Origin of the sequence: Archangium sp. (genome assembly GCF_036277355.1) — a bacterium.
Taxonomy (GTDB): domain Bacteria; phylum Myxococcota; class Myxococcia; order Myxococcales; family Myxococcaceae; genus Archangium.
In genome coordinates, this window is record NZ_DASUNC010000075.1 from 1 (window position 1) to 54,297 (window position 54,297).

The 54,297-nt window shown below is 68.7% G+C and carries 55 protein-coding genes (1 of these 55 only partly in view); 30 read left to right on the top strand and 25 right to left on the bottom strand.

What is annotated here, in order from left to right; genetic code table 11:
• Positions 1-198 (top strand): hypothetical protein (locus VFZ09_RS19800; RefSeq protein WP_329729174.1); only part of this gene is annotated, 198 nt, incomplete at its 5' end.
• 2 nt (positions 199-200) lie between these two features.
• Here the strand turns inward: VFZ09_RS19800 and VFZ09_RS19805 are convergent.
• Together VFZ09_RS19805 and VFZ09_RS19810 are read right to left on the bottom strand one after the other, a co-directional pair.
• Entirely contained in the window at positions 201-1,082 is an 882-nt protein-coding gene (locus VFZ09_RS19805; protein WP_329729175.1) for a hypothetical protein, read from the bottom strand.
• A gap of 264 nt (positions 1,083-1,346) precedes the next feature.
• Complete coding sequence (locus VFZ09_RS19810) at positions 1,347-1,940, bottom strand: carboxypeptidase-like regulatory domain-containing protein (protein ID WP_329729176.1); 594 nt, start codon at positions 1,938-1,940, stop codon at positions 1,347-1,349.
• A gap of 328 nt (positions 1,941-2,268) precedes the next feature.
• On the opposite strand from VFZ09_RS19810, the gene VFZ09_RS19815 reads away from it, so the two are divergent.
• From VFZ09_RS19815 to VFZ09_RS19830, 4 genes are read left to right on the top strand one after another with little or no spacing between them, the layout of a single operon-like run.
• Positions 2,269-2,598, top strand: a complete 330-nt coding sequence (locus tag VFZ09_RS19815) for a metalloregulator ArsR/SmtB family transcription factor (protein WP_329729177.1) — start codon at positions 2,269-2,271, stop codon at positions 2,596-2,598.
• Entirely contained in the window at positions 2,595-3,038 is a 444-nt protein-coding gene (locus tag VFZ09_RS19820) for an SRPBCC domain-containing protein (RefSeq protein WP_329729178.1), read from the top strand. The genes VFZ09_RS19815 and VFZ09_RS19820 overlap by 4 nt, the downstream gene beginning before the upstream one ends.
• Complete coding sequence (locus tag VFZ09_RS19825; protein WP_329729179.1) at positions 3,035-3,313, top strand: hypothetical protein; 279 nt, start codon at positions 3,035-3,037, stop codon at positions 3,311-3,313. The genes VFZ09_RS19820 and VFZ09_RS19825 overlap by 4 nt, the downstream gene beginning before the upstream one ends.
• 5 nt (positions 3,314-3,318) lie before the next feature.
• Positions 3,319-3,849 (top strand): DUF1801 domain-containing protein, encoded by a 531-nt coding sequence (locus tag VFZ09_RS19830; RefSeq protein ID WP_329729180.1) that lies wholly within the window; start codon positions 3,319-3,321, stop codon positions 3,847-3,849.
• Between the two features lie 30 nt (positions 3,850-3,879).
• On the opposite strand, the gene VFZ09_RS19835 is transcribed toward VFZ09_RS19830, so the two are convergent.
• A complete protein-coding gene (locus VFZ09_RS19835; RefSeq protein ID WP_329729181.1) occupies positions 3,880-6,381 on the bottom strand; it encodes a DUF2309 domain-containing protein in 2,502 nt (833 codons plus the stop codon).
• Positions 6,382-6,383: 2 nt separating this feature from the next.
• Positions 6,384-7,802 (bottom strand): NADH-quinone oxidoreductase subunit L, encoded by a 1,419-nt coding sequence (locus VFZ09_RS19840; RefSeq protein WP_329729182.1) that lies wholly within the window; start codon positions 7,800-7,802, stop codon positions 6,384-6,386.
• Positions 7,803-7,880: 78 nt separating this feature from the next.
• Between VFZ09_RS19840 and VFZ09_RS19845 the strand changes: the two genes are divergently transcribed.
• Together VFZ09_RS19845 and VFZ09_RS19850 are read left to right on the top strand one after the other, a co-directional pair.
• The gene (locus VFZ09_RS19845) at positions 7,881-8,804 is read left to right on the top strand and encodes a LysR family transcriptional regulator (RefSeq protein WP_329729183.1); all 924 of its coding nucleotides are present in this window, start codon (positions 7,881-7,883) and stop codon (positions 8,802-8,804) included.
• 103 nt (positions 8,805-8,907) lie between these two features.
• Positions 8,908-9,468: an NAD(P)H-dependent oxidoreductase gene (locus tag VFZ09_RS19850; protein WP_329729184.1), complete on the top strand. Its 561-nt coding sequence runs from the start codon at positions 8,908-8,910 to the stop codon at positions 9,466-9,468.
• Positions 9,469-9,480: 12 nt separating this feature from the next.
• On the opposite strand, the gene VFZ09_RS19855 is transcribed toward VFZ09_RS19850, so the two are convergent.
• Positions 9,481-10,899, bottom strand: coding sequence for a serine hydrolase domain-containing protein (locus VFZ09_RS19855; protein ID WP_329729185.1), 1,419 nt, complete (start codon positions 10,897-10,899; stop codon positions 9,481-9,483).
• A 363-nt stretch (positions 10,900-11,262) separates the two neighbouring features.
• Complete coding sequence (gene mak, locus VFZ09_RS19860) at positions 11,263-12,207, bottom strand: fructokinase (RefSeq protein ID WP_329729186.1); 945 nt, start codon at positions 12,205-12,207, stop codon at positions 11,263-11,265.
• Positions 12,208-12,395: 188 nt separating this feature from the next.
• Here mak and VFZ09_RS19865 point away from each other — a divergent pair, with 188 nt between their 5' ends.
• Complete coding sequence (locus tag VFZ09_RS19865; RefSeq protein WP_329729187.1) at positions 12,396-12,680, top strand: hypothetical protein; 285 nt, start codon at positions 12,396-12,398, stop codon at positions 12,678-12,680.
• Between the two features lie 87 nt (positions 12,681-12,767).
• Here the strand turns inward: VFZ09_RS19865 and VFZ09_RS19870 are convergent, their stop codons facing one another.
• On the bottom strand, positions 12,768-13,220 hold the full coding sequence (locus VFZ09_RS19870; RefSeq protein ID WP_329729188.1) for a hypothetical protein: 453 nt from the start codon (positions 13,218-13,220) through the stop codon (positions 12,768-12,770).
• A 177-nt stretch (positions 13,221-13,397) separates the two neighbouring features.
• On the opposite strand from VFZ09_RS19870, the gene VFZ09_RS19875 reads away from it, so the two are divergent.
• The 6 genes from VFZ09_RS19875 to VFZ09_RS19900 all read left to right on the top strand — a co-directional run bounded on the left by VFZ09_RS19875 (position 13,398) and on the right by VFZ09_RS19900 (position 18,513).
• Entirely contained in the window at positions 13,398-14,504 is a 1,107-nt protein-coding gene (locus tag VFZ09_RS19875; protein ID WP_329729189.1) for a hypothetical protein, read from the top strand.
• Between the two features lie 10 nt (positions 14,505-14,514).
• Positions 14,515-14,688: a hypothetical protein gene (locus tag VFZ09_RS19880; protein WP_329729190.1), complete on the top strand. Its 174-nt coding sequence runs from the start codon at positions 14,515-14,517 to the stop codon at positions 14,686-14,688.
• Positions 14,685-15,131, top strand: a complete 447-nt coding sequence (locus VFZ09_RS19885; protein ID WP_329729191.1) for a phage holin family protein — start codon at positions 14,685-14,687, stop codon at positions 15,129-15,131. The genes VFZ09_RS19880 and VFZ09_RS19885 overlap by 4 nt, the downstream gene beginning before the upstream one ends.
• Before the next feature lie 121 nt (positions 15,132-15,252).
• Complete coding sequence (locus tag VFZ09_RS19890; protein ID WP_329729192.1) at positions 15,253-16,518, top strand: hypothetical protein; 1,266 nt, start codon at positions 15,253-15,255, stop codon at positions 16,516-16,518.
• A gap of 34 nt (positions 16,519-16,552) precedes the next feature.
• A complete protein-coding gene (locus VFZ09_RS19895) occupies positions 16,553-17,527 on the top strand; it encodes a DMT family transporter (RefSeq protein ID WP_329729193.1) in 975 nt (324 codons plus the stop codon).
• Between the two features lie 359 nt (positions 17,528-17,886).
• The gene (locus VFZ09_RS19900; RefSeq protein WP_329729194.1) at positions 17,887-18,513 is read left to right on the top strand and encodes a TIGR02265 family protein; all 627 of its coding nucleotides are present in this window, start codon (positions 17,887-17,889) and stop codon (positions 18,511-18,513) included.
• Here VFZ09_RS19900 and VFZ09_RS19905 read toward each other — a convergent pair whose 3' ends face one another.
• Positions 18,514-19,551, bottom strand: coding sequence for an alpha-hydroxy acid oxidase (locus VFZ09_RS19905; RefSeq protein WP_329729195.1), 1,038 nt, complete (start codon positions 19,549-19,551; stop codon positions 18,514-18,516).
• A gap of 238 nt (positions 19,552-19,789) precedes the next feature.
• Here VFZ09_RS19905 and VFZ09_RS19910 point away from each other — a divergent pair, with 238 nt between their 5' ends.
• A complete protein-coding gene (locus VFZ09_RS19910; protein ID WP_329729196.1) occupies positions 19,790-20,563 on the top strand; it encodes an SDR family oxidoreductase in 774 nt (257 codons plus the stop codon).
• A 434-nt stretch (positions 20,564-20,997) separates the two neighbouring features.
• Here the strand turns inward: VFZ09_RS19910 and VFZ09_RS19915 are convergent, their stop codons facing one another.
• The 3 genes from VFZ09_RS19915 to VFZ09_RS19925 all read right to left on the bottom strand — a co-directional run bounded on the left by VFZ09_RS19915 (position 20,998) and on the right by VFZ09_RS19925 (position 24,328).
• A complete protein-coding gene (locus VFZ09_RS19915; RefSeq protein WP_329729197.1) occupies positions 20,998-21,318 on the bottom strand; it encodes a hypothetical protein in 321 nt (106 codons plus the stop codon).
• 292 nt (positions 21,319-21,610) lie between these two features.
• Entirely contained in the window at positions 21,611-23,422 is a 1,812-nt protein-coding gene (locus VFZ09_RS19920) for a serine/threonine-protein kinase (RefSeq protein ID WP_329729198.1), read from the bottom strand.
• Between the two features lie 12 nt (positions 23,423-23,434).
• Complete coding sequence (locus tag VFZ09_RS19925; RefSeq protein ID WP_329729240.1) at positions 23,435-24,328, bottom strand: DUF2381 family protein; 894 nt, start codon at positions 24,326-24,328, stop codon at positions 23,435-23,437.
• Between the two features lie 263 nt (positions 24,329-24,591).
• Between VFZ09_RS19925 and VFZ09_RS19930 the strand changes: the two genes are divergently transcribed.
• The 4 genes from VFZ09_RS19930 to VFZ09_RS19945 all read left to right on the top strand — a co-directional run bounded on the left by VFZ09_RS19930 (position 24,592) and on the right by VFZ09_RS19945 (position 28,934).
• Positions 24,592-25,806 (top strand): AIPR family protein, encoded by a 1,215-nt coding sequence (locus VFZ09_RS19930; protein ID WP_329729199.1) that lies wholly within the window; start codon positions 24,592-24,594, stop codon positions 25,804-25,806.
• A gap of 346 nt (positions 25,807-26,152) precedes the next feature.
• Complete coding sequence (locus VFZ09_RS19935) at positions 26,153-27,118, top strand: hypothetical protein (protein WP_329729200.1); 966 nt, start codon at positions 26,153-26,155, stop codon at positions 27,116-27,118.
• Positions 27,119-27,484: 366 nt separating this feature from the next.
• Positions 27,485-28,429, top strand: coding sequence for a hypothetical protein (locus tag VFZ09_RS19940; RefSeq protein ID WP_329729201.1), 945 nt, complete (start codon positions 27,485-27,487; stop codon positions 28,427-28,429).
• A gap of 229 nt (positions 28,430-28,658) precedes the next feature.
• A complete protein-coding gene (locus VFZ09_RS19945) occupies positions 28,659-28,934 on the top strand; it encodes a transposase (protein ID WP_329729202.1) in 276 nt (91 codons plus the stop codon).
• 78 nt (positions 28,935-29,012) lie between these two features.
• Here the strand turns inward: VFZ09_RS19945 and VFZ09_RS19950 are convergent, their stop codons facing one another.
• The gene (locus VFZ09_RS19950; RefSeq protein WP_329729203.1) at positions 29,013-30,158 is read right to left on the bottom strand and encodes a spore photoproduct lyase family protein; all 1,146 of its coding nucleotides are present in this window, start codon (positions 30,156-30,158) and stop codon (positions 29,013-29,015) included.
• A gap of 111 nt (positions 30,159-30,269) precedes the next feature.
• Here VFZ09_RS19950 and VFZ09_RS19955 point away from each other — a divergent pair, with 111 nt between their 5' ends.
• Both VFZ09_RS19955 and VFZ09_RS19960 read left to right on the top strand, forming a co-directional pair.
• Entirely contained in the window at positions 30,270-30,578 is a 309-nt protein-coding gene (locus tag VFZ09_RS19955) for a hypothetical protein (RefSeq protein ID WP_329729204.1), read from the top strand.
• 149 nt (positions 30,579-30,727) lie between these two features.
• Entirely contained in the window at positions 30,728-31,342 is a 615-nt protein-coding gene (locus VFZ09_RS19960) for a C1q-like domain-containing protein (protein WP_329729205.1), read from the top strand.
• Positions 31,343-31,389: 47 nt separating this feature from the next.
• Here the strand turns inward: VFZ09_RS19960 and VFZ09_RS19965 are convergent, their stop codons facing one another.
• The gene (locus VFZ09_RS19965) at positions 31,390-32,475 is read right to left on the bottom strand and encodes an aldo/keto reductase (protein WP_329729206.1); all 1,086 of its coding nucleotides are present in this window, start codon (positions 32,473-32,475) and stop codon (positions 31,390-31,392) included.
• Between the two features lie 148 nt (positions 32,476-32,623).
• Here VFZ09_RS19965 and VFZ09_RS19970 point away from each other — a divergent pair, with 148 nt between their 5' ends.
• A complete protein-coding gene (locus VFZ09_RS19970) occupies positions 32,624-33,349 on the top strand; it encodes a L,D-transpeptidase family protein (protein ID WP_329729207.1) in 726 nt (241 codons plus the stop codon).
• 195 nt (positions 33,350-33,544) lie between these two features.
• Here the strand turns inward: VFZ09_RS19970 and VFZ09_RS19975 are convergent, their stop codons facing one another.
• Positions 33,545-34,762 carry a putative sensor domain DACNV-containing protein gene (locus VFZ09_RS19975; protein WP_329729208.1) on the bottom strand — a complete coding sequence of 406 codons (1,218 nt, stop codon included), beginning with the start codon at positions 34,760-34,762 and terminating at the stop codon, positions 33,545-33,547.
• A gap of 250 nt (positions 34,763-35,012) precedes the next feature.
• On the opposite strand from VFZ09_RS19975, the gene VFZ09_RS19980 reads away from it, so the two are divergent.
• Entirely contained in the window at positions 35,013-36,095 is a 1,083-nt protein-coding gene (locus tag VFZ09_RS19980) for a DUF6310 domain-containing protein (protein ID WP_329729209.1), read from the top strand.
• Complete coding sequence (locus tag VFZ09_RS19985) at positions 36,095-36,850, top strand: DUF5953 family protein (RefSeq protein ID WP_414640721.1); 756 nt, start codon at positions 36,095-36,097, stop codon at positions 36,848-36,850. Before VFZ09_RS19980 ends, VFZ09_RS19985 begins: the two co-directional genes overlap by 1 nt.
• 121 nt (positions 36,851-36,971) lie before the next feature.
• Here the strand turns inward: VFZ09_RS19985 and VFZ09_RS19990 are convergent, their stop codons facing one another.
• Positions 36,972-38,420: a S28 family serine protease gene (locus VFZ09_RS19990; RefSeq protein WP_329729211.1), complete on the bottom strand. Its 1,449-nt coding sequence runs from the start codon at positions 38,418-38,420 to the stop codon at positions 36,972-36,974.
• A 328-nt stretch (positions 38,421-38,748) separates the two neighbouring features.
• Here VFZ09_RS19990 and VFZ09_RS19995 point away from each other — a divergent pair, with 328 nt between their 5' ends.
• Both VFZ09_RS19995 and VFZ09_RS20000 read left to right on the top strand, forming a co-directional pair.
• Entirely contained in the window at positions 38,749-39,594 is an 846-nt protein-coding gene (locus VFZ09_RS19995) for an aldo/keto reductase (RefSeq protein WP_329729212.1), read from the top strand.
• Between the two features lie 125 nt (positions 39,595-39,719).
• On the top strand, positions 39,720-41,189 hold the full coding sequence (locus VFZ09_RS20000) for a methyl-accepting chemotaxis protein (protein ID WP_329729213.1): 1,470 nt from the start codon (positions 39,720-39,722) through the stop codon (positions 41,187-41,189).
• A gap of 13 nt (positions 41,190-41,202) precedes the next feature.
• Here the strand turns inward: VFZ09_RS20000 and VFZ09_RS20005 are convergent, their stop codons facing one another.
• The 9 genes from VFZ09_RS20005 to VFZ09_RS20045 form a co-directional block, all read right to left on the bottom strand.
• The gene (locus tag VFZ09_RS20005; protein WP_329729214.1) at positions 41,203-42,000 is read right to left on the bottom strand and encodes a hypothetical protein; all 798 of its coding nucleotides are present in this window, start codon (positions 41,998-42,000) and stop codon (positions 41,203-41,205) included.
• Complete coding sequence (locus VFZ09_RS20010; RefSeq protein WP_329729215.1) at positions 41,997-42,458, bottom strand: SMI1/KNR4 family protein; 462 nt, start codon at positions 42,456-42,458, stop codon at positions 41,997-41,999. Before VFZ09_RS20010 ends, VFZ09_RS20005 begins: the two co-directional genes overlap by 4 nt.
• A 24-nt stretch (positions 42,459-42,482) precedes the next feature.
• Positions 42,483-43,343 (bottom strand): HNH endonuclease, encoded by an 861-nt coding sequence (locus tag VFZ09_RS20015; protein WP_329729216.1) that lies wholly within the window; start codon positions 43,341-43,343, stop codon positions 42,483-42,485.
• Positions 43,344-43,364: 21 nt separating this feature from the next.
• Positions 43,365-43,772: a hypothetical protein gene (locus VFZ09_RS20020; protein WP_329729217.1), complete on the bottom strand. Its 408-nt coding sequence runs from the start codon at positions 43,770-43,772 to the stop codon at positions 43,365-43,367.
• Between the two features lie 50 nt (positions 43,773-43,822).
• Positions 43,823-44,572 carry a hypothetical protein gene (locus tag VFZ09_RS20025; RefSeq protein WP_329729218.1) on the bottom strand — a complete coding sequence of 250 codons (750 nt, stop codon included), beginning with the start codon at positions 44,570-44,572 and terminating at the stop codon, positions 43,823-43,825.
• Between the two features lie 92 nt (positions 44,573-44,664).
• Positions 44,665-47,781, bottom strand: coding sequence for a type VI secretion system Vgr family protein (locus VFZ09_RS20030; protein WP_329729219.1), 3,117 nt, complete (start codon positions 47,779-47,781; stop codon positions 44,665-44,667).
• Between the two features lie 31 nt (positions 47,782-47,812).
• Positions 47,813-48,697, bottom strand: coding sequence for a DUF4123 domain-containing protein (locus tag VFZ09_RS20035; protein ID WP_329729220.1), 885 nt, complete (start codon positions 48,695-48,697; stop codon positions 47,813-47,815).
• A gap of 7 nt (positions 48,698-48,704) precedes the next feature.
• Positions 48,705-49,112 (bottom strand): PAAR domain-containing protein, encoded by a 408-nt coding sequence (locus tag VFZ09_RS20040; protein WP_329729221.1) that lies wholly within the window; start codon positions 49,110-49,112, stop codon positions 48,705-48,707.
• Between the two features lie 43 nt (positions 49,113-49,155).
• Entirely contained in the window at positions 49,156-51,309 is a 2,154-nt protein-coding gene (locus tag VFZ09_RS20045; RefSeq protein ID WP_329729222.1) for a type VI secretion system Vgr family protein, read from the bottom strand.
• Between the two features lie 243 nt (positions 51,310-51,552).
• Between VFZ09_RS20045 and VFZ09_RS20050 the strand changes: the two genes are divergently transcribed.
• Positions 51,553-52,041: a 3D domain-containing protein gene (locus VFZ09_RS20050; protein WP_329729223.1), complete on the top strand. Its 489-nt coding sequence runs from the start codon at positions 51,553-51,555 to the stop codon at positions 52,039-52,041.
• 30 nt (positions 52,042-52,071) lie between these two features.
• Positions 52,072-52,560 (top strand): hypothetical protein, encoded by a 489-nt coding sequence (locus VFZ09_RS20055; protein ID WP_329729224.1) that lies wholly within the window; start codon positions 52,072-52,074, stop codon positions 52,558-52,560.
• A 57-nt stretch (positions 52,561-52,617) separates the two neighbouring features.
• Here the strand turns inward: VFZ09_RS20055 and VFZ09_RS20060 are convergent, their stop codons facing one another.
• Complete coding sequence (locus VFZ09_RS20060; protein ID WP_329729225.1) at positions 52,618-53,115, bottom strand: hypothetical protein; 498 nt, start codon at positions 53,113-53,115, stop codon at positions 52,618-52,620.
• 318 nt (positions 53,116-53,433) lie between these two features.
• Here VFZ09_RS20060 and VFZ09_RS20065 point away from each other — a divergent pair, with 318 nt between their 5' ends.
• Both VFZ09_RS20065 and VFZ09_RS20070 read left to right on the top strand, forming a co-directional pair.
• On the top strand, positions 53,434-53,745 hold the full coding sequence (locus VFZ09_RS20065; RefSeq protein ID WP_329729226.1) for a helix-turn-helix transcriptional regulator: 312 nt from the start codon (positions 53,434-53,436) through the stop codon (positions 53,743-53,745).
• 107 nt (positions 53,746-53,852) lie between these two features.
• Positions 53,853-54,297: the 5' portion of a hypothetical protein gene (locus tag VFZ09_RS20070; protein WP_329729227.1), read on the top strand. The gene runs 17 nt beyond the window's last position; 445 of the gene's 462 nt are visible here — the first part of the coding sequence; its start codon is at positions 53,853-53,855; its stop codon lies off the right edge, out of view.

Sequence of the window (54,297 nt, forward strand, 5' to 3'; positions counted from 1 at the left end):
CCCCACCTCTTCCCAAACAGAGGCGCGCTCGAGCCCGATGCACTCTTGCGGTTCCGCACGTCTCTCATTGCCGGCGGTGTCGAAGATCAAGCAGTCGCGGAAGTTCCCCCGGTCCTGCATGAACTGAACGATGGGTTGAGAGAAGCCGGCGCCTTGTGGCTGTTCGGCATGTTCCGGTCCTGGAAGCGCGCCCACTGAGCTCACAGCAGGAACGTCTGGAACGGCAGATCGCTCCTTCCATCGCCGATGCTGAGGGGCACCCATTCGCCGGGAGCATTGGGCCGGGAGTCGAAGAACCCATCACCGCCCGGGTAGGGATTGCCCACGGGTCCTTGACGCAGGCCGCAGTCGCCCGAGGAGGACAAGACGATGGCGAAGCGGGTCCCCGCCGAGAGCGCGACGGGCTCGGGGAAGGCGATCCTCGTGAACTCATCGGACGAGGGGAGCCCGGTGGAGGGAACAGTTCGTGACGCCAGGAGGGTCCCGTCTGGCAGCTCACCCTGGACCCCACGGATCTCGACCCGCAGCTCGCCCGAGGCGCAAGACACGGGCAGGGCCACTTCGCCCAGGTATCCATCGCTTCCAGCCGTCACGACCTGGGCGAGCTTCTGCTCGCTCTCCCCGCCAATGGCAGACACAGCCTCCGATGAGGTGCTCGGCTGTTGTTGATCGAGCAGGAAGACCGCGAAGGGCGAAGAGACCGTCACGAGCGCCCTGGCATCCTTCGGCTCGGCCCTGGCCGCGAGCGTGTAGCCCATGCCACGCGAGTCGATGCTCAGGCCCTCGAACGAGGCGATCCCCATCGCGTTGGTCGAAGCGGTGGTACTTCCCGAAAGTGTCCCCTGGCCCGGGTTGGTCTCGAGCGAGAGCGAGACGGTGACTCCTGAAACGGGCATGCCTTCCGCGTCCAGTGCCTTGAGCTGGATGGCGGGAGCGAGCCGGGTCCCAACGGTCGCGCGGCCTGGCTGGGTGAGGAAGACGAGCTGCGTGGGGGGCAGGGGCCCGGAGCAGGCCAGGGAGAGGAGCGCCACCAGCAAGAGGCCGTGGCGGGTCGGGGGAAGACGGCAGTGCCGCGTATCCATTCTTGACTCCATTCAGGTGCCCGGGGCGGACACCGTGCCGTGGCTCGGGGCCAACCCCCGAGGAACTGGCGGGTGTCATTAGCATGAACCGCGCCAGGGCTCGGGCAGCGGAAAGGGGCGGAGCCAACCCTGGTCGACATGTCGACGATGCGTCGATAACCGTTTTCGAGGCGTCGAAGTGTCTCCCGCCGGTGGTTCAGGGCGAGGCGGCGGTGGTGAAGTCGCGCCACGCGGAAGAGCTGATGGCGCCATCGACCCGGTGCCTCAACAGCTACCGGAAGCGGTGGCGCCCTCACCGAGGCTCACGTTCTCGCGCCACCCGAAGCCCGTGTAGCGCGAGGGGATGGCGGTCGGCGTCGTCCGCACGGGTTGCAGCGAATAGAGCGTGCCGGTGGTGACGGCCGGACCTGCCCATTGCACTTGCGCCGAGTAGGTGCGCCCGGAAGCGTTGTTGTTGAGATGGAGCACCGAGGGTTCCGCGCGGACCTCCGGCGAGGCGAACAGCACGATGGGGTCGCCCGTGGCCGTGTCGCCACCGGAGAGGTTCCCCTCCAGGGTCCCCGTGCGAGGCGTCGGCGCAAGGGTTCCGAGGAGGGTGAGCGTGAGGGTTTGACGCGAGAGTCCCCTGTAGACCGTGGCGATCCGCGAGCCATTGGCCAGCACGGCGACGTCATAGGGGGCTTTCACTCCCGTGAGACTGAAGGCGCCTGAGCTGTCCGTGACGGTGGGGGCCGTGCGGCCCAGGACGAGAATCGAGGCATTCGGGACTGGGTTCCCCTGGGTGTCCACCAACGTCCCGCTCACGGACAGGCTGGTGGGCGGGGTGCCTCCATCTCCGGAGCCCGCATCGGGATTCATCGGGTCGGAGCCTCGACTCTCGGGACACGCCGCCAGCAGCACGGCGCAACAGCACAACAGCAATGACGTTCTCTTCATTGGACAGCGGGAGTCGTCTGCGCCCATGGCCCGGCGAACCTACAGCGCGGCCCCGTCGAGTGTGAGGTCGAAGAGGCCCCGCGCACTCCACGTCCAAGTCGAACGTACGCAACGCATGAGAGGGATGGCCTCTGGGCCGCTGCTTCCGGCGCGACGGACGGCTCCTCGAGACCGCGCCCCCACCCGGCGACGGCCCGGTGGGTTCCACCTGGTGCTTGACGACCCATAAGCGAAGGCTTATGTGTTGGGCATGCAGAGCGCGGCCGAGTCCGAGAACAAGATCTTCCAGGCGCTGGCGGACCCCAGCCGGAGGGCGATCTTCGAGTCCCTCACGCAGGGCGAGGCCGCGGTGAAGGATCTCACGGCGCGTTTCGACATCTCGCAGCCGGCGGTTTCACAGCACCTCGCCGCGCTGAAGGACGCCGGGCTGGTGGACAGCCGGCGCGAGGGGCGCTGCGTCTACTACCGGGTGGAGCCGCGCGGCATGAAGCCCCTCATCGACTGGATCTCCCGCTACCGCGCCTTCTGGACGGAGCGCGTGGGCCGCCTCGAACAGCTGCTCGACAAAATGGACCAATGAACCCCACCGACAAGACCGCTCCCTCCCAGACCGCATCCCTCTCCCTCGAGTTCGATTTGCGGCATCCGCCCGAGAAGGTGTGGCGGGCGCTGACCATCCCCGAGCTGCTCAACGAGTGGCTTCTCCCCATCGTCGAGCTCCACCTCGAACCGGGGGCCTCGTTCACCTTCAAGGCGCAGCCGCAGCCCGGCTGGGATGGGACCGTGAACTGCCGGTTCCTGGAGATCGAAAAGCACAAGAAGCTCAGCTACGCGTGGGTCGTCGGCGACTTCCTCGACACCGTCGTGACCTTCACCCTGACGCCCACGGCGTCGGGCACCCGGTTGTTCCTGGAGCAGTCCGGCTTCAGGCCTGAGCAGAAGCAGAACTTCGGTGGTGCGCGTTACGGCTGGAAGATGATGGGCGGGAAGCTCGTCGACCTGCTCGCGAGGGTCTCATGAACTGGAACAGGTGGATTCGGGAAACGCATCGCTGGCTGTCCATTGCCTTCACGGTGGCCGTCATCGCCAACATCGGCCTCAAGTTCACCGAGAAGCCCGGCGCGGAGGCGGCGGGACCGGATCAGACCGCCATGCGGGTGGGCATGCTGGCGCTGTTCCCTCTCATCGTGCTCCTGTTCACCGGTCTGTATCTGTTCGCGCTGCCGTATGCGGCCAGGTGGCGCAGGGCCGGCGCACCGGTAGTCGAGCAGCAACCCCGTACGCACCTGGAGTGACGGCGATGCCCGGCAAGACGACGAAGAAGGCCCCGGCGAAGAAGACAGTGGCGAAGAAGACGGCCGCGAAGAAGCCCGCCGCCGGGCGTGTCGCGGCGAAGGCGGCGAAGCCGGGCAAGGCCGCCGCCAGCTCTTCAGCGCCCATGAGCGCCTCCGCGCGGATCGACCAGCGGATCGCGAGCCTGGGCGATTGGCGAGGGGCGCGGTTGGCGGAGATCCGCAAGCTCATCCACGAGGTCGACCCCGAGGTGGTCGAGGACTGGAAGTGGATGGGGACGCCCGTGTGGTCGCACGAGGGGATGTACGTTCTCGCCAACCCTCACAAGGACAAGGTGAAGATCACCTTCTTCCACGGGGCCCAGCTCCCCGACCCCCAGAAGCTCTTCAACGCGGGGCTCGAGGGGGGCAAGTGGCGGGCGATCGACCTTCGCGAGGGAGACAAGCTCGACACGCCCGCTCTCAAGGCGTTGCTGCGCGCGGCGGTGGCCTACAACACCGCGCACCCGGTGCCCAAGAGCAAGGGCTCGAGAGCGTAGAGCGCGGGGCGCGGTGGAGGGCCGCCGGGCCTAGACCGCCGGCGCGCTGCCCTTCCCCTTCGTGGAGACCCAGGAGCCCTGGCGCCAGGCCATGGCCTCCTCCCGCCCGGCATCGAGCTGGAAGAGGTAGAGCCACTCGTTCTCCACCAGCTGGCGCACGTGCGGGTGCTTCTCCAGCACCCGCTCGATGGCGGGACGCGGGGCCTCGATGAACACGCTCAGGCGCAGCGGCGTGTGCATCCAGCGCGAGCCGTCATGCAGCGACTGCATCGGCAGCCCGATGCGCAGGTCCCCTCCATTGCCCTCGAAGACCCCGACGTTGCCGCCCACGACGTTGTGCAACACCTTGTTGCCACTGCCGTAGCGCGCGTTGTCCACCGTGGAGGCGTAGTACTGGAGGTTGATCCAGTGCGTCACCACCATCGGCGCCGTCATGATGAGCTCGAGGATGGCGAAGTCCGTGTCCTCCTCCCAGCGGTAGTCGTGCAGGAAGGACCTGCCGGCCAGGTCCACGTGCCGGCAGTGCTCGCGCGGCGCGACGATGAACGCCGCGTTGTTGGCGAGCCCCCACTCGGGCCGCACCTGCGACCAGTCCCGGGCTCGCGCGGAGACGGCCTCGCGCAACGCCTCCCCCTCGAGCCCCGGCAGCCCCAGGTGCACCGCCCGCTCGGCCCGCGTCCAGTGGCCCGCCTCGTCGAGCCAGCCCTTCAGCGTGGACACCTCCTCCTGGTGGCTCCCGGGCAGCTCGTCCAGGTCGAACAGCTCGACCGCGTCCGTCGTCGTGTTGTGCAGCCCCGCGACGAAGCGCGTGCTCCCGGGCACCTCGATGCCCCGCGCCGCGAGGCCCTCGCGCACCTCCGGCTCGTTGAGCAGCGCCGCCACGGCCCGGGCGTTGACCTCGCCCGTCTGTCCGCAGCACGCACCGCAGTCGAGCCCCGCCGCATGCGGGTTGTTGACCGTCTCGCTGCCATGGCCGATGAGCACCACGAGCCGGGCGAAGCCGCGGGTGAGGCTCATGGCCCGGAGGATGCCCGCCGCCAGCTCGCACCGCGCCGCCAGCCCCAGCTCTCCGCCTCCCGCCACCCCGGTCAGCCGCGGCTTGCGGTGCGCGTGCTCGGCGTCCGAGAGCCCGGCGCGCTCCGGGAGCGGCACCGGCCGGCCGAGGCCCAGGCTGTCACTCACCAGCCTGCCCGCGGAGAAGAGGCCCAGGGCCTCGACGAAGGAGAAGCCAGACACCGCGCCCGTCTTGAATTGCTTCCACAGGGCGCTGAAGTCGAGCCGCTGGGCGCGCCGGGTGGCCACCGCCTCCGGCACCTCCGTGTCGGTGACGCGCAGCCGGGGCGCGAGCAGTCCGGGCAGTTGCGGCCGGGTGGCCGGGGAGGCCAGCGGCTGGTACTCGATGGGCAACCCGAAGAACCCCGCGAACCCGAGCGTCTGCACCGAGGGGCTCTGCAGCTCGAGCGCCCGGCGGAACACCTCGGAGCGCACGTCGATGCAGAACACGGCCTGGACCGAGGGATTCGAGACGCGGTCCTTCCCGAGCCCCGCCGGAAGCTGACGGCAGAGCGTGTCCTGGTAGGCGAGCTCGAGCGCCCGGTGCAGCACCCAGTCATCCGCCTGGGACTCCTCGGCGGCGCGGTCGATGGCGGTCCAGCCGGCCATGGCCACCTGCCACCGCGCGGCCACGGCCTGCCCACCGGAGCGGTGCAGCAGCCACTCCCACGCGAGACGGATGGCGAGCAGCTCCACGAGGTGCCCGTCGCTCCGGCCCTCGAGCCGTGCCGTCCAGCGCCGGTACGCGCACCAGGCCGCCCAGCCATTGATGTCCAGCAGGAGCGACGTGAGGTAGTGCTCGCGCTCGGCGGGCGCGATGTCCAGCGCGGTGAGGGCCGAGGCGATGAGCGCGCCTGCGTCTCCCGGCAGCTCGCGCACCAGGTCGCGGTACTCCTTCAGGCCCATGAGGAGCGCGGGGCTCCGGTCGTCCTGGGCCTGCCGGTGCCAGCTCGCGTAGAGGCCTCCCCGCCGGTCCGGGCCGAGCTGCGCCTGGCCCTGGTCGAAGTACGCGGCGCAGAACTGGCTCAGGCTGTGCGTCACGAAGTCGTGCCAGGACATGCCATGGACGAGGTCTCTCCGGTTGTCGAGCACGTCCGTCACCCGCGCGCGGCGCGGGGGCGGCGGCGAGTCGAGCTCGAGCAGGGCCGTCATCCGCTCCACCGTCCGGGGCGAGTCGAGCTGGACGAGGGCCTCGCGCAGGTGCTCGGTGCGGAAGCGGCCCGTGCGCCACTGCTCGCGGTACCAGGCGCGTGGCATCAACAGCCGGCTGCCGGAGAGCGACGTCAGGCGGGCGGAGACCTCCGGGAGCGGCGCGTCGATGAAGTTCCAGAAGGGGTTGACCGCGATGAACCGGTCCAGCGGCCAGGTGGGGGCGATGCGGGCGCAGGCGCGCTCGACGGCCTCCTCGAGTCCAGCCGGGCCCAGCAGCTCCAGGGCGGCGGTGGTGGTGGGGGGGGTGGCGGTGTGCGTCTGGCCCATGGTCAGGCCTCCAGGGTCTCGATGACGGGGGAAGGACGGCCGTGGGGGGCGCGGGGCGGGAGCCTCGGGGGCCAGAGCCGGAAGGTGAGGCGGGTGAAGCTCTCGTCGAGGTAGAGCCCGGCGAAGAGGCGCGGGTAGAGCGTGCGCGCCAGGCGTCCCTCGGGCCGCGCGTGCATGACGGCCTGGAGCACGAAGAGCAGCCCGAAGCCCACGAGGACGAGGGCCAGCCGCGGTGCCATGGCTCCGTCCTGGGCCGGCGCGGCGAGCAGCTGCCCGAAGGCCGTGTGCCAGGTGAAGGAGAGCGTGGCGACACCCAGGGCGCTGAGCCCCACCGTGACGAGGCGGCGCCAGCCCCCGCCCACGCCGCGCACGAGGAGCGGCGTGAGTGCCAGGCCCATGACCCCGGCGAGGGCCCACGCGGCGGGCTGCTGGCGCGAGCTCGCACCGGACAGGGTGCCCACCGCGGTGACGGCGAGGAGCGCGACGCCCGCCGCGGCGAACCACCGGCCGAGCCCCACCGGCTCCCGCTTCGCCACGAGCGCCTGCGTGCGCCACTGGTCCACGGTGCTGCCCGAGCTCAGGAAGGCGTGGGCCTTGTAGAGCGAGTGCGCCACCAGGTGCAGCAGCGCGAAGGACCAGGCGCCCAGGCCGCACTGCACCAGCATGAAGCCCATCTGCGCGCAGGTGGACCACGCGAGCGACACCTTGATGCTCACCCGGGTGGTCATCACCAGCGCCGCCACCACCGCCGTCGTGGTGCCGATGAGGACGAGCAGCGTCTGCGCGAGCTCGGCCTTCGCCATGAGGGGCGCGAGGCGGATCATCAGGAAGCCGCCGATGTTCACGATTCCCGCGTGCAGGAGCGCGGAGACGGGGGTGGGGGCCTCCATCACCTGGAGGAGCCAGCCGTGGAAGGGGAGCTGGGCGCTCTTGAGCGACACCCCGAGCACCAGCAGCACGGTGGCCGCCTGCACCGCCGCGGGGAGCGAGGGGGTGGCCTCGGCCCAGGCATGGAGGTCCGCGAGCTCCAGGCTGCCCACGTGCGAGCCGAGGAGCGCGAGGGCGCCGAGCATGCACAGGTCCGCCACGCGGCTGACGAGGAACTTCTTGTGGGCCGCGACGAGCGCCTGCGTCCTGTCGGCGTAGAAGGTGAGCAACTGGTGGAGCGTCAGGCTGGCCGCCATCCAGGCGAGCACGAGCACCAGCAGGTTGCTGGAGAGGATGAGCACCATCACCGCGGCGAGCGTGGCCAGGAGCCAGCGCAGGTAGCGGGGCCGTCCGGGGTCCCCGTGCAGGTACGCCCGGGAGAAGCGCAGGATGACGAGGCCGATGAAGCCGACCAGCGCCAGCATGACGAGGGTCACCCCATCGAGCCGCACGCCCGGAAGCAACAGGTGCTGCGTGGTGAGGAAGTCGTTCATGCGGGGAGATGTACTCACCCCGAACGTTCATGAAAAATTCATAATAGAGCTTGGAGCGTTCTGTTCTATGGAACGGCCATGGCGGAGACCGTCCTCAACTTCCATCACCTGCGGTACTTCTGGGCCGTCGCGAAGGACGGCAACCTGACGCGGGCGGCGCGGCGCCTGCGGGTGTCGCAGTCGGCGCTGTCCACGCAGATCAAACAGCTCGAGGAGCAGCTCGGACAGGCGCTCTTCGTGCGCGAGGGGCGCGGGCTGGAGCTGACCGAGGCGGGCCGTATCGCCCTGGAGTACGCGGAGGGCATCTTCACGGCCGGCGGCGAGCTGCTCGCGACGCTGAAGGACGGCCGGCGGCGAGAGCACGTGCTGCGGGTGGGTGCCGTCGCCACGCTCTCGCGCAACATCCAGGAGTCCTTCATCAAACCGCTGCTCGAGGAGCCCGGCGTGCAACTGCGCCTGCTGTCCGGGAGCCTCGACGAGCTGCTCCACCGGCTGGAGGCGCACGCGTTGGATCTGGTGCTCTCCAACCGGCCGGTGCAACGGGACGCGGGGCGGCCCTGGCACTGCCGCCGCATCGCCCAGCAGCGCGTCAGCCTGGTGGGCCGGCCCCGGGAGAAGGCCTTCCGCTTCCCCCGGGACATCGCCAGTGTGTCCATGCTCCTGCCGGGCCCGGACAGCGAGCTGCGCGCCGCGTTCGACGCGCTGTGCGAGCAGCTCGGCGTGCGCGTGCGCGTCCTCGCGGAGGTGGATGACATGGCGATGATGCGTCTGCTCGCGCGCGATGCCCGGGCCGTCGCGCTGCTGCCCTCGGTGGTCGTCCGGGACGAGCTGCGCGGCGGCGTGCTGCAGGAGTACTGCGTCGTGCCGGGCCTGCACGAGAGCTTCTACGCCATCACCGTGGAGCGCCAATACCAGCACCCGCTGCTGCGGCCCCTGCTCTCGCGCAGCGAGGACGAGCTGCTGGCCATGGGCCGCGACGCTCCGGACGGCGAGGACGCCTGAGGCGGCGCGGGCGGCAACGCTGGTTGGTCAACGGTGCGGGAGCGCCCCCGTGTCAGCCGTCCCCCTCGGTGGTGTATGCACCATGCGGGGAGGACAGCGAACCATGCTCAAGGTGGCCATCATCGTCGGAAGCACGCGTCCGGGCCGCAAGGCCGAGGCCGTGGCCCGTTGGGTCCTCGAGCTCGCGAAGACGCGCACCGACGCGGACTTCGAGCTCGTGGACATCCAGGACTTCCAGCTGCCGCTGCTCGACGAGCCGGTACCGCCCGCCATGGGGCAGTACACGAAGCCGCATACCCAGGCCTGGGCCGCGAAGATCGACGCCTTCGACGCCTACGTCTTCGTGACGCCCGAGTACAACCACGGCACGTCCGGCGCGCTCAAGAACGCCATCGACTTCCTGTACCGCGAGTGGAACAACAAGGCGGCGGGCTTCGTCAGCTATGGCAGCGCCGGGGGAACGCGCGCCGTGGAGCAGCTGCGTCTGGTCATGGGCGAGCTACAGGTCGCCGACGTGCGAGCCCAGGTCATGCTCTCGCTGCGCACCGACTTCGAGAACTACACCACCTTCAAGCCGGCGCCCCACCACGAGGCGTCGGTCAAGGCCATGCTCGACCAGGTCATCGCCTGGGGTGGGGCGTTGAAGCCGCTGCGGAAGAAGTGACGCGGCGGCCGGTCATTCCCAGTCGTACGCGATGTCGGCGATCTTCCCCGCGGAATCCAGGCGGAAGGTCCACTTCATCGTGACATCCTCGCCGTACACCGCGCGGTAGACGCGCTTGCGCGAGTCTCCGTCCTTCTGGTCCTCGAGCAGCGTCAACCGGCGCAGCGGCGGCATGAGGGCATTGCCCGGAGTGCCGAAGCCCTGGAGAACGGGCAGCAGCTCCTGCTGGGCGCTCGGCGCGAAGGCGGCGGCATCGAGCGTGCCCTGGAGCAGGCCGTCCACCGCTCCGCGAAGCACCTCCGTCAGCGCCGGCTCCGCGTCCGGAATGCCCGGGGCGTTCAGCTCCGGCAGCGGCGGCAGGTAGAGGCTCGCGATGTTGGGGGCCAGCAGGGGCAGCAGCGCCTGCTCGTTGGTCAGGACGATGACCGTCAGCTTCTTCTCCGGAACGCGCAGCACGTCCCCCAGCGCGCCGCCCCCGGAGTGCCCGAAGGTCTTCAAGCCCCGCAGCGTGCCGTGGGTGAAGGCCACGCCGAAGTCGCCCTCGCGGCCGTCGTTCAGCTTGAAGGGCGTGGCGGCGGCCTGTTGCGACTCGGGCGTCAGCAGCGTGCCCTGGTCCATGGCCACGGCCCAGCGGACGAGGTCCCTCACGCAGGAGAACGCTCCGCCCGCGGAGTAGGTGTGGGGCGGGTAGAGGAACCAGGCACGCTGCTGCGCGCCGTCCTCGTAGCGGTAGGTGGTGGCCCGGCGGGGGATGACGTCGGCGATGCGCACCGGCCCCTGCTGCCGCGCGTGCTCGAAGCGCGTGCACGTGAAGCCGAGCGGCTCGAAGACGCGGCCGCGCAGCAGCTCCTCGAAGCCCTGGCCCGTCACCTTCTCCAGCACGTGGGTGAGCACGACGAAGTCCGTGAGGCCATACGCGCTGCGCTCGCCGGGCGTGTACTCCAGCGGCGCCTTGCGGGCGGACTCATACCGCTCGGCGACCGAGGCGTCGGTGCGGGTCTGCTCCTCGGAACCCTTCTTCAAACCCGACGCCACGCCCGACGTGTGGGCGGCGAGGTGCCGCACGGTGAGCCCCTTCCACGTCTCGGGCGCGTCGGGCAGGTACGTCGAGAGCGGCTCGTCCAGGCCGAGCTTCCCCTCCTGCGCCAGCAGCATCACCAGCGTGCCGGTGAAGATCTTCGTGGCGGAGGCGATCTGGAACGCGGTGTCCGGTCCGCTCTTCGCCTCGGCTTCCAGGTCCGCGAGGCCGTAGGTGGAGAGGTTCTCGAGGTGACCGTCGCGGACGACGGCCACGGCCGCGCCGGGGACATGGTTCTTCTCCAGGACGGCCTGGATGTAGGCGTCGGTGGCGCGCGCGGCGTGGGAGGTCGCGCAGCCCGCGGAGAGCAGCAGGGCGGGCAGGAGGAGGAGGGCAAGGGAGCTCGAACGCATGCGCCCCCGGCTAGCAGTCGAGGACGGGCCTGTCGACAGGACCTTGCCTTCGGGCCTCCAGGCTCAAGGAGCTGGAGTCCTCCGAGCCCTCACGCGCCACGAGGGCCGCCGAGCGGTTGCGGGCCCTGCCCGCCTTCACGCGCCTGTCTCCGGGGGAGCTGCTCGCCCGCGGGGACTCGGTGCGCCGCAAGCACGCGCTGGCCGTCATCGCCCACGAGCACGGCCACGCCTCCTGGGCCGAGCTCGAGCAGGCCCTGGGCGAGGACGAGGACGCGCCGCCCCGGCTCGGCACGAGGAGCCGGGCGTGGACCTCGAGGAGGAGCTGCAGGTGCTGCTGGCCCTCTGGCTGGACCGGCTGCGCCCCTATGGGGATGCCGGGTACAACGCCATGCCGTCGTGAGACTCCTGCTCCCCGGGGCGCCACAGCCAGGCGGCGCCTCGGACGCCACTCGAGTCGCCGTGCAGCGCGGGGCGCAGGGGCGTGTCCACCTCCGCGCCGAAGACCCAGCGGGCCCACAGCTCCGGCACCAACCGGTACAGCGCGGAGACATTGGACATGCCGCCGCCCAGCACGATGACGTCCGGGTCCAGGATGTCGATGACGTGGGCGAGGCCGCGCGCCAGCCGCTCCGCGTAGCGCTGGAGCACCGTGACGGCGGCGGGCTCACCGGCCTCGGCGCGCGCGGCGATGTCCGGCCCGGGGAGGCGGGTGCCGGTGAGGCGCGCGTAGTCGTTCTCGAAGCCGGTGCCGGACACCCACGTCTCCAGGCAGCCGCGCTTGCCGCAGTAGCAGTCCGGGCCGGGAGTCTCCTCCGGCGTGGCCCAGGGCAGCGGGTTGTGGCCCCACTCGCCGCCCACGCCATTGCGGCCCACATGCGGGCGCCCGCCGAGCGCCACGCCCGCCCCCGTCCCCGTGCCGAGGATGGCGGCGAACACCACGGCCTCGCCCGCGGCGGCGCCGTCGCTGGCCTCGGACACGGCCAGACAGTTGGCGTCATTGGCCAGACGGACGGGGCGGCCCAGCACCCGCGCCAGGTCCCGGTCCAGCGCACGTCCATTCAGCCACACCGAGTTGGCGTTCTTCACGAGCCCGGTGCGTGAGGACAGGGTGCCCGGAATGCCCACGCCCACGCTGCCGCGCTGGCCCGTCTGTCTTTCCAGCCGCGCGCACAGCCGGGCGATGGTCTGGAGTGTCCCCTCGTAATCATCTCGCGGGGTGGGGACGCGGTGGCGCCCCAGCTCGCGTCCGTCGTCGCCGAGGGCGAGCGCCTCGATCTTCGTTCCGCCGAGGTCGATGCCGATGCGCACGTGTTGCCTCCTGGACGGCGAGGATGCCACGCATTGCAAGGGAAGCCCCTGCCTTTTCATGGGCGGACGTCAGGAAAAAAGCAGCCCGGGTGGATTCAAACGAGACACGCTGAATCGAGACAGACAGCGAGGCACCCGGTGCTAGAGTGGCACGCCTTTCCCCCCAACCCCCAACGAAGGAGCCGGACATGAAGAGCCCCTGGCTGAACGCAGTGGTCCTCGCGGTGGCACTGGCGGCGAGCGCTTGCGGCCCCACGGACGAGACGCAGGAGCTGGAGCAGGGCAACGTCGAGCAGCAGCTGCCGATGTGTGACGAGAATGGCGTGTGCCCCACGGGCTACTACTGTGACGGCAGCGTCTGCCGCCGGGGCCTCGTCGATGCGATGCTGTATGCGTGCACCGCCGACGGCCGATGCCCCACGGGCTACTACTGTGACGGCAGCGTCTGCCGCCGGGAGCTCGCGGCCCAGTAGATTCAGGAGAGCGCGGGCCTGAAGGGCCGCGCGCGAAGTGCCCGTGGGCTGTCTCGAGCAGGTCAGCCCACGGGCGGAGTCAGCGTTTCAGCAGCCGCTGCGGCAGTCCTGATAGCAGTTGGAGCTGTTCTCGATGCCACCGCAGTAGCCATCGCCGCACCAGGTGCCGTAGGTGCAGTCCTCGGGACAGGTGGACGGCTCCCCCTGGTTGCAGAAGCCATCGCCGCAGACGTAGAGGCCGTTCACCGGCTCGCGCTGCTGCTCGGGCGCGGCGAGGCAGCCGCCGGAGCAGTCCTGATAGCAGTTGGAGCTGTTCTCGGGGCCGCCGCAGTAGCCATCGCCGCACCAGGTGCCGTAGGTGCAGTCCTCGGGACAGGTGGACGGCTCCCCCCGGTTGCAGAAGGCATCGCCACACACGTAGAGGGCCGCCTCGTGCTGCCCCTGGGCCGTCTCGGGGGACTCCGTGCCGTCCACCGGGCCACACGCCGCCATCATCAGGGACGACAGTGCCGCAACCACCACTCCGGTCCACTTGCTCATGCAAGCTCCTTGGAAAAGGGAAATCCGGAGGTTACCAGACAGCCAGCCGTCGCCGAACCGGGGCCGCCTCGCACTTGCGCAGCCGAGCGGGCTCGACGCGGCTGGCTGCCCTGCCTTGCCGGGAACCGTTCAGCGTCCCACGTTTCCCACGATGGAATGGGCTCCGGGAGGGACGGGATGCTGCAACCGCTGATGGCGCTGCTGGCCATGGCCAGTCTCGGCGCGGCTGGAGGGACGGCCACTCCGCCGCGCTGCACGGTGGACTCCGGCTCGGGACCGCTCACCGTCCTGCGCGCCGAGGACTGCACCGAGCTGACGCGGTTGCGCGAAGAGCGGGACTCGTTGCGCCAGCGCTTGAGCGAGGTCCAGCGGGAGCCCGGCGAGGGCGCCACGGGGGGCTCGGGCGAGGAAGGCATCGCCGAGCCGCCGTCACCACCACCGCCGCCCGCCGCGACCCTGGAAGCGGCTCCTCGAGCGGAGCCGGGCGCGGTGACGGAGGAGCTGCGCGCGCTGCGCCGGGAGGTGGCGGAGCTGCGGCAATCCCTGTCGGAGGCGGAGGCCCGCCGCGCCGCGCCGGTGGAAGCGCCGAAAGCCGAGCCGCCCGCGCGGGAGGAGAAGTCCGAGCGCGAGGAGGCGCTGGAGCTGCTGCGCAACACGGACATGCTGACGGTGCAGAACGCCAACCCGGCGGAGCGGCAGGTGCTGGGCGAGGTGAACGTGGCCAACCGCACGCAGACGGGCGAGGTGGGTTTCATCCTGGAGCCACAGGTGCGGGTGGGGACGCCGTGGAAGGTGGAGTTCGGCGCGGGCGCGCAATTACAGAACCTCGCGGGCGAGCAGTCGGGCACCACGGGCGCGGTGTCCGCCTATGCGCTGGGGCAGTTCTTGGATGAGAAGGGCGCCCGGCCGCAGTTGGCGTTGTGGGGCCAGGTGACGAGCCCGCAGGGGGACGAGGGCGTGAGCGCGGAGGCGCGGGTGCTGGCGACGAAGACGTTCGGCCAGACGCGGCTGCACGGCAACGTGGGCTACAGCGCCCGCCAGGACTCGGCGGATGACTACCTGCTGGGAGTCGCGGCGGACCATCCCATTGGCGACCGGCTGCTGCTGCAGGGCGATGCGTACTACGTGAATCCCCTGGGCGAGGGCGCGGCCTCGGTGAACGCGAGCGTGGGCACGGGCGTCCGGGTGGGCCGTGCGTTCGTGGTGACGGGGGCGGTGGGTGTGAACGCGACGAATGTCGATGTGGCGCCACGGCTGTTGTTCGGGGTGCTCGGGCGCATCTAGGGAGGAAGACATGCCCATTCTCTACTTGCTGATGGGGCTGGGGCTGCTGGCACTGTGGGTGGTGGCGCTGGTGCAGGGGGGCGTGGTGGGCTGGTTCCTCTGGCTGACCTTCGGGGTGGCCATCGGCGTGGTGATGCTGGCCATCCTCCACTTCGCCTACGAGTGGAGGCGGAGGGCGACGTGAGCAGGTGCCGCGGCGACGCGGCGGTCGAGAGGAGGCAGGCCGTGGAGAGCTGGAAGATGCCCGAGAAGGACCTGTCGACGAACGAGCTCGTCCGGCGGGCGATGAGCGAGGCGCGGCTGTTGGCGAAGGCGGAGCTGCTCCACGCGAAGGTGGAGCTCGCGCAGGAGGTCCGCGCCGCACGGGCCTCGGGCATCTTCGTGGGCGGTGGCGCGGCGCTGGCGCTGGTGGGCCTGGCCCTGCTCTTCGTCGCGGGGGCGGCGGCGCTCGCGTTGCCGCTGTGGGCCGCGGCGCTGCTCGCGGCGGGCGTGGCCTTCGTGCTCGCGGCGGTGCTCGGTGCCATCGCCTGGACGAAGCTGCCGAAGAAGCCCATGCGCCACACGATGGAGCGCCTGTCGATGGACCTCGACGAGCTCCGCCAGCACATGGAGCTCTCGAAGCACTGAGGTCCTCGCGGGCTTCGGATGGCTGGCCACACACCGCGCCGGGCCGCTAGGGTTCCGCGTGCGCCGGGGGCCATGCGGGCTCCCGTGACGCTTTCCGTAACACCTTCCGGAGACATCGACGATGCGGCTGCGCACGACCCTCCTGCTGGGCCTGCTCACTGGCTGTGCCACCCCGGCTTCCTCCTCGAGGACCGAGGCCCCGTCCCAGGCCCCCGCCGAGGCCGCTCCACCCCCGGCCTCCGCCGGGTCCGCTCCCGCCTCGGAGAAGAGCGACGTGAAGGCGCTCTTCGCGCGCGAGCTGGCGCCACTGTCCAAGCAGAAGGTGTCCGCGCCGGATGGCTCCTTCACGGGCGAGGTGGAGGCCACGGGCGCTCCCACGCTCCAGGCGGGCGAGGGGCTGTTCGTGCTCAGCATTCCGCTGGGCACCGGCAGTCCGCTGACGTGCTTCGTGTACTCGCAGCCGGTGGACGCGGGCGGCGCCATCTACCGGCTGGTGGAGATGGCGGGGCAGCGCACGGAGCTCCAGCGCGTGCGCATCACGGACATCCGGCTCATCGGCGAGAGCCCGGCCGTGTACGCCGAGGCCGAGTACCGGGTGAACGGGCCTCGGGGCAAGGCGGCGGGGCTGGCCAAGATGATGGTGTACGCCGATGACCGGGTGCCGCTGGTGTGCACGCACGACGAGCCGGGCTACTCGGAGAGCTTCGCGCGGGTGACGAGCGGGCTGGCCGCTTCGCTCCAGGGCTCCGGCGGGACGCCACCGGCCTCGCGCTACTTCGAGTTCAGCGTCATCCGCGTGCGGGGCCTCCCGGTGGGCTTCGAGAAGCACACCATTCGCGAGGCGGCGGGCGGCGGGCGGCTGACGGAGGTGGAGTCGAGTCTCTTCTTCCCGCGCTCGCCCCGGGAGCTGAGCGTGCACGACAGCGTCTCCTCGGAGCTGTCCGACAAGGACGGCAAGCTGGTGGCGCGCGACTTCGCCCGGGCCAGCAATGGCGAGCCCGACATCCAGATGGCGCTCGAGCAGGTGCAGGGCCGCGAGTACCACTACGAGGGCACGCACCTGGGCAAGGCGCTCAACGGCACCTTCACCGCCCCGGCGGACCTGGCCACCGAGCCGGGCACCGCGCGCCTGCTGCGCGAGCGCTTCCTGCCGGGCCCGGAGCAGGAGGTGACGCTGCACTACTACATTCCCACCGCCAACCCGGCGGCGCCGGTGCAACAGGTGCTGCGCAAGGGCGCGGCCGGCTCGCGCGAGCTGAGCGTCGAGATGGGCCCCTTGAAGGCCACGCTCACCCTGGACGCCCAGGGCATGGGCGAGAAGATGGTGGCCCCCCTGGGCGACACGGAGATGGTGCGCGAGCGCGTCCGCGTGCGCGGGACGCCGTGAAGCCCGTCTGAACGCACGTGGTATATGGCCCGCCATGCCGTCCACCGCCGGGGCCTCCCGCGCCCGCCTGCTGCTCGCCTACCTCGCCTGTTTCGTCCTCTGGGGCTCCACCTGGTCCGTCGTGAAGGTGGGCCTCCAGGACCTGCCCCCGCTGCGCTTCGCCGGGGTGCGGATGCTGCTCGCCGGCCTGGTGCTGCTGCCCTTCAGCGGATTGCTCCGCGTCCGGCCCGGCGCGCGCACCCTGGGGATGCTCATGGGCGTGGGCGTGCTGCAGATCGCCCTCCCGTATGGGCTGCTCTTCGTCGCCCAGCAGTGGATTCCCTCCAGCTGGTCCGCGCTCCTCTTCTCCACCTACGCCGTGTGGCTGCTGCTGGTGGGGCGCCTGCTGCTGCCGGATCAGCCGCTCACGCCCCTCAAGCTCCTGTCCGCGGGGCTGGGGCTCTCCGGCATCGTCGCGCTCCAGTACGAGCACCTGCACGGCGTGGGCCTCACCGGCCTGGTGCTGGCCGGGTGCGTGCTCACGCTGGTGGCCACCGTCTCCATCTCCCTGGCCAACGTGCTCGTCCGCCGCTCGCTGGCGCACGTGCCCACCCGCCTCTCCGTCTGCGTGCAGACGCTGAGCAGCTCCGTGCTGCTGCTGGCCGCCTCCGCCGCCCTCGAGTCCCACCTGCCCGGCCACTGGACGCCCCGCGCCCTGCTCTCCATCACCTACCTGGCGGTGGGCGCCACCGCCCTCACCTACCAGCTCCTCTTCTGGCTCCTCGCGCGCGTGCCCCTGGCCGTCATCGGCGTCATGCCGTTGCTGGACACGCTCGTGGCCGTGTTGCTCGGCGTGGGGATGCTCGGCGAGCGCGTGGATGCCTCGCTGCTGGTGGGCGGCGCCCTCATCCTCTCCAGCGCGGCCCTCGCCAACCTCCCGTCGTCTCCTCCCGCTCCGGCCCCCTCCGCTCCCGCCGAGGCCTCCTCCACTCCCGAGCCCCTGGCGTCTCCTCCCCGCCGGGCCGCCTGAAGTGTTCACGGGCTCTTCTCCGCCGCGCGGTGTCGGCTAGGATGCCGCACCCGCGGGGGGATGGGGCAATGTGCCCCACCGGGGGGCCGGGCGTGTCGCTCAACGAACACAGGGGGTTCCGGAAATGACCACACCCGGCGTGGACGGCGCTCACGGCGCGTTCGAGCGAGCGGCTGATCGGCTATACCTGCGCCATTCGGATGAGCCGCTGGCGGTGGCCATCGGACGGATCCTCCGGGGCGCGGTTTTACCTGGAGCCCCGGTTGTGTCAGGATTTCCGGGATGCGCATGGATGCCAGCAACCCGCCCTCCAGAAGGCGGGCAGGCCGAACGGGGCCGGTAACGGGAGGGCGCACGGCATGAGTGGCGTCAGCGGGGAAATGCATGCGGTGCGCTCCGAGGCCGAGCTCGACGTGGAGCGGCGTCTGGCATTGGCCACCATGCAGGACACCATTCGAGGGATGCACTTCCGGAGCGTGAAGGACGCGATGTTCGCGCTCCGGGGCGCGGCGGCGATGGAGGAGTGCCTGACGGAGTGCGGAGGGGTGCGCAGCTTCGTGGACCTGTTCGCCTACCCGGCCGGGGACTTCCTGCGGATGGCGAGGCGGGCGGCGTGGATGATGGAGGGGGCGGCCGGCAGCTTCGAGCAGTCGATGCGGATGCTGGGGTACATGGGGACGGCGGTGTTTTTGGGCAGCCAGGTGGGCCGGGCGATGCAGGTGCTCATCTCGGGCACGCCGCGGCGCGTGCTCGAGTACCTGCCCATGGCCTACAAGGTGGTGATGCCGGCGGGGAGCGGAATCTCCGTGAGCTTCCTGGGCCACACGCGGGCCTTCATCACCTTCGAGCGGGACTTCCTGCCGGTGCAGTACGTGGAGGGCGCGCTGGAGGCGCACCTGAAGCAGGCGGGAGCGCGCTCGGCGCGCATCGTGGGGCGGCCGAAGGCGCCGCTGAGCAGTGAGTACGAGCTGAGCTGGGACTTCTAGTCAGGGCCGCGGGGGCGGGGCGAGCACGTCGGCGCCCACGTCGGACAGGCGGGGCAGGCCGGCGAGCGCGAGCGCGTGGGCGGTGTCCTCGCGCAGCGAGTCGAGCACCTGACGCACGCCGTCCGCGCCCCCGGTGGCGAGCCCCCACAGCACGGGCCGGCCGAGCAGCACGGCGCGGGCCCCGAGGGCCAGGGCGCGCAGCACGTCGCGGCCGGAGCGCACGCCCCCATCCACGAGCACGGGGACGCGGCCCTGGGAGGCCTCGACGACTTCGGGGAGGGCCTCGGCGGTGGCGAGGGCGCCATCGAGCTGACGGCCCCCGTGGTTGGAGACGATGAGGCCGGCGGCGCCGTGGTGGAGACACTCGCGGGCGTCATCGGCGCGCAGGACGCCCTTGACGAGCACGGGGAGGCCAGAGTCCTCGCGCAGGCGGGCGATGTCCTGGAAGGTGACGTCGGGGGCCTGCTCGGCGAGGGCGCGGTGGGTGAGGCCCTCGAGGTTGGCGAGGAAGTCTTCTTCGGGGAGGGGGAGGGCGGAGTCGCCGCGGTTGCGGCGCTTGTGGCCCACGTAGGGCGTGTCCGCGGTGAGCACGAGGGCGCGGGCCCCGGCGGCGGCGGCGCGCTGGACGAGGGCGCGGGTGAGGCCGCGATCGCGGAAGACGTAGACCTGGAACCACCAGGGCCCGGCGGCGGAGGCGACGTCCTCGATGCGGCGGGAGGAGCGGGAGGAGAGGACGAGGAGGGAGCCGGCCTCGCGGGTGCCGCGAGCGGTGGCGAGCTCGGCATCGGGGTGGGCGAGGGAGTGGAAGGCGGTGGGGGCGACGAGGAGGGGGGAGGCGAGTGGGGTGCCGAGCAGCGTGGTGGAGGTGTCGACGGAGGAGACGTCGCGGAGGATGCGGGGACGAAGGCGGAGACGGGCCCAGGCGGCGGTGTTGGCGGCGAGGGTGGACTCATCGCCGGAGCCACCGGCGTAGTAGTCGAACACGGCGGAGGGCAGACGCTCGCGGGCGAGGGCCTCCAGCGCTTCGTAGGGGAGCATGGCGGGGAGTCTACACGTCGCGCTCCCTCTCCCCCTGGGAGAGGGTGGGGGTGAGGGTCTTCCCCCCGAGTGACAGGGACTCGTGGAACGCGGGCGGCGGAGCATGGCGGGGCCACGTCCGCCTGCCCGGCCCTGTGCTCGCAACGAGCCCTGTTCCGTGCTTGCCGGAGGGCTGTCTTCCTCCGGACAATCGCGGCACCGGGGGGGTCCCGGGTCTCAGAGGGAGTCAAAAGCCATCATGAAGAAGCTGGAGAACAAGGTCGCCATCGTCACGGGTGGGGGCAGCGGCATTGGCGCGGCGACGGCGAAGCTGTTCGTGGAGCAGGGCGCGAAGGTGCTCATCGTGGGCCGCGGCGAGGAGAAGCTGCGCAAGACGATGCGGGACGTGAACCACGAGCATCTCAGCTACACGGTGGCGGACGTGTCCAGGGAGGAGGACACGCAGCGCTATGTGAAGGACGCGGTGGCACGCTACGGCGGCATCGACGTGCTGGTGAGCAACGCGGGCACCGAGGGCCCCTACAAGCACATCCTCGAGCACACCGTGGAGGACTTCGACACGGTGCTGGCCACGAACGTGCGGGGCTCGTGGATGGCGGTCAAGTACGCCTTCCCCGAGCTCCAGAAGCGCGGAGGCGGCAGCGTCATCCTCACCTCGTCCATCATGGGCGTGGCGGGGTTCCCGGCACACTCGGCGTACACCACGAGCAAGCACGCGGTGGTGGGCATGGCGCGCGCGCTGGCGCATGACGGCGCGCCGTTCCACATCCGGGTGAACGCGGTGTGCCCGGGCGTCATCGACAACGACATGATGGCGTCCACGCACCGGCTGCTCGCCCCCGGCGCCGAGGAGCAGCTGAAGAGCACGCTCACCGCCCGCGTCCCCATGAAGCGCTACGGGACCAACGAGGAGATCGCCCGGATGTACCTGTTCCTCGCCAGCGACGACAGCAGCTACAGCACCGGCGGCGTGTACCTGTCCGACGGCGGCCTCACCGCCGGCCTGCTGTAATTCCTTTCAATCCCTGTCGATATCCCCTCTCCCTCCGGGAGAGGGTCAGGGTGAGGGTATCCGGGCCCGTTCTTCAAACCCGTGACCCACGGTGTGGACAGTGGGTTCAACCCGGGATGCTTCGACCTTACCCAGAATCTGTTCCTCGTCGGATAGCCTGGAGCCCTTCGGCTCCAGGCTGACGTAGCACCCGGCGTGAACAGCAAGGCTCACGGCTTCATGATGTAGTTCCTCTTCGGGCGGACGTCCTTTTCCTTCCCCGTCTTGGTGCAGAAGCGCCGCACGTCGCCATCCTTCGCGGCAGGGCTCCCCAGTCGACATCGAAGGCCCCGCGAACGACGGCTGTGACTCGGCTCGTGAAGCAGTAGCCCAAAGTTGACCGCCCCTGACAGAACTTGCCAGGGTGACTTGGCGACGCGGCCCGACCGCGCCCTTCAGTTGAGCGAGCAGGCCAGCAGGGTCACCCTGGGCTCCTGCACCCGATCGAAGCTGAATACCTCGCGCTCCTCGCCCGGGTAGAGGCGATGCTCCTTGGTATCGCTCCGCAGCTTGCCCTGATAGATCCAAGTGCGCCTTATGGTCACGGTCGCGTTCTGGTCGGATCCGTTGATCAGATACAGCCAAGCATACGTTGGATTGCCCCGGTCCTCGACCTTGACCTTGCCTTTGCAGTCGTTCGCCGCAAGCAGTTCCTGCACCTGCTCGCCCGTCGTGAAGTTCTCGCCGCCATCGGGATACTCGCGCTCTCCACTCATTCTTTCCCTCCCTGCTGTTGTTGTCCGCGCAGGCTGAGCCATCATCGGCCGGAAGTTGATGCCCTTTTTCGCAAACGGGGCATGCTCAGGCGGGTTTCGGCAGTCGACGTTGGCCCTCTAAACCCGACCGCGAATCTGCCGGATTGCATGCTCCACTCCAAGAGGGCACATCCGCTCAGCCTCGACCAGCTTGGTGAGAGCGGGCTCCATGAGTGTTTCGGATTATCGTTGCAGGCGTGATGCCGGAGATTTACGCCCTCGAGCGGTTGGTGACCCCTTGAAAGGGTGCTCCTCAAGGCCAGCGCCAGACGGCCGCCACCGGCAACTCCCGGTCCAGCCGAACGGCCCCGGGCTTGGAGCCGGGTTGCTTCCGCCAGCGCCCCTCTGGCCCGCCCAGGACGATGCACACCGGCAGCCTGCGGCCGTCCGGCAACAGCGCTTCGGTGTAGCGCCCCAGCACGGCCTCCTCCCCATCCCGGTTCTGAATCCCAGAGCCCGTCCAGAGCTTCCCGTACAACAGCGTGCCACCAGGTAGCTGCGGCGCAGTCCCCTCGCGCTGCACCACGCGGCCGACGATGGGGCCGTCGCGGTAAGTGCCCTCCTGGTACGGGTCCCCAGGCTGGTTGATGTCGACGATGGCCTGGAGCCGCATGCCCTCGTCGAGCTTCAGCTCCTCGAACATGTTGTGCCGGGCCTCGGGGGGGCAGTCCTCTGGCTCCGGCCTCACCTGGGCGGCGGGACAGCCCAGGCCTGCAGCGGTGCACAGCCACACGGTGAGGACTCCGAAGCGTGAGCGGTTGGAGGGAGTCGAGTCCTGGGGCGTGGTGCGAGGGGGCACGGGCGCACTTCCTTTCTCGGGGGAGCCGGATGCGATGGACTCCGGCATGTGGGGGCGCGCGAGTGTGGATCGCACCAGCCATGAGGCAAGGAACAGGCCGGCGAGGAGGAGCAGGCCCACCAGGGCGAGGCGCCCCACGCGCCACGTGCGGCGCTCCTGGGCGGGCGCCTCCTCGCGAGCATCCTCCGGCGGCCTCGTCTCCTCTGGCGTCGAAGCTGCTTCACCTGCGGCTGCGGCCTGTGGGTGCTGGGCCTCCTGTTCCGGTTCCAACTGCTTGGACAGCGCCTCTGCCGGGCTGTCCGGCGCGGTGAGGGGCACCTTCCATGCGGGGGACTTTCTCTGCTTCTCGGTGGCCTGCTCCAGGGCCTCGAGCAGGGCCTCGGTGTTGGGGTAGCGGTCCTCTGGCCGCTTCTCCAGCAGCTTCATGGCGATATCGCTGAGGGAGCGCGGCACCAGGGGGTTGAGCAGGTGGGGCGCGGCCGGCGGGACGGCGGCGATGGCGGCCAGCAGCTCCTTGTCCGGCAGCTCCGGGTCGAAGGGGTGCCTGTCTGTGAGGGCTTGGTAGAGCAGCACGCCCAGTGCGTACAGGTCCACGGCCACCCCGCCTTGGAAGGGCTCACCCCGCTTCCACGCCTCGGTGCGTATGTAGGCCAGGAGCTCGGGGGGCACCAGGTGAAGGACGCCCTCGGGCAGGCCCAGCGTCTTCGTCAGGGCCCCGGGGATGCGCGCGGTGCCAAAATCAATGACGAACGGCCGGCCGTCCTTTCTTCGGATGAGGATGTTCTCCGCCTTCAAATCCCGGTGGAGCACACCGCGTGCGTGCAGCACACCCACGGTGCGCACCACACTGGAGAAGGTGTCCACCACCTCAATGGCGTGCGGGGGCTTGCGCCAGCGCCTCTCGTGCCAGGTTTCCCCGTCGATGAAGTCCGTGACGAGGAAGGGGTAGCCCTTGGTGGGGTGGGGCCAAAAGTCCACCGCGTACACGCGCAGCAGGTTGGGGTGGGAGGCATAGGTGAAGAGGGTCGCAGCCTCACGCGCCAGGCGCCGGTAGACGCTCGTCTCCTCCACACACTGCTCTTCCGTGAGCTCCTCCGTGGATTGGGTGAGGGGCAGCAGCGCCATTTTCAGGGAGTAGGGCTGGCCGTCGCGTTCCACCTTGAAAACTCGAGAGGAGCCACCACGGCCCAGCACCTCGACGATGAGCCAGGGGCCCACCGCGTGGCCGGGTTGAAGGTGGTCCGGGTGTTGGACTTCAGTCGTCATGGGCCGGCCCTCCTAGAGCGCAACATCGGTGATGGGCAGGAGCCGCCCGCCCTCGGTGTCCACCAGATCCAGCCGGAAGCGGACCTCGTTGGAGGCGGGGGGCTCCACCATGACGGCCACGAGGGCGAACTCGCCCGGCTGGAGCTGGGGCTTCTCCATGTGCACCGAGAGCACCTTCACCGGCGTCCCCTTCACGCTGGTGAGCTGTGCCGCGCCGGGAGCCCAGGCGGGCTGTCCCGGGAGGTTGCGCACCTTGACAACCACCATGGCCCAGCGAGTGCCCCGGTAGCCGGTGCCAAGCCCCGGCTCGAGGCCGCCCTTGTAGCCGGGAGCCGGCTTCCCGACGAAGAGCTTGGCCCGGACATCCTTCGAGTCGAGCACCCCGGAGAAGGCGAGGTTGGGAAGTCCGCTCTGCGCGCACTGGGCCTTCAGCGAGACGAGCTCGGCTTCCACGTGGGACAGCCTGGCCTCCAGCGCCTCGACGGTGCGCGGGCGGCGCACCACCTCCACCTCCTTGTCCACCAGCGTGGGGTGGGAGACGAGCGCGAAGGTGGCGTACGCCGGGATGCCGCCGTCCTTGTAGCGCACCCGTACGATGAGGCGCTCTCCGGGGGCCGGCTCGACGGAGGGCTCGAGCGCGAGGGTGTACTCCCCCGGGTCCACCAGCTTGAAGCGCGTTGCCCGCCCCGCCACCTCCAGCGAGGCCCTATCGATAGGGGCGTTGAAGCGCAGGTAGGTGGACACACCGGCTGCCACCCGCACCTCGGGTACCGGATCACCGAGGCTGCTGGGGACGAAAACCTGCCGCTCCTGCCGCTCTCGGGCCGGGAGTGGGGGCTGCTGCGCTGCCGCCGTTGCGCCCGTCAGGACGAGTACCAGCGAGAGCCACGTTAGGAGTCGTGCCAGAGTGGAATACCTCCAGAGTCCACCCTAGCAGATGTCCCACCCGGCGCAGCCAGCACCACGGGGGCGGATGCCTCTACTCGAAGAGTGCCCCGCCCGACGCCGCTGGGCCCCCTCGTTCCTTCTCGCCCACGGTCGTGGCTTGCACTCCCTTCGTTCTTTCGCGTAACCTGTTCTGTACCGTCCCGTTGGACGGTGCTCGTGCTTCACGGCAGAGCGTTCGCCCAGTCGGGCAATGGTCCTGAAGGACCAAGAAAGAAGTGAATATGAAGGACGTTTCGTACGCGTTGTCGTGCGAGAAGGTTTGCCGATCCCACCGCATTGAGTCTGCGGGAAACGGCAACTCCGGGAAGGCGAAGGAGCTCTGGACGCTCACGGTTCGCGCGGAGAATCTGCCGCGGACTTGGAAGCTGGGTCCTAACGCTCGGTACGCCGATGTGAAGGCCAAGCCCGCCAAGGAGATGTTGAGCACCCTCGCGACGGATCCAGAGTCGTTCGTGCTCAAGAACAACGGCATGATGCTGGTCGCGAAGTCCCTTCAGTCGAAGGGGAACGAGGTGACCCTCGTCTGTTCAGAGCCTGAAGAGGACGAGTTCTCTCCTGGCCATGGCGTTCTCAACGGCGGCCACACCTACAGGGTTCTCCTGGAGGCGCTCGCGAATGCGAAGCGGTACCCGAACGCCGGTGACGCTGTTGTGATGGTTACGGTCGCTCTGGGCATTGAGGACGAGGAGATCTCGCGCATCTCCAAGGCTCGGAATACCTCCGAAAAGGTGCCCCTCCACGCTCTGCGTAACCTCGACGGCGACTGGACGGAGTTGAAGCAGTACCTTCCCGCCGAGAGCCGCAAGCTCGTCTTCTTCAAGCCGAACGAGCCGGATGTCGACCCTGATTCCGAATTCGACGTGACCGATCTGGTTCGTAGGCTCGCGGTGATGAACAACGAGCTGTTCCCTGCCGAGAACGGCGAACACCCGGTGCGTGCTTACTCGGGGATCGGTGCGCTCGTCCGCCAGTACGACAAGAAAAAGTTCACCAAGCTCGCTCAGCGCCTGCCGGACATATTGGAGTTGGAGGAACTCGTTGTCCGCAAGTGGGAGGAGCTCTACGGGCGAAATAGTGGGCGCGCTGATGGCGACGGGAAGGAGAAGATCGACCTGAGCCGTACGTCGGGCTGCAACTCCGAGCCATCGCTGCTGCTCAGTGGATACCGCGCGAGTGTGACGATTGCGGATCCCTTCATCCTCCCCGTTATGGCTGCGTTCCGCGTCTTCCTGCGTAACGGCAAGTGGTTGATGCCTATGGACGAGGCGTGGACTAAGTACGGCGAACGAACCATCCGGGACCTTTGGAAGGCGTACAAGGAAGAGGGCAAGTCCAGCGCCTCTTACTTCGCGCGCTCGGCCAAATCCTCATGGGCCCCCGCGTGCGATCACACGAAGAACGTCGCGATCCAGAAGGGCTTCCTGAAGGTCTCGTGAGATCGTAGACCGTCTAGTACGCCCCAGTCACTTCGAGCGCCCTCCGAGGAGGAGTTCCACGGTGGCCCTCAGAAAGTGACCGGGTCGTACTAGATCCGGGCCGAAGGTGTCGGCCGAAGGTGTCAGACGACTCGTAGGGGCGCCAGCAGCCCTTCGCGGCGCCCTGAATCACTGACCGGCGACGCGTCCACCGAGGCGTCGCCGGTCCCCTCCCGACCAGGTGCCCGCAGCGCCTGGATGGGTCTTCCTTCGCGTCCCGTGGGCCTCCTACGGAACGCTTCATGCCCTTCCTAATCCCCTTAGGGGATTGGGTGGGTCCACCTTTTCGCGTTGATCGGCACAATAGATGACCCAGCCCACCGAACCCCGAATCCGCGACACCCTCAAGCGCTTCATTCGTGAAATAGCCGTGCCTGCCACCCTCGCAGCGCTGTGGACCTTCTTCAACTGGTTCACGGCCACACCGCACCCAGCTGTTATGTCCGTCATCGGGCAGTTCTTTAGCGCTTTGTTCCTCGTGTCGTGGTTCTGGGGCCACCTTCTTCGCATCCACAAGCAGCTTCGGGTCGACAACTCCCTGAAGGAACTCCTGAGCTGGGTGTACCAGATTCGGGACAAGGTGCTGTCCCCGGAAGCAAGCCCCACGAAGGAACTCCTGGCGACGGCAGCGACGACAAGCGCAGCAGCGGTGAGCACCCCGGCCAGCACGACGACGGCTCCAGCGACGACGGAACCAGGACTGACGTCTTCGGCGGGTCCACTACCGGTTCCGCCCCAGCCCGTACCAAGCGACGGCAAGCAGACTCAGCCGAATGTGGTCGTGACGCCTGCCCGCAGCACGTCCCCCGCTGACGAAATCATCGAACGGACTCTGCTCTCGGAAGCTGAGCAAACGATGATGGCGGGGCACGTTCGGTCGGCGTTGGTCATGGGGGGCGCGGCACTTGAGCAGGCGCTTCACACGTTCGTCGAAGCTCATGGGATGCCCGTCGGGAGGACCAAGGCCTTCCCGGCGCTCCTCGACATGGCTGGGAGCCTCCTTGCTTCAGACATGAGAGAGGAACTGAGGCGCGTCTGGAACCTTCGGACCATCGCCGCACATGGCTTCGACAGGTTCAGGCTCTCGCCGGCAGAGGTTTCTGAGATCCTGCAGATCATCAAGAGGTTGTCGGGAGCATTGATGTCGGCAGCAGCCAAGAAGAACGAACGGTTCACTGGCATCCCGTGCTTCCGATGCAAGCAGTCCACGATGGGATCCGGAATGGGTTCGAATCACTGTGGGAACTGCGGGGCCGTCTCCGATGAGTACTAAGCCCTCGGACGGGGCCTAGACGCTCTCAGCGTCGCTCCGTTTTTACCCTGCGGCGCTCGCCCAAGGTTGGAGGCGAGCGCCGTTTTCTTTGCGGGTGGCGATTCGGAGCCATCTTTGGTTCGCGAGCCCTTACTCGGTGGGGCAGACCGACGAAGTTGCGTCGGGATGCACACTCGTGGTGTTGACGAGTGCTCTCGCCGTGAACGCTTGTCCTTCTCGTTCACGGCCCGGGCCTGCCGCCTCGGGTCGCGGAAACTTGGGTACGGTCGAATTTCGAATCCTTTGACACCGTCGCGGGTGACGAATCCTCTGATACCTTCCGCGGGTCTAGTGAAGGTCGCCTGACAATTCTTCCGCGAGGAAACCGTGAAGTCACTCATCGCTGTGTTGTGTCTGCTGTCCAGTTCCATCGCGCTCGCACAGGAGCCAGAACTCACCCTCGGCGGTCCGGTCACCCTCGAGCGAATCCCGGAGCGCATGCTGCGGGGACCGGACTTGTCGAGCCATTCAGCGTTGATCGCGGCGCAGAACGCCGCGGGAGACCTGACGCTGGACGGGGCCACGTTCACGCTCAGCAAGCCGGGCGAGGGGGCCCGCCCTGTCCTGCTCGTGGTGCGGAAGCTGGAACTCAAGAACAGCACCCTCATCACGAATGGCAATCACTTGGTGATTTACGCCCACGAGATCGTGGGGAACAACGCGTCGCGCATCACGGCTTTCGACGAGTCGGCGACGACGGCGATGGATAGGCCCTCAGGGGCCGCAGGCGCCGCGGCGGGCAAGGTGGATCTGTTTCTCACCGGCCGTGTCGCGGGACCGCTGTTCGTCGACCTCTCGGGGCAGGATGGGCAGCATGGCGTGGATGGGCGTCCGGGCGCTGCGGGAGCCAAGGGTCCGCGGGGACGTAATGCCAAAGCGCGTTGGGGACTATGCCGCAGCGGGCAGGGTCGTGGCGGGAATGGCGAAAATGGTGGCGCTGGCGGGCGCGGCGGCGACGCGGGCGCGGGTGGCAATGGCGGACTCCTGACGGTGACCTTCTACAACACGCCCGTGGAGGTCGCCGAGTTGCGATACACGCTCGATGGAGGGGACGCCGGCACTCCGGGGAAGGGCGGTGTGGGAGGACCGGGCGGGCGCGGCGGACCGCCGGGAAAGAACACCAGCCCGTGCAAGCAACTCGACGCGCTCTTCGGCTTGCCGCCCGGCCATGGCTCGAATGGCCAGTCAGGAGCGAATGGGGAGAACGGGAAGAGTGCGGCCGCGGGCTCCAAGGGCCAGTTCACGGCGAGCCGAGTGGAGCTGCCGAAGTAGGTCACACGGCTTCATCCACTCCCGCGTGCGTATAGGCGGGATAGAAGCCATGCGTATAGGCGGGATGGGGGCCGTGTTGAGGGAGACAGCTGGAGCCTAGGGGTCGAGGAGGGCTGCGCCCTGGCCCGAAGACGCGCTGCGGGCGTACCAAGCGCATTCCCTGCAGCAGCGACTGCGCTGGACGGAGCTGGACGTGCGGCCCCCTCTCAGAAAGCAACCCCGGTGTGCCTTGCTGGAGGGCTTCTCCCTGCACGCCACCACGCATCTGCATGCCAACGACAGGCAGGGCCAGGAGCGGCTGTGCCGCTACGGGGTGCGCAGCGCGCTGGTGCTGGCGCGTTTGTCACGAGCGGAGGACGGCCGCATCGCCCACCGCATCACCCACCGGGAAGGTGTCAAAGAACTCGTTCAACACCTCGCCCCTTACGAGCCGTCTGACACCCTGTCGGGCACCTTCTCGCCGAGTTCTAGAATTGCTCCCGAGGGGCTCCAAAATTTGGGGTAAGGTCGAAGGGTTCACCCGATACCCTCACCCCGTCCCTCTCCCGAGGGGAGAGGGGAAATCGTGGCCGCGGGGCGTGCGTCAGAACGCGTAGCGCACGCGGCAGTACGGCATGCGCCGGGCGAGCAGTTGCTGGAACTCCTCGACGAGCCGCCCCTTGTACCCGGTGCGGTAGCGCACGTTGACGCCCCCGCCCTGGGACACCTTGGTCTCCTGCAGCTCCGGCCGCCACAGCAGCTCCTCGGCCTTCGGGTGCCAGCGCAGGTTCACCTCGTGCAGCCGCTCGTTGTGCGTGAGGAAGATGATCTCCGCGGCCAGCTGCTCCTTCGCCTTGTCCCCCATCGTGTCGTCGAGCTGCTGGAAGAGCGCGTCGTACTCGGCCTGCCAGCCCTCGGTGACGACCACGGGCGAGAAGTTGAGGTGCACCTCGTAGCCGGCGGCCACGAAGTCGTCGATGGCGGCGATGCGCTCGGAGATGGGGCTGGTGCGCACGTCGAACAGCTTCGCTTTGGTGTGCGGCATGAGGCTGAAGCGGATGCGCGTCTTGCCCCGGGGCGCGTAGGTGAGCAGCTCGCGGTTGACCAGCTTGGTGGCGAAGGAGCCCATGGCGTTGGGCAGCACGGTGAACAGCCGCACCAGGTCCCTCACGTTGTCACTGAGCGCCGCGTCCGCCGAGCAGTCGCTGTTGCAGCCGATGTCATACACCCAGTAGCGCGGGTCCACCGTATTGGGCTCCGTCTTGGGCCCGAGCTTTCCCGCGTGCCGGCGGAGGGCCGCGAGCACCTGCTCGATGTTGACGAAGACGGTGACGGGGTTGGCGTAGCCCTTATGACGCGGCACGTAACAGTAGGCGCAGCTCATGACGCAGCCGTTGGCCGTGGAGGGCGGGAGGAAGTCGGCGCTGCGGCCATTGGCCTCGAAGCCCATGGACTTCTTCACGCCCAACACCAGGGTGCTGCCCTTGATGCGATTCCACGCCTCGGCGTTGCCCTCGTTGCCGAAGAGGCCGGGGATGTTCCAGTGCGAGCGTACCTGCACCCGCTCGGCGCCGGGGAAGCGCGCGAGGATGTCGCGGCCCCGGGTGAAGCGCTCGACGTCGGGCTCCAGGTAGATGCGGGACACCTTCAGCAGGTGCTCCAGCGGTCCAGCGGGGGGTGGCTCGGGGGGAAACAGGTCCAGGTTCGTCACGGCGGGAGGTGGGATGCGCGGGGTGGCCCCATGTTCCATCCGCGGAAGAGGGTGGGCCTGTTACCTGGAGGACCCGGCATGCGTTAGGATGTCGGCTGGCTCCACGAGCGCGCTGGGGGTGGTCCCGGCCACGTGGATTAGGATGCATGCATGTCCAGCAAGGCGCCAGGAAGGGTCATCGACCTGCAGAGCGAGAGACTGCGCCGGGGCATGCCGCGCTACCACCGTGAGCCCGTGCAGACATGGCGCCGCAAGGTGAAGCTGACGGTGGCGGGGGTGTGTCTGCTGGGCATCCTGGCCGGGCTGCTGTCGGTGGCCATGGAGTCCACGGACACGCCGCCCGGAGAAGAGTCCGAGGGCCTGTTCAGCGGCTCTCCCTTCCGCTCCTCGAGTGGCGCGAGCCCGGATGTGGAGCCCGAGTCGGCCTGGTTCACGACCTCGGGCAGCGGCCGGCGCTGAGGCCCCGCGGCCGCTCGCGTCGCCTCGCCGACACCGAGAGGGAGCGAAGCGTTCACCGGCCGCCTGCCTGACCGCTGGGCCGGGTTGTGGGACACGGCTCCCGGGCCAAGTCTCCCCGGACCCCCGGAACTCCGGGAAGGGAGGCTCTCATGAAGACGTCGCGGGTGGTGCTGCTGTGCGGCCTGGTGTCGCTGCTCGGCCCGGACCTGGCGTGGGCGGAGGAGCCCGGCGCGGCCTCGGGTGCGAGCAAGGCGCGGGTGCTCTTCGCGGACTACAAGACGGTGGACCCCACCACCGCCCGGGAGGCCGAGCTGCTGGCGGGGGCGCACTGTCCCGACTCGGGCATCGTCGCCTTCAGTGCGAGTGGGACGGGCCACGTCTCGGAGGGGGGGCTGGTGCTGCTGCGCTACGCGACGACGCACACCCAGGAGGGAGGCGGCTGGGGCGAGGGCGGTGGCACCTTCGTGGCGCCGTGCACGGGCCTGTATTTCTTCAACGTGTCGTTCGTGAAGGACGCGTACCACTACGGAGCGACGGCGAACGATGTGTTCGTCCACGTGCTGAAGAACGGGACGTCCAAGGGGCGGGCGATGAGCGGCCAGGGCCACGTGGACCGGGACACGGGCGTGTACAGCGTCACGCTCTTCCTCGAGAAGGGGGACTACGTGCAGACGTTCGCGGCCAGCGACGGCAACCTGAAGCGCCACCTGCTCGAGTACAACTTCACGGGCCACCTGGTGAAGCAGGCGGCCCACGGGCTGTGACGTCGTCCCCTCTCCCTCTGGGAGAGGGTCAGGGTGAGGGTCTTCCCTCAGTACCGCTCGGCGTCCGACTTGGGCGCCCAGGGCAGCGCGGGGGCGGAGACGCCATTCACGGTGAGCCCGCCGTGCATGAAGGTGGGGGCGCCCTGGAGGAAGCCGGCGGGGAAGTTGAGCACCGGCTTGGAGACCTCGTCGAGCGCGGCGAGCTGCTCCGGCGTGAGCTTCAGCTCCAGCGCGCCCAGGTTGTTCTCCAGCTGCTCCAGGGTGCGCGCGCCGATGATGGTGGAGGACACCCCGGGGCGGTTCTGCACCCAGGCGAGCGCCACGCGGGCCGGCGTGCTGTCCAACTCCTTCGCCACGCGCAGCAGCACGTCGATGACGGAGTAGGCGCGCTCGCCGAGGTTGGACTCCACCCACGCGCCGCGGTCGGCCTTCACCTTGCCGGCGTTCTCCCGGGTGTACTTGCCGCTGAGCACGCCGCTCTTCAGGGGAGACCAGGGCGTCACGCCCAGCCCCAGCTCCCGGGCCATGGGGAGGAGCTCGCCTTCCACGGTGCGCTCCAGCAGCGAGTACTCGATCTGCAGCGCCACCAGGGGCGTCCAGCCGCGGAAGTGGGCGGTGAGCTGGGCCTGGGCGGTCTTCCACGCGGGGGTATCGGAGAAGCCGATGTAGCGCACCTTGCCGGCGCGCACGAGGTCATCCAGGGCGCGCATGGTCTCTTCAATCGGCGTGTGGCGGTCCCACGCGTGCATCCACAGCAAGTCGATGTAGTCCGTCTGCAGGCGGCGCAGGGACTCGTGGGTGGCGGAGACGAGGGACTTGGCGCCCGCGCCGCCGCCGTTGGGGTCCTGGGGGAAGAGGTTGCCGAAGAACTTGGTGGCGAGGACGACGCGCTCGCGCCGCGAGGGCGTGCGGCCGAGGTGGTCGCCGATGATCTTCTCCGAGTGGCCGCGGGTGTAGACGTTGGCGGTGTCGATGAAGTTGCCGCCCAGCGCGAGGAAGCGGTCGATGATGCGCTGGGAGTCCTCGACGCTGGAGCCCCAGCCGAGGTCCTCGCCGAAGGTCATGGCGCCGAGGCAGAAGGGGCTGACACGCAGGCCGGAGCGGCCCAGGGTGACGTAGTGATTCAGAGGCATGAAGGGGAGACTCCCGGGGTGGAGAGGCGCGCAGTGCTAACGCGCTCTTCTCGCCCCCGCCACGCAGACCCACGCGATGTGACGCCGGGGTGACACACGCAAGTCCTTGCCGGGGAACGTCCGTCTGCTCCGGGGTGTCCAGGCCGGCATGACGAGAGCGTTGTTGCTGCTGTGGCTGTGGGCGGCGCTGCCTGCGGGGGCCGCGGACAAGAAGGTGGAGGCGGTGCGCCGGGCGCGGGAGCCCGAGGTGGCGAAGCTGTTCACGAAGGCGGGCGTCTCGTGGCCGCCGGAGGAGCTCTATGTCCGGGCCTTCAAGCAGGAGCGGGAGCTGGAGGTGTGGGCGGGGGCGAGGGGCGAGCGGCTGCGCAAGGTGAAGACATTCCCCTTCTGCGCGGCCTCGGGGGACGTGGGGCCCAAGCGGCGCGAGGGCGACGAGCAGGTGCCCGAGGGCTTCTACACGCTGGACCAATTCAACCCGCGCAGCCAGTTCCACCTGTCCATGAGGGTGAGCTACCCGAACGAGGCGGACCGGCGCCTGGGCGAGCGGCCACTGGGGGGCGCCATCTACGTGCACGGCAACTGCATGAGCATCGGCTGCATCGCCATCCAGGACGGCCCCATCGAGGAGCTGTACCTGATGGTGCTGGCGGCGCGGGGGAAGATGAAGCGGGACGTGCCCATCCACATCTTCCCGCGCCGGCTGGACGCCCGGGGCCTGGCCGCGCTGGAGCAGCACCCGAGGGCCACGCCTCGGCTCGTGGCCTTCTGGCGGGGCCTGGAGCCGGGCTGGCGCCTCTTCGAGGAGACGCGGCGCCCGCCCCGGGTGTCCGTGGACGCGAGGACGGGCGCCTACACCGTCAGGCCGGGGCGCTGACGGGTTGTGTTGCGCATGCTCCCTCTCCAAGGGGAGAGGGGACATCCATGGACCATGTCCAAGGACTTCGTGGACACGCCACCAGGAGCTTGTCGGAGTATCGCTCCAAAACCTGTCCTCCATACCAACCGTAGCGGTGCGTTCGATTCGCACTACTCGATATGTAGTGGGTCGTGGGAATGTTCCGACAGACTCCTAGATCTCCGGAAACCGAACTCTCCAGAATAGGATCCGGCCTTGCTCCCTTATCAAGCACTTGATTGGGCCATCCTCCGATGCGACGAAGGCGAATCCGCCGGTCGAAGCGACGAAAGACGCAGCAGCCCTGTGCCTGGTCCCGTGAATCTCCAGGGGGTATTCGACAGGAGAAACACTCTGTCCGGTCGCGTCAAATGCTTCATAGAGTGGAAGGGTGTGGGACGAGCTCACCTTGTATCCGGCGCCGAAAACTCGAAGATTTGGCCCGAGTAGGAGCGCGCCATCCATGGCGGTAAGCCGCGCAATGTCATCCGACAGTGAGTCCACCTCGGACTGAGCCCACTCGCGGAGGCTCATTGCCTCATCCCACTCATCATTGCGCCCCAACTCGTCATCCCGGAAGGCGACTCCAAGCCCGCGTTCGATTGCTTCAAAGAGGTTCCGGCTCTTGTCCGCCAGGATGTCGGGCTCGGTGAGCACGAGCTTCGGCATGTCCTGCTGCGAGTCGAGAGATGGAGTCGGCTGGACGAGAATGAGACCTCCGCGGCCAGTCGCTCGCATGCCTCTGACGAGCCTTTCGAAAACGTGCTCGCCAATACGGCTGGGCATGAGGATCCGATTCGTCTCCCCGCTGAGCAGATCCCCTAGCGACTGTCGGATGGTGGAGCGCACCACGCCATCGGAGATGAAGATGTCGGGAGCCGGTTTGGCAAGCTGCCCGCGCTCGTACCTCATGATCTCGGTGCCGGCATAAACGAGCGAGAGGGCTCCAGGGGCAGTGGTGGACAGGAAGAGAACGTTCCCGCCATTTGTGCTGGTGTTGAGCTTGGCAATTCCCACGGCCTGCCAGCCGGATGACTCCTCGTGCTCCAGGACAACGGCGGTTCGACCAGGCTCGGTCACGACTGAGAGCTTGACGAGCGCTTCCAGGTCGAGCCGTTGCGGTTTGAGCGGGAGCACAGACCAGGCTTGCTGTCGAGGTACATCCGAGCCCAGGTACTCAGAGCTGTCCTCGACATCCTGGAGAGGTTTTCCCGGCGATACGACAACCTGCACGCGGGTGGCGCTACCCTCTTCGGTCGAGAGGCTCGCGAAGAAGAGGAGATCGAGAAGCTCGCCGACGACTTGCACTAGCCGCGGGTTGCCGAGCCATTTTGGGGCTCGCCGCTTCAGCGCCTCCTGTAGGTGATCGCGCGGATACAGAAGATCTGCCATGGCTCCTCGCTCATGGAATGGGAGAGATGCCGTCACAAAGCGCCGATAACGATTCACCGTCCTCGCAGAGTGTCAAGGAGATGTCGGGTGAGTCGCTTCAGCTCGTTCAAGCTGCCAGCTTTTGCTCCTCGTGTCGACGCCGAGCTGCTTCCGGCGAGAGGTACCCATGGGCCTCGCGGGCCCCCCCTGTAGGGTTGGCCGTCCCGCATCCTATCCTTCGGGGCTGATGCTCCAGGGGGAGGCCAGCGCCATGTTTTATAAGCACCCGAGTCCCGCGGTGGGGGAGGGCGGCGGTACGCAGCCCATGTCCTGGTGGCGCTCGTCGGGCCAGGCAATGCGCGCTGTTCGCGCGGTGCTTGCGGTGGTGCTCTGGCTGCAGCTGGCGTGCGCGACGAGCTACCCCATGGGCGGTACGCTCACCGGGACGGCGCGCAGCTGGCGGCGCGAGGGGCGTGCCCGGGTAACGACCGAGGCGTTGCGCGAGGACCTGGTGGTCACCCACCTCCGGCGCGCGGCGAAGCTGCCCTGGACGGACGGGGGCCGGTGCGTCGTTGAGGAGGCGGGCCAGCCATGGGCCGACCTGGTGGAGCGGTGCTACCCCGCGCTCGACCACGAGCGGGTGCGGTTCAGGGACACCACGGGGCGGTGCTCGGTCGCGTCCGCGGGCGCCGGGGCCTTGGGCATCGGGCTCTGTGTCCTCGCGGCGCCCGAGCTGGCCGTGGGCGCGGTGGTCGTCGTGGGCGTGGTGGTGGTGGGGTTCGCCATTTCAGAGGCGCTGGAGGCGTACGAGAAGCGGGGCCGTCCCCAGGTGCGGCCGCCGCCGACGCAGCCCATGCCGGAAGCACCGCCGGTGGTAGAGACGAAGCCCGCTCCGCCGGAGCTCAAGAAGAAGCGGCGTCCCAAGTCCAAGCCCGAGGGAGAGGACGGGCCGCCAGGGCCGACCCCCGAGCCCACCGACAGGGAGCGCGAGCGCAAGTGCGAGGCCATCCCGGTGCCGCATAAGGGCGGCAACAAGGCGCACAACACGTGCGCCGACGGGTATCCGCCCAACCGCTGGCCCGGGATGGATGCCCAGGTCGATGGCAAGAACTTCGACGCGCTTCAGGTGGGAGTGCGGGTGCTGTGGGAGATCAAGGTCGAGTACTTCGACGATTACAGCGACTTCTTGAAGAAGATGACGGTCGATAAGGAGATGAAAGAACTCAAGGTGTACCGCGACATCGCGCTGGCCTGTGGGTATGACTTCAAGGTCGGGGTGATCAGCGAGGCCCACAAGGCCGCGCTGCTGGATGTGGACGCCACCTTTGATATCGTCCTCACCTGGTGCAAATGATGACGACTCGAGCCAGCCTCCATCTGCACGTCTATGCTCCAGCGCTCACGGGCGACGACGGGCGTCCGCTCGCGGCCGTTGAAGGTCTCGAGCGTGCACTCCCCGGCTTGCGGATGGCGTGGCGACTGTCGAAAGCGGGGCGGCCCATCGCGCTTCCTGCGCGCGCGGCGTGGCTGGCGGAGACGGCCGCGGCCGGCGAGTTCGGGTTGTTGTGCAATGGCGACGAGAGCTACCCGATTACGATGAGCGGCTATTTTGAGAGCGCCATTTCGAGTCCAGGGGGCGAGCCGCTGCTGATGGCTCATGCGCAGCTGCCCCAGGACGCGCCCGTTGTCGCCGCGGCAGTGGACATGCTGGAGAACGTTGCGGAGGGCGTGCGCGCCAGGTGGGGAACCGTGGCGCCTGGGCCCGTGAGGCAGGTCATTGCAGCGCAAGTAGGGCCGAAGTCCGGGAATCCTGACGGGCCGCCTCTGGGGCTGCCAATGCTCAAGCTCCCGTGGAACATCCGCTCGCCCAAGGTTCCCAGGTACCTTGGGTGGATCAACTACTGGTCGGCCTCGGCTGCGGAGGCCATCGGCTTCCCGGACCCCTCGCGCGACGCGGAGCTGCTGTCGCGCGCCAGGCGCACGGCGTCGGGGGGATGGGTGGTGAGTCTCACCGCGACGCCGCTCGACTTGGACAAGCCCGAGCACCTCGAGGCCCTCAAGCGAGCCTATGAGCGCTTCCCCGAGATCGGTGGGCGTTCGGAGGCGTGAGAAACAACCCCCCGAGGAGACCTCGGAACCGGGGCTGTCGTCGCAGTGCGTTCAGGCGGTGGTGGTGCCATATGTCTCTCGCTACGCGCACCGTACCTCTGGCCTGTTCGCCGACGGGCTCCTAGCGCATGCCGCGCTCTTCGGGCAGGTCGTACGAGAAGGGCAGCGCCTCGCCCGGCCTCAGCCCCGCCGTCGGGTAGCGGATGATGGGCACCCCCATCCACCGCTCCAGTGCGTCGAGCGCCCGCTTCTGCTCGGCCGCGGGCAGCATGTAGAGGAGCGACAAGTGGTTGCCCGCGGGCACGAAGAAGCGCAGCGAGTCGTTGCGCTCGCGCACCTCGAAGGCGTTGGTGGACCAGGGATCGTTCTCCCCGTACATGAAGAGGAGGTGGCTGCCCTGGGTGCGCACCCAGCGCTCCACCTGGGGCATGAGCGCGTGGTCGAAGCGCTTCTCCACGCCCACGGGCGTGTAGAGGGCGGGCCGGTCCTCGCGAGGGAAGCGCAGCAGGCCGTGCAGGTGGCGCTCGTCGTAGCGGGGCGCGCCCAGCTCGGTGGCGGCCTGGTAGTAGTACGGGGCGAAGAAGTCGAGCGCGTCATCCCCGAAGTTGAAGCCGATGTCCGCGTGGTACGAGAGGAAGTCGAACAGCTCGCCGGCCGGCGCGTCCGGGGCCGGGATGGTGGCGCAGTTCGACGCGTCGCCGTACTGCCAGAAGTAGAAGGACGACTCCACCACGGCGAACTCGAAGGCCCGCTCCCTGCCCAGCGTATGGAAGGTGATGCCCTGGGGCGCGTACGTGCTGTCCACCAGGGGCAGCAGCTCGTCGCGGCGCTGGAGGGCCGTCTTCTGGAAGGTGCGCAGCCGCTCGTTGCAGTCCGGGTCATTGCCCGCGTGGGCCACGAAGTCGATGTAGCGCACGTCCGCCGGGCCCTTGCTGCTGGGCGCCACGTACGGCAGCGTGGCCTGCACGTCGTCCGGGTAGAAGTAGCGGTGGTACACGCTCGTCATGCCGCCCTTGCTGGCCCCCGACGTCAGCCAGCTCGAGCCGTACAGGCCCTTGAAGGACTGGATGATGCGGTGGTGGTCCGCGGCGGCCTGGCGGATGTTGAGGTGCTCCCACTCGAGCCGCTCGGGCACCGAGGGCCAGAAGTAGCGGTGCTCCACGGTGAGCTGGTTGGCCTGGAAGAGGTACGTGGGCTCCGTCTGGAAGGCCACGCTGGGGATGTTGTAGCCGCTGCTGTAGAGCACCACCGGCCGGGACTCGGAGCGGTGCAGCAGCGTCACGCGCTGGCGGAAGCGCTGCCCCTCGGGGTGCGCGTGGTCCACCGGCTGGTCGAACCGCAGGGTGAAGAAGCGCGTGCCCGGGATGCGCGTGCGGCCCTCCACCACGGACACGACGCCCGGCAGCGCGCGCAGCCGCTCGAGGAGGTCCACCGCCTCGGTGGCGCCCTGGGCCGGCGCGGTGAGGGCGGACGGGGGCGGGGCGGCGGGCCCGGCGTGGGCCTGGAACTGGAACGCCAGCAGCGGGGCGATGACGGCGCCCGCGAGGTGCAACGCGCTCTGCTTCTTCATGTGCGGTGTCTCCTGGTACGGCACCAGGGCCTCCCGGTGAACCTGGAAATCCCCGTGCATCCGGAAACGTAGGCGGTCCGGCTGACATCTCGGACGGGAGGCCGCGCGCCCTCCGGAGCCGGCGCCGGGCAACGGGTCCGACAGTCGGACCAGTTGGCGACGCGCGTGTCCGGCGGGCGCGGGGGGCTCGCGCGGAGCGGGACGCGGGGGCGCGTGTCGGGCGTTGGCACTCGTGGGGAGGCGAGTGTGGGGCAGGAGACGCCGGGAGCGGGGCCGGCATACCGGGAGCGGGGAGGAGTGGAGACCCTGGCTCCCACGGGGGAGTCACATGGACAAGCGCGTCTTCGGGCCCACGGGAGTGGAAGTGCCGGTGCTGGGCCAGGGCACCTGGCAGATGGAGGAAGACGGCCGGGCCGAGGCGCTCCGGGCGCTCCAGGTGGGGTTGGACCTGGGGATGACGCACGTGGACACGGCGGAGCTGTACGGCTACGGCGACGTGGAGTCGCTGGTGGGCGAGGCGCTGGCCGGGCGGCGCGACGAGGTGTTCCTCGTGTCCAAGGTGATGCCCAACAACGCCACCTACGCGGGGACGATTCAGGCCTGTGAGCGCAGCCTGAAGCGGCTGAGGACGGACCGGCTGGACTGCTACCTCTTGCACTGGCCGGGGCCGCACCCGCTGGAGGAGACGCTGCGCGCCTTCGAGCGGCTGCGCACGGACGGGAAGATTCGCGCCTGGGGGGTGAGCAACTTCGACGTGGATGACCTGGAGGAGGCGCTGGCCATCGCCGGGCCGGGCCGGATGGCGTGCAACCAGGTGCTCTACCACCTGCGGGAGCGGCAGATTGAACACCGGGTGCTGCCGTGGTGCGAGCGGCACGGGGTGGCGGTGGTGGGCTACAGCCCGTTCGGCAGCGGGGACTTCCCCGAGCCGGACAGCCCGGACGGGCGCGTGCTGGCGGAGGTGGCCCGCGCCCATGGGGCCACGCCGCGGCAGGTGGCGCTGGGGTTCCTGATGAGGCGGCGCTCGCTCTTCTGCATCCCCAAGGCGAGCCACGAGGCGCACACGCGCGACAACGCGGCGGCGGGGCGGCTGCGGCTCACGGCCCACGACATCGCCCGGCTGGAGGAGGCCTTCCCCCCGGGGCCGGTGCAGCGGGAGTTGCCCGTGGTGTAGGGAGAGGTGACTGCCGGTCCAGGTGGAGCAGGCGGGCGAGCGAATGCCCCCGCCGGGGTGCGGCCATCGTCTGATAGCGTGCGCGGACGGGCTCGAGGCGGTTCCTCGGGACCGTGGCCGAGCACATGGACAACAACCCCCCGTCTCCCGAAACCCAGGAGAGCTACCGCGAGTTCCTGCTGTCACGAGGGCCGTTGCGGCTCGGGAAGCTCACGCTCACGGCGCTGGTGGCCACCCCGGTGCTGTTCGTGCTGGACGTGCTGTACGCCCTGTGGGCCCTGGGCTCGAGCCCGGACGTGGGCCGGCTGGCGCTGGCACGGTTGAGCTGGTTGCTGGCGCCGATGCTGCTGCTGACGGTGCGCCGGCTGCTGAGCCCGCGCGACCTGCCGGCGGCCATGTTCTGGATCACCCTGCTGTACTCGGTGGGCAACGACTGGGCCTTCTACCCGCTGGGCATGGCGGGCTCGGGCTACCACGTGGCCATGGTGTTCCTCAACGTGCTCACGGGGCCCTCCATGCTGCCGGTGGGCCGGTGGGCGCGCATGAGCTTCTACGCGCTGCTGGGCACGGCGCACGTGGGCTTCGACCTGGTGCTGTCGGAAGCGCCGCTGGCGGGCAAGCTGGTGTTGGACCTCATCCTGGTGCTCAGCTCGCTGGCGGTGGGCCTGCTGCTGGAGGCGCTGCACGCGGGGCACCGCAAGCAGTTCTACCTGCGGCGCAACATGCAGCGGGCGCTGCGGGAGCTGGAGACGTCGCGCGGCAAGGTGGTGGAGACGGGGCGCACGCTGGCGGGCTCGGCGCAGGTGCTCTCCACGACGATCGCCGAGATGTCCCAGCAGGCGGTGCACGTGCGCACCTCGGCGCTGCGCATCGCCACGGCGAGCGAGCAGATGGCGAGCGCGGCGGGAGCGCTCTTCCGCCACTCGCGGGCGAGCGCCACGCAGGCCGAGGAGGCCCAGCGCTACACGGGTGAGGTGGACTCGCTGGTGAGCGGCATGGAGACGAGCCTGACGGCCATTGCCCAGGCGGTGGGCCGCAGCGCGCTGAGCGTGCAGAAGCTGGAGGAGAGCTCCGAGCGCATCCACGGCTTCGTGGAGACCATCCAGGAGATGGCGGCGGCGACGAACATGCTGGCGCTCAACGCGGGGATTGAAGCGGCGCGGGCGGGTGAGCACGGGCGGGGCTTCGCGGTGGTGGCGAAGGAAGTGGGCAAGCTGGCCGAGGAGTCGGGGCGGAGCTCGGCGCGGATTGGCGAGGTGGTGGGCGGGGTGACGAAGCAGATGTCCGAGACGCTGCACGCGGTGGGCCACATCCGCGAGACGACGGAGCGCTTCACGCCCGTGCTGGAATCCGCGCGGACGACGCTGCGCTCCATTCGCGAAATCGTCCTGCAGAACCAGAAGCTGATGGAGAAGAGCGCGGGCGAGGCGGAGCGCCAGGCGGAGCAGACGACGCACATCTCCCAGGGGTGCGCGACGCTGCTGGAGCTGGTGGACACGTATGCGCGGATGGGGACGGACGTGGCGGCCACGGCGCTGAAGCTGGGCACCATGGCGGACGAGCTGCGCAAGCTGCTGCCGGAAGAGGGGAAGTAGGCCTGGAGAGGCCTCACCCATCTCTTCCACGGCCGAGGTTGTCCCTCCCCTTCAGTGTAGAAGCGCCGAGGAAGCGAAAAGAGCCATCGAAGTCAGCGGGCACCGACCAGTCGAAGAGACATGGGTCGGTCTTGGGGAAGAACGGATTCAGCTCGAGCAGGCGGACGTCGAGCGGGCCGGGGGTGTCCATTCCCTCGACGAAAACGTCGAACACCACATTGTCGAGATGGGAAGCCGCCGCGAAGCGTTGGGAGAACTCGCGTATCGCGTTGTGGAGGGTCTCCGCATGCCGTGTGATTTCAGGACGGATGCCAACGTTCAGGCAATCGTACTGGGAGATGCCGACGAGCCTCCGATCCTTCATGAAGCAGCGGAACTCCGCCCAGCGGGGAATGTCCATCCACTCGCGGACGAAGATGTGCGGAGCGTAATGGAGCTGGAGTGCCAGCCGTAGATCGAAGGCTGTTCGCTCGGAGCCTTCGGTGAGCAGTCGTATCGCGGCTTCGCCGCTCCTGACGCGGAGGCCATGTTGGACGGCATACGCGGAGTCCTTGCTGCTTCGAGAACCGAGCCGGACGAAGGCTCCCTCCGGAAATTGACGGAGGGCAACATCCAGTCGCCACATCAATGAATCGATCGGAAGGTACTCGGACTGGTCCGTACTCTTCCGGTGCCACGTCCGGGCCTCGAGCGCCTGGGCTTCCAGCCGGGACAAGGGCACATCGACCTGAGGGATGGAGAAAGCGTGAAGCGCGGGCGCCCAATTCTCGATGAAGGTGGGGGAGACCCTTTCGAAATAGGCCTTGCTCATGTGTCGAACAGGGAGTTCAGGAATGAGTCGAAGTCATCCGCCACCTCGTGGAGCAGTTCGGGCGGTGTGGGCGAGCCGTCCAGGGACTCGAGCTTCTTGGTCCAGAAGAAGATCTTGCCGCGCAATGGGTCTCGGAGCCCGATCAGGATGAGATCTCCGCCGGGATCCCGGGCAATGGCAACCGTGTCGTCTGGAATCCGCCCCTTGAAGTCCTTGAAGTGCTCCAGGAAGTTCTCGTACGGCCCGTCATGAATGGCGAGGAACCATGAAAGAAGGGCCGGCCTGGGAGGCTTGTCCTTGCTGCGGAAGAGGAACTCGCAAGGTTTTGGCGTCCCCCCGTTGTGTTTCAGGAGGAATCGCTTATAGGGCTCGGGCAGCTCGCTCCCGATGAACCGCTCGACTTCTTGAATGCGGGCTTTCGAAACGGGCGGCTCGGATTCTGTGATGATGGGGCTCATGTCTCTGCTCGCTCGAAGGGCTTGTCAGAATTGTGAGGGGCCATAGCGGCTGCCATCAACGATGGCTGCCCCTCCTGTATGCGGCACCTTGTTGTGGAGGTCTTGTGGGACGAGCTCCATGGTGACTCCATCCTCCTTGTGGTGCCAGGTAAAGCCCTTGGGAGGGTTGCTCCCTTCAATGCCCGCGGCCTTGTTCGCGTTCTTGAAGTCCTGCGAGTGGTCACCGATCATGTCGATTTCGACGCTCTTCTTGGCGTAGGGGGAGAAGTCTGGGTATCCATCCTTGAAAGTAATGGGTTTTCCGCCTGTGACCTCCAGTATCTTCTTGCCCTTCTCGGTGTTGGGGTCCGGTATCCAGTCCGAGTTGCCAGGGTTGTTGGGGTCGGACCAACGGCCACCCGTCTTGGGCAGAGTCGTGCCATAGGTAGGTGATACTTCTTCGTCGTCCGGACAGTTCTTGCATTTTTTCTTCTTGGCGGCTCGCTCGGCGGCTTCCTTCTTGATGCGGGCCCGCTCGGCGGCTGCGGCCAGGGTGCGGTTGTTCCGGCGCAGTTTGTTGATGGACGTGACCGTCACGTCGATCCTGCGCTTGAGATCGACCATCCTCTGGGTGATGCGGGCTGCTTTCGCGGCTTTACCCAGCACGTCGCCGAGGTAGGGGAACGCGGAGACCACGGAGAGGCCCGCGTCCAGGAACTGTCCTCGATACAAACTGATCCCGGCGCTGGTGAGGTCGGAGATCGGTGTGGGATCTATCGTTCCAACCGCATCAAGGGCTGCTTGCGCCATCTCCCAATCGAGGTTCTTGGTCAGCTTCTCCAGAAGGCCTTCTGCTCTGCGAAGTTCCAGGGAGTTTGCATTGAGGGACTCCAGCTCTGCTCCCATGAGGAGGTGCTCCTTTCTTGCTCAAGACAGGTGGAGGTTCCTTGATTCGGAGTACCATGCTGCTGGGTCATAAGAGCGCTCGGCCTGCTCCCATGCGGAGGGAGGAAGCTTCGTGAACAGCGCATCCATGCGCTCGTCAATGGGGATGGACGAATCCCCCAGCACCCTGGCAATGGCGGGATGCTCATCGAAGTTGGGGGCTATCTCGAACATGATGGACACGAAGGCCGTCAGGTTCTCTGGGGTACGCAGCCCATGCCCACGGGCCCGGTCGAGCCCGGCCGCGACCATGTCTCTCAGTGAGTCGAACGGCAGCCCCAGCACCAACTCCGGACTCTCCTCCTGGATATGCCTGGCAACGAAGTCAATGAAGCCACGCTCGTCATGGAGAATCATTCCATCGAGTTGAGCCTTCGTGATGCGAAGCATTCAGTGCCATCCTTGTTTTCGAGGATGTGGACGGTGGGGCGGAGCGGCCCTCAGGGCGCCGCGGGCCGCGGCGCGGTGGCGGGCACGTTGGGCGGCGGCCACTTCCCGGCTTCGCGGAGGGCGCGGCCCTCGGTGGCCGTGGGCGCGGGGTTGGGGAAGCCGATGGCGTGGAGCCGCTCCAGCAGCAGCAACCGCTCCGCGTTCATCGGGCTGCGGTGATCCCACGCGGGGACCCGCCCCGCCCGCTCCGCCGCGGAGCCCAGGGTGGACCCGAGCGAGTCCATCACCCAGGGAGAGGCGCCCCGGTCGAGGAGCTCGTTCACCAGGTCGAACCGCCTGGCCTGGGCGGTGGACAGCGCCACGGAGCCGCCGGTGTTCGTGCGCATGTTCAGGTCGGCGCCGTGCTCCAGGTAGAAGTCCAGCGTCGCCCGGTTCCGGGTGTCCACCGCCACCTCGAGCAGCAGATCTCCCCCGCCGAAGTTGTTGAGGTCCGCGCCGGCGGCGTGGAGGCGCTCGAGCCAGTACAGGTCATCGAGCAGCGTGGCGGCGTACAGCGCCTGGCCGGCGATCTTCCCCTTGGGGTCTCCCAGGGCGCCATGCTCGAGCAGCGTGTCGAGCGAGCCCTTCTGGCGCGCGGCGACGGCGATGCTCAGCCAACTGGTGGCATCGCGGCCCACGGTGAGCGGATCCACCTCGCCGCGCTCGAGCAGCCGGCGAAGGGTCTCGACATCCCCCTCCGCGACCGCCCGTGCCATCCGCTGGTCGGTGGGTTTCTCGAAATAACTATCCGGCCCGGACACTGTCGCTCCTCCTTGCCTCGAACAGCCGCCCAACAACGAGAGCATGGCGGCCCACGCCAGCCATGGCCAACGGCGCATCATGGGACACCCCGCTATCGCTTACCAAGCTGAGCCTCGCAGCCGTTGGCGACGTACTGGTTCTCGAGGTTCTCCTGGTGCTCCTCGAGGCTCTTCTTCACATTGTCCATGCCATGCAGGTCCACCCGGTACAGCACCGGGTCGTACCAGGCGTGCTTGAAGTCCTTGGGCGGCGGGAGGTTCACGCGCCGGCCGGTGGCCTGGGGCAGGGTGCCGTTGACGAGCATCGCCGCCACCATTCCGCCCAGCGGGCCTCCCAGCTTCGTGCCCGCGATGACGGCGCCTCCCTGCACCACCGCCCGGTTGTCCTGGACCCAGTTGAGGACCTCGCCCTCCACCACGTAGGCGTTGATGTTGGCACTGGCGTTGGCCATGTTCATGCCGCCCACCGTGTTGGGATGGACGCCCGCGGGGTTGAAGGTCGTCGTCTTGGCGCCCGTCATGAGGCCCGCCGCGGCCGCCATGCCTCCTCCCTTCGAGTGGCCGATGATCTCCATGTTGCCGTCCGTGGCGACGTCCAGGACCTCGGCCAGCTTCTTGGCCTTCTCGTAGTGCTGGCTCTCCATGCCGGCGCCCTGCAGGAGGTTCTCCTTCCAGTCCTTGAAGCCCTCCTTGTTCTCCGTGCCGCGGAACGCCAGGTACGCCTTGCCCTTGTCGTCCTGGTAGATGGCGGCGCGGTAGCTGGAGCCCTCGGGCGCGGTGAGGTTCTTGATCTGCTCGTCGGAGAGCTGGCCCTGGAAGATGTTGCGGAGCTGCTCGTCGTTGGCGCGGGTGAAGCCCTCGGGGAGGGGGCCGGGGGTGCCGCTCTGGTTGTACACGTCCGCGGCGAGCGCGGCGCGGACCTGGGCCTGGTCCATCTCGTCGATCTGCTGGGAGAGCTGCACGCAGGTGACGGTGGGCGCGCGGGCCTGCAACAGCGCCATGGGCAGCATGGTGGCCGCCAGGTTCATCGGCTTGACGGGCTCGAGCTCCGAGGCGCCCTGGGCCACCGCGAGGCCGCTCGGCGGCCGCACCTTTCCATCGTCCGCCAGGGCCGGTTGGGTGGGCTTGGCCTCCACCGCGTCCGTGGGGGCGGTGGGCGCCGCGCCGCTGCCGGACAGCGCCGCGCCTCCGCTGTTGATGAGCACCACGTTGCCCTTGATGGCGATGCCGCTCGCGTCGATGGTGATGAAGCCGCCCGGCCCCTGGATGGTGATGCCGGTCGCCGCCTCGACGACGATCTTGTTGGACTTGAGGTGGATCTCCTTGCCCGCGTCCACCGCCGTCAGCGCGTTGACCACGGTGTGATGGTCCTTGCCCACCTGCAGCGACTGCGTGGCCTCCACCCGCTCGTTGAGGTTCTGTTTGACGTGGAGGTGGCTGTTCTTGTGCACCAGCTCCTTGCGGTTGGACTGGATGACGATGTCCACGTCCCCCGCGCCGTCGATGCCGCCCACGTGCCGCTTCAGGTTCCCGCCCACGTGCTCCTGGCTGTGGCGGTGCACCATGAGGCTCTTGTCCCGCATCACCAGCTCGTTCTGGTCGCCGACCTTGCCGTTCTTCCCCTGGCTGCCGATCGTCTGGTGCCGGTCGTGCAGGATGTCCTCGAACGAGTCGTTCTTCACGTGCACGTCCATGTTCCGCTCGGCGTGCATGAAGAACTGCTCCTTGTGCTTCTCGTCCTCGAAGCGCACCTCGTTGTAGCCGTCCCCGTCGAGTGACGAGTTGGACTTGAGGGTGCTCTTCGTCTTCTCCGCGGGCAGCTCGTAGGGGACGAGGTTGGCGCCGTTGTACACGCGGCCGGTGATGATGGGCCGGTCCGGGTCCCCCTCGATGAAGTCGACGATGACCTCCTGGCCGATGCGCGGGATGAACATCCGTCCCCACAGCTCGCCGCCCCACTGCTGGCTCACGCGCACCCAGCAGGAGCTGTTCTCGTCCAGCTTGCCCTGCCGGTCCCAGTGGAACTGGACCTTCACGCGGCCCCACTCGTCCACGTGGATTTCCTCGCCCGAGGGGCCCACCACCACCGCCGTCTGGCCTCCCTGCACGGAGGGCCGGGGCGTCACGCGCGGAGGCCGGTAGGGCGTCTTCTCCGGGATGCAGGTGAAGGTGTTGGTGTAGCGGAAGTCCTCCAGCGGGGCTTCCTCGTCCATCACCTGGGGCTGCTCGCCCTCGTGGCTCACGTGGGTGAGCAGGTAGCGGCCGTTGTAGTCCCCGCGCGAGTGCTCCTGCAGGGAGAAGAACCGTCCCGGGCCCAGGCGCTCGCAATCACTCTCACCCTGCAGCAGCACCCGCGAGGCCTGCCACGCCTCCAGCCGCAGCTTCGCCAGCGAGGCGCCCTTGGCCGAGGAGCCCCGGCCCGGATCCTGGTACTCGCCCGGAGAGTCATACACCTCGAGGTCCGCATCCACCTCGGCGGCCTGCTCGGCCCCCATGGGCAGTCCGGGCTTCTTGAAGTTGAAGTCGCGCAGGCTCGTCTTGCCCGGCCGCACCTCCTGCACGCGGCGGAAGCGCGCCACGTGGTCCTCCATCACCACGCCCCCCGAGGCGCGCCGGAAGGGCAGCGTGTCCCCCCCGTCGATGGGCTTGAGCGCCGCATCCGTGTCTCCGAGCACCAGGATGTGTTTGTCCTCGTGGTGCTCGAAGAAATAGAAGATGCCGTCCTCTTCCATGAGGCGGCTGGCGAAGGCCCAGTCCGACTCGCGGTACTGCACGCAGTAGTCGCGGGGCTCGTAGGAATTCACCAGCGAGAAGCGCACCCGGTCCGAGGGCACGCCGGCCGCCTCGAAGACCTTCTTGAGGATGGCGGGCGTGTCGAGCTTCTGGAAGATGCGGCAGTCGTGCCGGTGCAGCAGCCGCCACACCACGGGCACCACCGTGGCCCGGTAGAGGGCGTAGTGCGGCAGCTCGTTCACCTGCTCGAAGCGGCTGATGATGCCGCTCAGGTGGCGGAAGCCGGACTCGCCGCGGATGCCGAGCAGCGCCGTCTTGCCCACCACCTGCGCGGAGTCGATGTCCGGGTTCTCACTGGCCAGCTCCACCTGGAACTCGAACAGGCTGGACAGCCCTTCGGAGCCCGAGAAGCGGAGCACCCGCATCGGCTCGGCGAAGTCGCCGATGTCGAACAGGAAGACCGGAGCTCCTCCCACCTCGTGTACGTGTGCGCGAGCAACCATAGGTTCAACCCATTGTCCCGTTCCGGCCCGGCGGACGCTTTCCGTCCAGGGAAGGCAGCTCGACGGTGACCTCACCATTCGAGCCGCTGAAGATGAAGCCCTCGATGTCCCCGAAGAAGTCCTTCCTCGACTCGGGAGGGCACGAGGGGAGGAAGGCACCGAGGACACGAGGGTCGTAGTAGCGGAAGTACAGCCGGCCCTCGACGCCCTCCGCCTCCACCATGAGGAACTTGCGGAAGTGCCGCCGCACCTGGAGCACGGGCGCGGCGCTGGTGAGGAACACCCCCCAGTGGGCGCCCCAGCCCTCCTGCACCAGCGCCTCCAGCAGCCACGAGTCCTTCCGGGGCAGGCTCACCAGGTACGGGGCCACCTCCGCCAGCGCCACGCCCTGCGGGCCCTCGTACAGCGAGTAGCAGTCCTCCACCGACTCGTGCAGCAGCTCGAGGACGCGCTCGCCGCGGGCCGCGTCGACGATGGCGTACAGCGGGGCCTTCTGGGCGCGCAGCACCTCCAGGGCGCGCGCCTTGTGGGCCACCAGCACGGGAGGATCCGGCTGCTCCGGCTCGCGCGGCGGGGTGGTCTTCTCGAAGTACACCGAGAAGTCCGTCTGCCCCGCGCGCAGCCAGGTGCCGTTGAAGATTTCGCCCTGCTCCACGGGCTCGCCCTCCAGCAGCGTCGCCGGGACGCCCGGCCGCCCGTGCAGCCAGCCGCGCTTGCCGCTCCAGGACAGCTCGAACTGCTCCTCGGCCAGTTCCGAATCGTGCGGCACCGCCAGCGCCAGCCCCGAGGACGGGGCGCGCCCCACCTTGAGCACCTGGCCGGGCTCGATGAGCGTCTTCTGGTGGGCCAGGGGTCCCCAGCGCACCTGGAGGATGGCGTGGCGCTTCATCCGTCCCTCAGCCTTCCCGCGCCTGGGACTGCTGTTGCTGCTCCCGCTTGCGCTTCTCGCACTCCTCGCAGAAGGGCGTGCCCTCGCGCGCGGCGAGGGTGATGGTCTGCCCCTGCGCGGACGAGCCGATGACCACCGTGGGGCAGCCGGCCACGATGACGCCTCCATGCGAGGTGGGGTCTCCCAGCCGGGCCGCGGGCTTGCCGCCGATGATGACGCTGGACTCGCCCTGGGAGATGGAGTCCGAGACGCCCGGGCCCGTGCACAGCAGCGAGTCTCCCACCCGGGCCGCCGGCTGGTAGCCGATGAGCACCGTGCCCTCACCCGAGGTCGTGGGTCCTCCCACGTGCGGCACCGGGCCTGGATTCACCATGGGGCACACGTGCATGTCCGTGATTCGTGCGGCTGGAGGCATGGGGTTCTCCTCTCGGGGGGCTGTGGCTGGGGGGGACCGCGTCTCAGGGCTTGCTTCCGTCGTCCGCCGGGGTGGGCACGGTGGGCGTGGCCTCCACCGCGTCCGTGGGAGCGGTGGGCGCCGCGCCGCTGCCGGACAGCGCCGAGCCGCCCGTGTTGATCTGCACCAGCGTGCCCTTGATGGCGATGCCGCTCGCGTCGATGGTGATGAAGCCGCCCGGGCCCTTGATGGTGATGCCGCTCGCCGCCTCGAGGACGATTTTGTCGGACTTGAGGTGGATCTCCTTGCCCGCCTCCAGCGCGTGCAGCCCGCCCACCTTCACGTGCAAATCATTGCCGACCTGGAGCGACTGGCTGCCGCCCACCTTCTCGTTGAGGTTCTCCTTCACGTGGAGGTGGCTGTGCTTGTGCACCAGCTCCATGCGGTTGGACTTGATGACGATGTCCACGTCTCCCGCGCCGTCGATGCCGCCCACCATCAGCTTCAGGTCCCCGCCCACGTGCTCCTGGCTGTGGCGGTGCACCGTGAGGCTCTTGTCCCGCAGCACCAGCTCGTTCTGGTCGCCGACCTTGCCGTTCTTCCCCTGGCTGCCGATCGTCTGGTGCCGGTCGTGCAGGATGTTCTCGAACGAGTCGTTCTTCACGTGCACGTCCATGTTCCGCTCGGCGTGCATGAAGAACTGCTCCTTGTGCTTCTCGTCCTCGAAGCGCAGCTCGTTGTAGCCGTCGCCGCCCTGCGAGGAGTTGGACTTGATGGTGCTCTTCGTCTTGTGCGCGGGCAGCTCGTAGGGCACCAGGTTGGCGCCGTTGTACACGCGGCCGATGATGAGCGGCCGGTCCGGGTCCCCCTCGATGAAGTCGACGATGACCTCCTGGCCGATGCGCGGGATGAACATGGCGCCCCAGCCCTCGCCGGCCCACAGCTGGCTCACGCGCACCCAGCAGGAGCTGTTCTCGTCCAGCTTGCCCTGCCGGTCCCAGTGGAACTGGACCTTCACCCGGCCCCACTCGTCCACGTGGATTTCCTCGCCCGAGGGGCCCACCACCACCGCCGTCTGCACGCCGCGCACGTGCGGCCGGGGCGTCACGCGCGCGGGCCGGTAGGGCACCTTCTCCGGGATGCAGGTGAAGTAGTTGGAGTAGCTGAACTCGCCCTGCTGCGACTCCTCCTCCATCACCTGCGGCTGGCTGCCCGAGTGGCTCACGTGGGTGAGCAGGAAGCGGCCGTTGTAGTCCTCGCGCGAGTGCTCCTGGAGCGTGAAGAGCCGGCCGGGCGCCATGCGCTCGCAATCGCTCTCACCCTGGGCCTGCAACCGCGCCGCCTGCCACGCCTCCAGCCTCAGCCGGGCGATGGTGGTGCCCTTGGCCGAGGAGCCACGCCCGGGGTCCTGGTACTCGCCCGGATAGTCATACACCTCGAGGTCCGCATCCACCTCGGCCTCGTGCCCGGCCTCCATGGGCAGCCCGGGCTTCTTGAAGTTGAAGTCACGCAGGCTCGTCTTGCCCGGCCGCACCTCCTGCAGGCGGCGGAAGCGCAGCACGTGGTCCTCCTGCGCCACCCCGCCCGTGGCGCGCCGGAAGGGCAGCAGCTCCACGCCGTCGATGGGCTTGAGCGCCGCATCCGTGTCCCCGAGCACGAGGATGTGTTTGTCCTCCTGGTGCTCGAAGAAATAGAAGATGCCGTCCTCCTCCATGAGGCGGCTGGCGAAGGCCCAGTCCGACTCGCGGTACTGCACGCAGTAGTCGCGCGGCTCGTACGCGTTCACCAGCGAGAAGCGCACCGCTTCCGCGGGGATGCCCGCCGTCTCGAAGACCTTCTTGAGGATGGCCGGCGTGTCGAGCCTCTGGAAGATGCGGCAGTCATGCCGGTGGTGCAGCCGCCACACCTGCGGCACCACCGTGACGCGGTAGATGGCGTAGCGCGGCAGCTCGTTCACCTGCTCGAAGCGGCTGACGATGCCGTGCACGTACCGGGGTACCAGCTCGCCGTTGAGCGACAGCACCCCCGGTTTGCCCACCACCTGGGAGAAGTCCAGGTCCTGGTTCTCGCAGGCCACCTCCACCTGGAACTCGTAGAGGCTCGACATCCCCTCCGAGCCGGAGAAGCGCAGCACCTTGAGCTGCTCTCCCAGTCCCGTCACTTCGAAGAGGAATAGCGGAGTCTCTCCCAACAGGTGCACGAGTGCCCGAGCGACCATGGTGCAACTCCATTCCGTATAGAGTGGACCGGCCCAACCCCACCCGGGCCGGTGTCGAGGAAGCGCGCCATCCTACACCGCCTCGGCCCCGGAGGCCGGACCTTTTGCTGTCCGACATTCCGGGCCCACCCCGGACGCGTCCGCTCCCAGAATCCGAGAAACCGCTCCCGGCGGAAGAGTCTGCGTGGCTCGTACCTCCTGCGGTAGGCTACTCCGTCCCCTGTCGCGAGAGGAGCCGCACGCATGGCCGCCGGTGAGTGGATGGAGGGCTTCACCATCACCCACTACATCATCGTGATGGAGTCGGATCCGGTGTTCGCCCTGGACAAGAAGGTGAAGGCCCACGGGCTCGAGGGCGAGTACCGCGAGGGCTTCCTCTACAAGGCGAAGACGGGCGTCATCTTCCAGGGCACGGGGCAGACGGAGGCCGGTGAGTTCATCACCATCGACTGGAACAAGGGCAGGCCCAAGGGGCGCGACACCTGGTTCACCCTCGGCACCGGCGGTGCATGGAAGAAGCCGGTGGCGTGGGAGTCGGTCGCCGTGGACCGGAGCGTCATTCCGCTCGGCAGCCGGCTGGAGATCGACATCTACCCGAAGCGGACGTTCGTGGCCTGGGACACCGGCGGGGCCATCAACGGCAAGCACATCGACATCTTCCTGGGGCCCACGACGCTCGCCGAGGCCAATGCGCTCGGCCGGAAGAAGGCCCGCGTCCGCATCCTCAAGTAGCCGCCGAGCCATCCCTCCTGGAGGTCTCCCATGAGCGCCGCCGTGAGCCGCCCCGCCGCACTGGCCCTGTTGCTGGCATCCGCGTGCCGCTCGGCCCCGTCCCCCGGGGCGCCCGTGACGCTCGAGGATCCGCACCACCACGGGGTGGAGGTGAATGGCTCGTGGGCGATGGAGAACCCCAACGAGGGCTTCGCGCTGGTGCCGGTGCCCGCGCCGCCCGCCGGGAGCGAGTGGGACGAGCGGGCCGTGAGCCCGGAGGGGAAGTGGGAGGCCTTCGCCACGTGCGAGCCCGAGTGCCGGGTGCTCGTCCGGGCCGTGGGCCAGGCGGAGATGCGGGAGCTGCGGGGGCCGGCCTTCTCGGAGCTGCGGCCCTTCTCGGGGCTGGTGTGGCTGCCCTCGGACATCCTCGTCTTCGACCAGTGGACGCAGCCGCACTACGGCATCCACTACGCCGTGGACGTGCGGCACGGGCGGCTGCTGCAGGCCGCGCCCTTCCCGGACCGCGTCGAGGGACGGTGACGGCGGGGCTCCTCCGTCACCGGGGCGTGGGGCGCTTCGTGTGTCCCGTCGTGTGTTTCAAAGGGCGTGCGTCTGGGCCCAGTAGGAGATGACGGCCTCGTCGTCGACGATGCGGGAGTGGAAGTGGTCCCAGATGTCGGTGACGGCGACGGCATGGCCCCGGGACAGCTTGGGGGTGAGGTAGAGGGCGTAGTAGGTGGCGCCGCTGCCGTCATCCACGGGGCCCAGCTTCTCGAGCGGGCGCTTCGTGACGGGGCACAGCAGCTCGATGCGGGTGCCGGGGGCGATGTCGATGAAGCCCGTCTTGCGCTTGTCGCCGTGGATGGGGGAGAGGTGCACGAGGCCCTCGCGCCCGTCCGGGGTGCGCAGCAGCAGGGTGACGGCGGGGTAGCCGTTGAACGTCACGTCCGAGAAGCCGATGAGGTTGTCACCGCCGGGCCCGAAGGCCTGGGTGACCACGAGCGTCACGTTGTCGGAGAGGGCCTGAAGACTGTCGTGCTGCTGGGGGATGTCGTGGACCTGGAGGTTCCGGGTGTCGACGTGTTCCTTGGGCATGGTGAGGCCTCCTGGGGGGCGGAGCCGTGAATGCGGGGGGAGATGCACCATAACGACGGTGGTTTCGATCGAACACCCCCCGCGGCACCGCTTTTTCGAGGCCTCGTCCCGGAGGACACACTCGGAGCGAATCAGGGGAGTTCGCGGAGAGCGGGAGGTCGGGTCACCATACCTCCAGAGAGGGGGCGGGCCGGGTCAACCCGATAAATGGGTAGTGGGCATTGACAGGACTTGGCGAGTCCGTAAGGTAGGGGGCGTCCCTCCTGGAGGACCCTTCGCATGCCCCGGCTCTCGGCTCGTATGGAACGTCCACTGGCGATGAACCTCGGTCGCGTGGCCCACGCCGCGCGCACGCGGGCCGGGCTCACCCAGGCGGAGGTGGCACGCCGGGTGGGCGTGCAGCTCGAGGTGTATGGCCGCATCGAGCGCGGTGAGATGTTCCCCAGCGTCCCCACGCTGCGGCGCATCTGCGTGGCCCTGGAGATCGGCTCGGACGAGCTGCTGGGGCTGGAGCTCTCCCAGCCCTCGGGCCTGCGCCGGCTGGTGGATGCCGCGCGCGGCCTGCGCCAGCCCCAGCTGCGCCTGCTGCACCGCCTGGCCCGCTCGCTCCACGCCTCTCCCCGGGAGTGAGACGTCTGGGAGGGGGTCCGGCGGCGGTGGAGAAATGGCGGGTCCCGGGAAGTTCCAGTACACGCGGGCCGGCGTCCATTCCTCACCTCCGAATCGAGAGACACACCATGCAGAAGCGTCAGTGGACCGTGGTTGCCGCCCTCGCCGTCATGGCGACGCAGACGGCTTGCTACAACACCCGCATCGTCACCCGCGCCGCCCCCGAGAGCGCGCCCTACTCGGACCGGCAGTGGTTCACCATCGGCGGACTCGCCAACCTGTCGCAGCCCGCGGGGCAGCAGTGCCAGAACGGCCTGTCCTGGGCGGAGAGCCGGCTGAGCGGCACCGACTGGCTCATCAACGTGGGCCTGAGCGTGGCCGGTGGCATCGCCGGCTCGCTGGCGTGCGCCAACACGGGGGACCCCGTGGCGCAGTTCTCCTGCGCCACGGCGGGCGCCTCGCTGGTGCCCTTCCTCCTGTCCTCGCGGACGGTGGAGTACACCTGCGCCGCGGGCCCCGTGTCCGATCGCCCGGCGTACATGCCGCCCCCGACGAACAACATGGCTCCGGCGC

What these genes read in the sequence shown, in the direction of transcription:
- VFZ09_RS19805 (WP_329729175.1), bottom strand. Translation starts at nt 1,082, where the DNA reads ATGGATACGCGGCACTGCCGTCTTCCCCCGACCCGCCACGGCCTCTTG.
- VFZ09_RS19810 (WP_329729176.1), bottom strand. Translation starts at nt 1,940, where the DNA reads ATGAATCCCGATGCGGGCTCCGGAGATGGAGGCACCCCGCCCACCAGC.
- VFZ09_RS19815 (WP_329729177.1), top strand. Translation starts at nt 2,269, where the DNA reads ATGCAGAGCGCGGCCGAGTCCGAGAACAAGATCTTCCAGGCGCTGGCG.
- VFZ09_RS19820 (WP_329729178.1), top strand. Translation starts at nt 2,595, where the DNA reads ATGAACCCCACCGACAAGACCGCTCCCTCCCAGACCGCATCCCTCTCC.
- VFZ09_RS19825 (WP_329729179.1), top strand. Translation starts at nt 3,035, where the DNA reads ATGAACTGGAACAGGTGGATTCGGGAAACGCATCGCTGGCTGTCCATT.
- VFZ09_RS19830 (WP_329729180.1), top strand. Translation starts at nt 3,319, where the DNA reads ATGCCCGGCAAGACGACGAAGAAGGCCCCGGCGAAGAAGACAGTGGCG.
- VFZ09_RS19835 (WP_329729181.1), bottom strand. Translation starts at nt 6,381, where the DNA reads ATGGGCCAGACGCACACCGCCACCCCCCCCACCACCACCGCCGCCCTG.
- VFZ09_RS19840 (WP_329729182.1), bottom strand. Translation starts at nt 7,802, where the DNA reads ATGAACGACTTCCTCACCACGCAGCACCTGTTGCTTCCGGGCGTGCGG.
- VFZ09_RS19845 (WP_329729183.1), top strand. Translation starts at nt 7,881, where the DNA reads ATGGCGGAGACCGTCCTCAACTTCCATCACCTGCGGTACTTCTGGGCC.
- VFZ09_RS19850 (WP_329729184.1), top strand. Translation starts at nt 8,908, where the DNA reads ATGCTCAAGGTGGCCATCATCGTCGGAAGCACGCGTCCGGGCCGCAAG.
- VFZ09_RS19855 (WP_329729185.1), bottom strand. Translation starts at nt 10,899, where the DNA reads ATGCGTTCGAGCTCCCTTGCCCTCCTCCTCCTGCCCGCCCTGCTGCTC.
- VFZ09_RS19865 (WP_329729187.1), top strand. Translation starts at nt 12,396, where the DNA reads ATGAAGAGCCCCTGGCTGAACGCAGTGGTCCTCGCGGTGGCACTGGCG.
- VFZ09_RS19870 (WP_329729188.1), bottom strand. Translation starts at nt 13,220, where the DNA reads ATGAGCAAGTGGACCGGAGTGGTGGTTGCGGCACTGTCGTCCCTGATG.
- VFZ09_RS19875 (WP_329729189.1), top strand. Translation starts at nt 13,398, where the DNA reads ATGCTGCAACCGCTGATGGCGCTGCTGGCCATGGCCAGTCTCGGCGCG.
- VFZ09_RS19880 (WP_329729190.1), top strand. Translation starts at nt 14,515, where the DNA reads ATGCCCATTCTCTACTTGCTGATGGGGCTGGGGCTGCTGGCACTGTGG.
- VFZ09_RS19890 (WP_329729192.1), top strand. Translation starts at nt 15,253, where the DNA reads ATGCGGCTGCGCACGACCCTCCTGCTGGGCCTGCTCACTGGCTGTGCC.
- VFZ09_RS19895 (WP_329729193.1), top strand. Translation starts at nt 16,553, where the DNA reads ATGCCGTCCACCGCCGGGGCCTCCCGCGCCCGCCTGCTGCTCGCCTAC.
- VFZ09_RS19900 (WP_329729194.1), top strand. Translation starts at nt 17,887, where the DNA reads ATGAGTGGCGTCAGCGGGGAAATGCATGCGGTGCGCTCCGAGGCCGAG.
- VFZ09_RS19905 (WP_329729195.1), bottom strand. Translation starts at nt 19,551, where the DNA reads ATGCTCCCCTACGAAGCGCTGGAGGCCCTCGCCCGCGAGCGTCTGCCC.
- VFZ09_RS19910 (WP_329729196.1), top strand. Translation starts at nt 19,790, where the DNA reads ATGAAGAAGCTGGAGAACAAGGTCGCCATCGTCACGGGTGGGGGCAGC.
- VFZ09_RS19915 (WP_329729197.1), bottom strand. Translation starts at nt 21,318, where the DNA reads ATGAGTGGAGAGCGCGAGTATCCCGATGGCGGCGAGAACTTCACGACG.
- VFZ09_RS19920 (WP_329729198.1), bottom strand. Translation starts at nt 23,422, where the DNA reads ATGACGACTGAAGTCCAACACCCGGACCACCTTCAACCCGGCCACGCG.
- VFZ09_RS19930 (WP_329729199.1), top strand. Translation starts at nt 24,592, where the DNA reads ATGAAGGACGTTTCGTACGCGTTGTCGTGCGAGAAGGTTTGCCGATCC.
- VFZ09_RS19935 (WP_329729200.1), top strand. Translation starts at nt 26,153, where the DNA reads ATGACCCAGCCCACCGAACCCCGAATCCGCGACACCCTCAAGCGCTTC.
- VFZ09_RS19950 (WP_329729203.1), bottom strand. Translation starts at nt 30,158, where the DNA reads ATGGAACATGGGGCCACCCCGCGCATCCCACCTCCCGCCGTGACGAAC.
- VFZ09_RS19955 (WP_329729204.1), top strand. Translation starts at nt 30,270, where the DNA reads ATGTCCAGCAAGGCGCCAGGAAGGGTCATCGACCTGCAGAGCGAGAGA.
- VFZ09_RS19960 (WP_329729205.1), top strand. Translation starts at nt 30,728, where the DNA reads ATGAAGACGTCGCGGGTGGTGCTGCTGTGCGGCCTGGTGTCGCTGCTC.
- VFZ09_RS19965 (WP_329729206.1), bottom strand. Translation starts at nt 32,475, where the DNA reads ATGCCTCTGAATCACTACGTCACCCTGGGCCGCTCCGGCCTGCGTGTC.
- VFZ09_RS19970 (WP_329729207.1), top strand. Translation starts at nt 32,624, where the DNA reads ATGACGAGAGCGTTGTTGCTGCTGTGGCTGTGGGCGGCGCTGCCTGCG.
- VFZ09_RS19975 (WP_329729208.1), bottom strand. Translation starts at nt 34,762, where the DNA reads ATGGCAGATCTTCTGTATCCGCGCGATCACCTACAGGAGGCGCTGAAG.
- VFZ09_RS19980 (WP_329729209.1), top strand. Translation starts at nt 35,013, where the DNA reads ATGTTTTATAAGCACCCGAGTCCCGCGGTGGGGGAGGGCGGCGGTACG.
- VFZ09_RS19985 (WP_414640721.1), top strand. Translation starts at nt 36,095, where the DNA reads ATGACGACTCGAGCCAGCCTCCATCTGCACGTCTATGCTCCAGCGCTC.
- VFZ09_RS19990 (WP_329729211.1), bottom strand. Translation starts at nt 38,420, where the DNA reads ATGAAGAAGCAGAGCGCGTTGCACCTCGCGGGCGCCGTCATCGCCCCG.
- VFZ09_RS19995 (WP_329729212.1), top strand. Translation starts at nt 38,749, where the DNA reads ATGGACAAGCGCGTCTTCGGGCCCACGGGAGTGGAAGTGCCGGTGCTG.
- VFZ09_RS20000 (WP_329729213.1), top strand. Translation starts at nt 39,720, where the DNA reads ATGGACAACAACCCCCCGTCTCCCGAAACCCAGGAGAGCTACCGCGAG.
- VFZ09_RS20005 (WP_329729214.1), bottom strand. Translation starts at nt 42,000, where the DNA reads ATGAGCAAGGCCTATTTCGAAAGGGTCTCCCCCACCTTCATCGAGAAT.
- VFZ09_RS20010 (WP_329729215.1), bottom strand. Translation starts at nt 42,458, where the DNA reads ATGAGCCCCATCATCACAGAATCCGAGCCGCCCGTTTCGAAAGCCCGC.
- VFZ09_RS20015 (WP_329729216.1), bottom strand. Translation starts at nt 43,343, where the DNA reads ATGGGAGCAGAGCTGGAGTCCCTCAATGCAAACTCCCTGGAACTTCGC.
- VFZ09_RS20020 (WP_329729217.1), bottom strand. Translation starts at nt 43,772, where the DNA reads ATGCTTCGCATCACGAAGGCTCAACTCGATGGAATGATTCTCCATGAC.
- VFZ09_RS20035 (WP_329729220.1), bottom strand. Translation starts at nt 48,697, where the DNA reads ATGAAGCGCCACGCCATCCTCCAGGTGCGCTGGGGACCCCTGGCCCAC.
- VFZ09_RS20040 (WP_329729221.1), bottom strand. Translation starts at nt 49,112, where the DNA reads ATGCCTCCAGCCGCACGAATCACGGACATGCACGTGTGCCCCATGGTG.
- VFZ09_RS20045 (WP_329729222.1), bottom strand. Translation starts at nt 51,309, where the DNA reads ATGGTCGCTCGGGCACTCGTGCACCTGTTGGGAGAGACTCCGCTATTC.
- VFZ09_RS20050 (WP_329729223.1), top strand. Translation starts at nt 51,553, where the DNA reads ATGGCCGCCGGTGAGTGGATGGAGGGCTTCACCATCACCCACTACATC.
- VFZ09_RS20055 (WP_329729224.1), top strand. Translation starts at nt 52,072, where the DNA reads ATGAGCGCCGCCGTGAGCCGCCCCGCCGCACTGGCCCTGTTGCTGGCA.
- VFZ09_RS20060 (WP_329729225.1), bottom strand. Translation starts at nt 53,115, where the DNA reads ATGCCCAAGGAACACGTCGACACCCGGAACCTCCAGGTCCACGACATC.
- VFZ09_RS20065 (WP_329729226.1), top strand. Translation starts at nt 53,434, where the DNA reads ATGAACCTCGGTCGCGTGGCCCACGCCGCGCGCACGCGGGCCGGGCTC.